Source organism: Nesterenkonia natronophila (assembly GCF_003595215.1).
GTDB classification, from domain to species: domain Bacteria; phylum Actinomycetota; class Actinomycetes; order Actinomycetales; family Micrococcaceae; genus Nesterenkonia; species Nesterenkonia natronophila.
The window spans coordinates 346,029-403,699 of record NZ_QYZP01000003.1; the positions used below are offsets into that span (position 1 = coordinate 346,029).

Annotated in this window: 53 protein-coding genes, 1 tRNA gene and 1 other RNA gene (2 of these 55 cut by a window edge); 24 read left to right on the forward strand and 31 right to left on the reverse strand. The window is 61.1% G+C overall.

Going from position 1 to position 57,671, the window contains the following annotated elements; all coding sequences use genetic code 11:
- From D3250_RS10555 to D3250_RS10575, 5 genes are all read left to right on the forward strand, one after another.
- Positions 1–95: the 3' end of a DUF4191 domain-containing protein gene (locus tag D3250_RS10555; RefSeq protein WP_119903343.1), read on the forward strand. It extends 691 nt beyond the left edge of the window; 95 of the gene's 786 nt are visible here — the last part of the coding sequence; its start codon lies off the left edge, out of view; the stop codon is at positions 93–95.
- 222 nt (positions 96–317) lie between these two features.
- Positions 318–950, forward strand: coding sequence for a 30S ribosomal protein S4 (gene rpsD / locus D3250_RS10560; RefSeq protein ID WP_119903344.1), 633 nt, complete (start codon positions 318–320; stop codon positions 948–950).
- Positions 951–1,158: 208 nt separating this feature from the next.
- A complete protein-coding gene (gene alaS / locus D3250_RS10565; RefSeq protein WP_119903345.1) occupies positions 1,159–3,852 on the forward strand; it encodes an alanine--tRNA ligase in 2,694 nt (897 codons plus the stop codon).
- Positions 3,853–3,863: 11 nt separating this feature from the next.
- Positions 3,864–4,355 carry a Holliday junction resolvase RuvX gene (gene ruvX / locus D3250_RS10570; protein WP_225973281.1) on the forward strand — a complete coding sequence of 164 codons (492 nt, stop codon included), beginning with the start codon at positions 3,864–3,866 and terminating at the stop codon, positions 4,353–4,355.
- 39 nt (positions 4,356–4,394) lie between these two features.
- On the forward strand, positions 4,395–5,159 hold the full coding sequence (locus tag D3250_RS10575; protein ID WP_119903347.1) for a hypothetical protein: 765 nt from the start codon (positions 4,395–4,397) through the stop codon (positions 5,157–5,159).
- Here D3250_RS10575 and D3250_RS10580 read toward each other — a convergent pair.
- The 8 genes from D3250_RS10580 to D3250_RS10615 all read right to left on the reverse strand — a co-directional run bounded on the left by D3250_RS10580 (position 5,123) and on the right by D3250_RS10615 (position 14,365).
- A complete protein-coding gene (locus tag D3250_RS10580; protein WP_119903348.1) occupies positions 5,123–7,501 on the reverse strand; it encodes a RelA/SpoT family protein in 2,379 nt (792 codons plus the stop codon). The genes D3250_RS10575 and D3250_RS10580 overlap by 37 nt on opposite strands.
- A gap of 51 nt (positions 7,502–7,552) precedes the next feature.
- On the reverse strand, positions 7,553–8,707 hold the full coding sequence (gene secF, locus D3250_RS10585) for a protein translocase subunit SecF (protein ID WP_119903349.1): 1,155 nt from the start codon (positions 8,705–8,707) through the stop codon (positions 7,553–7,555).
- Positions 8,707–10,632, reverse strand: a complete 1,926-nt coding sequence (gene secD, locus D3250_RS10590) for a protein translocase subunit SecD (protein ID WP_119903350.1) — start codon at positions 10,630–10,632, stop codon at positions 8,707–8,709. The genes secF and secD overlap by 1 nt, the downstream gene beginning before the upstream one ends.
- An 11-nt stretch (positions 10,633–10,643) precedes the next feature.
- Positions 10,644–11,075: a preprotein translocase subunit YajC gene (yajC, locus tag D3250_RS10595; protein ID WP_119903351.1), complete on the reverse strand. Its 432-nt coding sequence runs from the start codon at positions 11,073–11,075 to the stop codon at positions 10,644–10,646.
- Between the two features lie 32 nt (positions 11,076–11,107).
- Positions 11,108–12,154 carry a Holliday junction branch migration DNA helicase RuvB gene (gene ruvB / locus D3250_RS10600; RefSeq protein WP_119903352.1) on the reverse strand — a complete coding sequence of 349 codons (1,047 nt, stop codon included), beginning with the start codon at positions 12,152–12,154 and terminating at the stop codon, positions 11,108–11,110.
- A 51-nt stretch (positions 12,155–12,205) separates the two neighbouring features.
- A complete protein-coding gene (gene ruvA, locus D3250_RS10605) occupies positions 12,206–12,841 on the reverse strand; it encodes a Holliday junction branch migration protein RuvA (RefSeq protein WP_119903353.1) in 636 nt (211 codons plus the stop codon).
- A gap of 83 nt (positions 12,842–12,924) precedes the next feature.
- Positions 12,925–13,551 (reverse strand): crossover junction endodeoxyribonuclease RuvC, encoded by a 627-nt coding sequence (gene ruvC, locus D3250_RS10610; RefSeq protein WP_318778954.1) that lies wholly within the window; start codon positions 13,549–13,551, stop codon positions 12,925–12,927.
- 52 nt (positions 13,552–13,603) lie between these two features.
- Positions 13,604–14,365: a YebC/PmpR family DNA-binding transcriptional regulator gene (locus D3250_RS10615; protein ID WP_119903354.1), complete on the reverse strand. Its 762-nt coding sequence runs from the start codon at positions 14,363–14,365 to the stop codon at positions 13,604–13,606.
- A gap of 81 nt (positions 14,366–14,446) precedes the next feature.
- Here D3250_RS10615 and D3250_RS10620 point away from each other — a divergent pair, with 81 nt between their 5' ends.
- From D3250_RS10620 to D3250_RS10630, 3 genes are all read left to right on the forward strand, one after another.
- Positions 14,447–16,477: a M3 family metallopeptidase gene (locus tag D3250_RS10620; protein ID WP_119903355.1), complete on the forward strand. Its 2,031-nt coding sequence runs from the start codon at positions 14,447–14,449 to the stop codon at positions 16,475–16,477.
- A 71-nt stretch (positions 16,478–16,548) separates the two neighbouring features.
- Positions 16,549–16,884, forward strand: coding sequence for an ArsR/SmtB family transcription factor (locus D3250_RS10625; RefSeq protein WP_225973282.1), 336 nt, complete (start codon positions 16,549–16,551; stop codon positions 16,882–16,884).
- Positions 16,877–17,365, forward strand: coding sequence for an SRPBCC domain-containing protein (locus D3250_RS10630; RefSeq protein ID WP_119903357.1), 489 nt, complete (start codon positions 16,877–16,879; stop codon positions 17,363–17,365). The genes D3250_RS10625 and D3250_RS10630 overlap by 8 nt, the downstream gene beginning before the upstream one ends.
- Here the strand turns inward: D3250_RS10630 and pgsA are convergent.
- From pgsA to D3250_RS10655, 5 genes are all read right to left on the reverse strand, one after another.
- A complete protein-coding gene (gene pgsA / locus D3250_RS10635) occupies positions 17,359–17,961 on the reverse strand; it encodes a phosphatidylinositol phosphate synthase (RefSeq protein WP_119903358.1) in 603 nt (200 codons plus the stop codon). The genes D3250_RS10630 and pgsA overlap by 7 nt on opposite strands.
- Positions 17,958–18,515, reverse strand: a complete 558-nt coding sequence (locus D3250_RS10640; RefSeq protein WP_225973283.1) for an HIT family protein — start codon at positions 18,513–18,515, stop codon at positions 17,958–17,960. Before D3250_RS10640 ends, pgsA begins: the two co-directional genes overlap by 4 nt.
- A gap of 6 nt (positions 18,516–18,521) precedes the next feature.
- A complete protein-coding gene (thrS, locus tag D3250_RS10645; RefSeq protein ID WP_119903360.1) occupies positions 18,522–20,528 on the reverse strand; it encodes a threonine--tRNA ligase in 2,007 nt (668 codons plus the stop codon).
- 83 nt (positions 20,529–20,611) lie between these two features.
- Positions 20,612–21,553, reverse strand: coding sequence for an Fpg/Nei family DNA glycosylase (locus D3250_RS10650; protein ID WP_119903361.1), 942 nt, complete (start codon positions 21,551–21,553; stop codon positions 20,612–20,614).
- A 9-nt stretch (positions 21,554–21,562) separates the two neighbouring features.
- Entirely contained in the window at positions 21,563–22,054 is a 492-nt protein-coding gene (locus tag D3250_RS10655; RefSeq protein ID WP_119903362.1) for a ribose-5-phosphate isomerase, read from the reverse strand.
- 260 nt (positions 22,055–22,314) lie between these two features.
- Here D3250_RS10655 and D3250_RS10660 point away from each other — a divergent pair, with 260 nt between their 5' ends.
- The 3 genes from D3250_RS10660 (at position 22,315) to D3250_RS10670 (ending at position 24,304) form a co-directional block, all read left to right on the forward strand.
- Positions 22,315–22,740 carry a globin gene (locus D3250_RS10660; RefSeq protein WP_119903575.1) on the forward strand — a complete coding sequence of 142 codons (426 nt, stop codon included), beginning with the start codon at positions 22,315–22,317 and terminating at the stop codon, positions 22,738–22,740.
- A gap of 35 nt (positions 22,741–22,775) precedes the next feature.
- A tRNA-Arg gene (locus tag D3250_RS10665) sits at positions 22,776–22,848 on the forward strand.
- 412 nt (positions 22,849–23,260) lie between these two features.
- Positions 23,261–24,304, forward strand: coding sequence for an ATP-grasp domain-containing protein (locus tag D3250_RS10670; RefSeq protein WP_119903363.1), 1,044 nt, complete (start codon positions 23,261–23,263; stop codon positions 24,302–24,304).
- Positions 24,305–24,905: 601 nt separating this feature from the next.
- Here D3250_RS10670 and D3250_RS10675 read toward each other — a convergent pair.
- Positions 24,906–25,847 (reverse strand): hypothetical protein, encoded by a 942-nt coding sequence (locus D3250_RS10675; protein WP_119903364.1) that lies wholly within the window; start codon positions 25,845–25,847, stop codon positions 24,906–24,908.
- A gap of 566 nt (positions 25,848–26,413) precedes the next feature.
- Between D3250_RS10675 and D3250_RS10680 the strand changes: the two genes are divergently transcribed.
- The gene (locus D3250_RS10680) at positions 26,414–27,730 is read left to right on the forward strand and encodes a glycosyltransferase (RefSeq protein ID WP_119903365.1); all 1,317 of its coding nucleotides are present in this window, start codon (positions 26,414–26,416) and stop codon (positions 27,728–27,730) included.
- On the opposite strand, the gene D3250_RS10685 is transcribed toward D3250_RS10680, so the two are convergent.
- Positions 27,684–28,697, reverse strand: coding sequence for an acyl-CoA thioesterase (locus D3250_RS10685; protein WP_119903366.1), 1,014 nt, complete (start codon positions 28,695–28,697; stop codon positions 27,684–27,686). The genes D3250_RS10680 and D3250_RS10685 overlap by 47 nt on opposite strands.
- A gap of 44 nt (positions 28,698–28,741) precedes the next feature.
- Between D3250_RS10685 and D3250_RS10690 the strand changes: the two genes are divergently transcribed.
- On the forward strand, positions 28,742–29,383 hold the full coding sequence (locus D3250_RS10690) for a DUF8185 domain-containing protein (RefSeq protein ID WP_119903367.1): 642 nt from the start codon (positions 28,742–28,744) through the stop codon (positions 29,381–29,383).
- 189 nt (positions 29,384–29,572) lie between these two features.
- Positions 29,573–30,079, forward strand: a complete 507-nt coding sequence (locus D3250_RS10695; RefSeq protein ID WP_119903368.1) for a single-stranded DNA-binding protein — start codon at positions 29,573–29,575, stop codon at positions 30,077–30,079.
- A gap of 33 nt (positions 30,080–30,112) precedes the next feature.
- Here the strand turns inward: D3250_RS10695 and ettA are convergent, their stop codons facing one another.
- From ettA to rnpB, 7 genes are all read right to left on the reverse strand, one after another.
- The gene (gene ettA / locus D3250_RS10700; RefSeq protein ID WP_119903369.1) at positions 30,113–31,795 is read right to left on the reverse strand and encodes an energy-dependent translational throttle protein EttA; all 1,683 of its coding nucleotides are present in this window, start codon (positions 31,793–31,795) and stop codon (positions 30,113–30,115) included.
- Between the two features lie 594 nt (positions 31,796–32,389).
- Entirely contained in the window at positions 32,390–32,788 is a 399-nt protein-coding gene (locus tag D3250_RS10705) for a PLD nuclease N-terminal domain-containing protein (RefSeq protein WP_119903370.1), read from the reverse strand.
- A gap of 185 nt (positions 32,789–32,973) precedes the next feature.
- Positions 32,974–33,963: an acyltransferase family protein gene (locus tag D3250_RS10710; RefSeq protein WP_147383526.1), complete on the reverse strand. Its 990-nt coding sequence runs from the start codon at positions 33,961–33,963 to the stop codon at positions 32,974–32,976.
- An 11-nt stretch (positions 33,964–33,974) separates the two neighbouring features.
- The gene (locus tag D3250_RS10715) at positions 33,975–35,456 is read right to left on the reverse strand and encodes a DUF2079 domain-containing protein (protein ID WP_225973284.1); all 1,482 of its coding nucleotides are present in this window, start codon (positions 35,454–35,456) and stop codon (positions 33,975–33,977) included.
- Positions 35,453–37,111 (reverse strand): polyprenol phosphomannose-dependent alpha 1,6 mannosyltransferase MptB, encoded by a 1,659-nt coding sequence (gene mptB / locus D3250_RS10720; RefSeq protein WP_119903372.1) that lies wholly within the window; start codon positions 37,109–37,111, stop codon positions 35,453–35,455. Before mptB ends, D3250_RS10715 begins: the two co-directional genes overlap by 4 nt.
- Positions 37,112–37,195: 84 nt before the next feature.
- The gene (locus D3250_RS10725) at positions 37,196–38,635 is read right to left on the reverse strand and encodes a glyceraldehyde-3-phosphate dehydrogenase (protein ID WP_119903373.1); all 1,440 of its coding nucleotides are present in this window, start codon (positions 38,633–38,635) and stop codon (positions 37,196–37,198) included.
- Between the two features lie 73 nt (positions 38,636–38,708).
- Positions 38,709–39,058, reverse strand: an RNA gene (gene rnpB, locus D3250_RS10730) — RNase P RNA component class A.
- A 65-nt stretch (positions 39,059–39,123) separates the two neighbouring features.
- Here rnpB and D3250_RS10735 point away from each other — a divergent pair.
- Positions 39,124–39,894, forward strand: coding sequence for a YaaA family protein (locus tag D3250_RS10735; protein ID WP_119903374.1), 771 nt, complete (start codon positions 39,124–39,126; stop codon positions 39,892–39,894).
- 30 nt (positions 39,895–39,924) lie between these two features.
- Here D3250_RS10735 and epsC read toward each other — a convergent pair whose 3' ends face one another.
- The 3 genes from epsC to msrA all read right to left on the reverse strand — a co-directional run bounded on the left by epsC (position 39,925) and on the right by msrA (position 42,094).
- Positions 39,925–40,512, reverse strand: coding sequence for a serine O-acetyltransferase EpsC (gene epsC / locus D3250_RS10740; protein ID WP_119903375.1), 588 nt, complete (start codon positions 40,510–40,512; stop codon positions 39,925–39,927).
- A 39-nt stretch (positions 40,513–40,551) separates the two neighbouring features.
- Positions 40,552–41,484 carry a cysteine synthase A gene (gene cysK / locus D3250_RS10745; protein ID WP_119903376.1) on the reverse strand — a complete coding sequence of 311 codons (933 nt, stop codon included), beginning with the start codon at positions 41,482–41,484 and terminating at the stop codon, positions 40,552–40,554.
- 70 nt (positions 41,485–41,554) lie between these two features.
- Positions 41,555–42,094 (reverse strand): peptide-methionine (S)-S-oxide reductase MsrA, encoded by a 540-nt coding sequence (gene msrA, locus D3250_RS10750; protein WP_119903577.1) that lies wholly within the window; start codon positions 42,092–42,094, stop codon positions 41,555–41,557.
- A 70-nt stretch (positions 42,095–42,164) separates the two neighbouring features.
- Here msrA and D3250_RS10755 point away from each other — a divergent pair, with 70 nt between their 5' ends.
- Both D3250_RS10755 and D3250_RS10760 read left to right on the forward strand, forming a co-directional pair.
- Entirely contained in the window at positions 42,165–43,010 is an 846-nt protein-coding gene (locus D3250_RS10755; RefSeq protein ID WP_119903377.1) for a Nif3-like dinuclear metal center hexameric protein, read from the forward strand.
- 60 nt (positions 43,011–43,070) lie between these two features.
- Positions 43,071–43,520, forward strand: a complete 450-nt coding sequence (locus D3250_RS10760) for a reverse transcriptase-like protein (protein WP_119903378.1) — start codon at positions 43,071–43,073, stop codon at positions 43,518–43,520.
- Here the strand turns inward: D3250_RS10760 and gnd are convergent, their stop codons facing one another.
- From gnd to zapE, 3 genes are all read right to left on the reverse strand, one after another.
- Complete coding sequence (gene gnd, locus D3250_RS10765) at positions 43,521–44,981, reverse strand: NADP-dependent phosphogluconate dehydrogenase (RefSeq protein ID WP_119903379.1); 1,461 nt, start codon at positions 44,979–44,981, stop codon at positions 43,521–43,523.
- 87 nt (positions 44,982–45,068) lie between these two features.
- Positions 45,069–46,001, reverse strand: coding sequence for a polyphosphate kinase 2 (ppk2, locus tag D3250_RS10770; protein ID WP_119903380.1), 933 nt, complete (start codon positions 45,999–46,001; stop codon positions 45,069–45,071).
- Positions 46,002–46,086: 85 nt separating this feature from the next.
- The gene (gene zapE, locus D3250_RS10775; protein WP_119903381.1) at positions 46,087–47,154 is read right to left on the reverse strand and encodes a cell division protein ZapE; all 1,068 of its coding nucleotides are present in this window, start codon (positions 47,152–47,154) and stop codon (positions 46,087–46,089) included.
- Between the two features lie 78 nt (positions 47,155–47,232).
- Here zapE and D3250_RS10780 point away from each other — a divergent pair, with 78 nt between their 5' ends.
- Positions 47,233–47,685 (forward strand): SufE family protein, encoded by a 453-nt coding sequence (locus tag D3250_RS10780; protein ID WP_119903382.1) that lies wholly within the window; start codon positions 47,233–47,235, stop codon positions 47,683–47,685.
- 17 nt (positions 47,686–47,702) lie between these two features.
- The gene (locus D3250_RS10785; protein WP_119903383.1) at positions 47,703–48,413 is read left to right on the forward strand and encodes a glycerophosphodiester phosphodiesterase family protein; all 711 of its coding nucleotides are present in this window, start codon (positions 47,703–47,705) and stop codon (positions 48,411–48,413) included.
- On the opposite strand, the gene D3250_RS10790 is transcribed toward D3250_RS10785, so the two are convergent.
- On the reverse strand, positions 48,405–49,709 hold the full coding sequence (locus D3250_RS10790; protein ID WP_119903384.1) for an alpha/beta hydrolase family protein: 1,305 nt from the start codon (positions 49,707–49,709) through the stop codon (positions 48,405–48,407). The two genes, D3250_RS10785 and D3250_RS10790, sit on opposite strands and share 9 nt — an antisense overlap.
- A gap of 68 nt (positions 49,710–49,777) precedes the next feature.
- On the opposite strand from D3250_RS10790, the gene msrB reads away from it, so the two are divergent.
- The 5 genes from msrB (at position 49,778) to D3250_RS10815 (ending at position 55,322) form a co-directional block, all read left to right on the forward strand.
- Positions 49,778–50,188 carry a peptide-methionine (R)-S-oxide reductase MsrB gene (gene msrB, locus D3250_RS10795; protein WP_119903385.1) on the forward strand — a complete coding sequence of 137 codons (411 nt, stop codon included), beginning with the start codon at positions 49,778–49,780 and terminating at the stop codon, positions 50,186–50,188.
- A gap of 1 nt (position 50,189) precedes the next feature.
- Entirely contained in the window at positions 50,190–51,254 is a 1,065-nt protein-coding gene (locus tag D3250_RS10800) for a threonine aldolase family protein (protein ID WP_119903386.1), read from the forward strand.
- A gap of 35 nt (positions 51,255–51,289) precedes the next feature.
- Positions 51,290–51,892 carry a DUF3000 domain-containing protein gene (locus tag D3250_RS10805; protein ID WP_119903387.1) on the forward strand — a complete coding sequence of 201 codons (603 nt, stop codon included), beginning with the start codon at positions 51,290–51,292 and terminating at the stop codon, positions 51,890–51,892.
- Positions 51,892–53,121, forward strand: a complete 1,230-nt coding sequence (locus tag D3250_RS10810) for an HRDC domain-containing protein (protein WP_119903388.1) — start codon at positions 51,892–51,894, stop codon at positions 53,119–53,121. Before D3250_RS10805 ends, D3250_RS10810 begins: the two co-directional genes overlap by 1 nt.
- 80 nt (positions 53,122–53,201) lie before the next feature.
- Positions 53,202–55,322: a 3-hydroxyacyl-CoA dehydrogenase NAD-binding domain-containing protein gene (locus D3250_RS10815; RefSeq protein WP_192892599.1), complete on the forward strand. Its 2,121-nt coding sequence runs from the start codon at positions 53,202–53,204 to the stop codon at positions 55,320–55,322.
- A gap of 89 nt (positions 55,323–55,411) precedes the next feature.
- On the opposite strand, the gene dxs is transcribed toward D3250_RS10815, so the two are convergent.
- Positions 55,412–57,409 (reverse strand): 1-deoxy-D-xylulose-5-phosphate synthase, encoded by a 1,998-nt coding sequence (dxs, locus tag D3250_RS10820; protein WP_119903389.1) that lies wholly within the window; start codon positions 57,407–57,409, stop codon positions 55,412–55,414.
- A gap of 36 nt (positions 57,410–57,445) precedes the next feature.
- Positions 57,446–57,671, reverse strand: the end of a protein-coding gene (locus D3250_RS10825) for a MaoC family dehydratase (protein ID WP_119903390.1). It continues 692 nt past the right edge of the window; the window shows 226 of its 918 coding nt (coding positions 693–918); its start codon lies off the right edge, out of view — the gene reads right to left on this strand; it ends in the stop codon at positions 57,446–57,448.

A 57,671-nucleotide genomic window follows, 5' to 3' on the forward strand; every position in this document is an offset into this window, starting at 1 on the left:
GTCGACTGTCCACGCTACCGATCGGCAAGCCTCCCATCCCCAAAGGTGTTGACCCGTGGCGGGCACGTCCGGACCGCAAAGCCTTGCGGGGCTGAGCTGCACCTGAGATCGGCCGCGGAGTCAGTGCACCCGAGACCGGGAAGTTTGATAGAATCATCATTTGTCTGGCAGGCGGATACCGAAAAATGCGCCGTAGTTACCGAGCAACCGGCAGCTCGGACTCTCCTCAGGTGATTTCACGGAGGCCAGGTCGTGTCACGTCACTGCCGTGACGCTGAATAAATACACACGCCGAAAGCAGAAAGAAGCATCGTTTTATGCCAAAGACTCCTTTGCGTGCGCGACGCACCGTCAAGGCCTCAAGGGCCCTGGGCATCGCGCTGACACCCAAAGCTCAGAAGTACCTCGATCGCCGTCCCTACGGCCCCGGTCAGCACGGGCGAACACGCCGCCGCACTGACTCCGACTACGCTGTGCGACTGCGCGAGAAGCAGAAGCTGCGCGCCCAATACGGCATTCGCGAAGCTCAGCTGACTCGCTACTACGAAGAAGCCAAGCGCCAGGGCGAGGGACTGACCGGTGAAAACCTCATCGAGCTCCTCGAATCGCGTCTGGACGCCCTCGTACTCCGTGCTGGGTTTGCCCGCACCATCGCTCAGGCCCGTCAATTTGTGGTGCACCGTCACATCCTGGTCAACGGTAAGCGGGTGGACCGTCCCTCCTTCCGCGTGAAGCCCGGCCAGATGGTCCACGTTCACGAGCGCAGCGAGAAGTTTGAACCGTTCCAGATCGCCGCCTCAGGCGCTCACCAGGAAGTGCTTCCGGCAGTTCCCGGTTACTTGAAGGTGGACTTGGACGCCTTGCAGGCAACTCTTGTACGCAAACCAGAGCGCGCCGAGGTACCGGTCACCTGCGAAGAGCAGCTGGTCGTCGAGTACTACGCACGCTGATAGGTGCAGGGCCCACGGCCCGCCCAATGTGAAGTGCTCCGCTCAGCGGAGTCGCGCACTGCACCGAAGCAACACAGAGCCCGTCGCGTCCCCCGTTGGATGCGGCGGGCTCTGTGCGTACCTCAACTCACGTAAACTGGGCCGGGCGCCGTGCGCACCTGGCACGCCCCGCCGTAGCCATTTCTGAGCCGCAGGAGAGAACCCCCCGATGAAGTCGCAGGACATTACCCGCACATGGTATGACTACTTCAGCGCGAAGGAGCACACCGTTGTGCCGTCAGCTTCGCTGGTGTCCCCTGAGCCCTCCCTGTTGTTCACCATTGCCGGCATGGTGCCATTCATTCCTTACTTCACCGGTGTGGAAAAACCTCCCTACACTCGCGCCGTCTCTGTCCAGAAGTGCATCCGCACCGAAGACATTGAGGAGGTTGGCAAGACGGCCCGTCATGGGACCTTCTTCCAGATGTGTGGGAACTTCAGCTTCGGCGATTACTTCAAAGAGACGGCAATCCCCATGGCGTGGGAGCTGCTGACCACACCCGTGGAGGGCAATCCAGAGACCGGCCTGCGCGGATTCGGACTGGACCCGGACCGGCTGTGGGTCACCATCTACGAGCACGACGACGAAGCCTTCCACATCTGGCATGAGACAGTAGGCGTTCCAAAGAACCGTATTCAGCGATTCGGGCCGGAAGACAACTACTGGACCACCGGTCAACCCGGCCCAGGCGGGCCGTGTTCAGAGATCTACTACGATCGAGGCCCCGACTACGGCGCTGAGGGCGGACCCGCTGCAGATGAGAATCGTTACGTAGAGATCTGGAACCTCGTCTTCATGCAGTACCGCCTCTCAGCCGTGCACTCCAAGTCAGACTTCGAGGTGGCCGGCCCTCTGGAGCACAAGAACATCGATACAGGCCTCGGACTTGAGCGCCTAGCGATGGTCCTGCAGGGCGTAGAGAATATGTACGAGACTGATCAGGTCCGTCCGGTGCTGGACAGAGCAGCAGAGCTGGCCGGAGTCACCTACACCTCCACAGAGGATGCTTCCGATCCTCACCACGCCACGGATGTACGGTTGCGGATGATTGCGGACCACACCCGCAGCGCGCTGATGCTGATTACCGACGGGGTCCGCCCCTCCAACGAAGGGGGAGGATACATCTTGCGTCGGCTTATTCGACGCGTGATTCTGGGCATGCGGCTTCTGGGAGTTGAGAAGCCCGTATTCGGTGACCTCATCTCCGTCTCCAAGGAGGCCATGAAAGGCGTCTACCCTGAGGTCGAGCAGCGTTTCGATGTCATTCACGCCGCTGCGGCTAAGGAGGAGCAGGCCTTTCTGCGCACTATCAGCGCCGGGACCGCACGTTTGGAGTCCGCCGTCGCTGCTGCCAAGACAAGTGGGACTCCGCTGGCCGGCCACGACGCTTTCGCGCTCCATGACACCTACGGATTCCCTATCGACCTCACCTTGGAAATGGCCGAGGAGGCAGAGGTGAGTGTTGACCAGGAGACCTTCCGCGGACTGATGGCTGAACAGCGTCGACGGGCCCAGGCCGACGCCAGGGCCAAGAAATCAGGCCATGCCGACACCGAAATATACCGGCAGCTTCTGGGAGACTCCCCAACGCATTTCACCGGATACACCGAGCACGCCACGGAAGCGAGAGTTCTTGGCATCTTGGCCGAAGGGCAGGCTAGGACCAGTGCCACAGCCGGTACAGAGGTTGAGATCATCTTGGATGCCACCCCCTTCTACGCCGAGGCGGGCGGGCAGGCAGCTGATACTGGCCGAATCACCGGTAATGGATTCGTCATCGACGTCAAAGATGTGCAGTCTCCGATCAAGGGCCTGTCAGTCCATCGAGCCAAGGTTATTGAGGGCGAGGTTTCGTTGGGAGCTCGGGCACTAGGCGCCATTGACGTTCGGCGCCGCCTGGATGCCCAGAAGGCGCACACGGCTACGCACATCGTTCATGCGGCCCTGCATGACGTGCTGGGCCCAGAGGCTGTCCAAGCAGGCTCCTTCAACAAGGAGGGATACCTGCGCTTCGACTTCACCCACGACGACGCCCTCTCCCCCGGCGCCCGCCAGGAACTGGAGGAGATTTCGAACCTCTCGATCCGAGATAACTACCCGGTCCAGACCATGACGATGGCGCTGGATGAGGCCAAAGCCTTGGGCGCCGTCATGCTGTTCGGAGAAAAGTACAGCGATGAGGTACGGGTGGTGGAAGTCAATGGCCCCTGGTCCCGTGAGCTCTGCGGCGGCACTCACGTAACCTCCACTGCGGAGATCGGCACTCTGGCTCTGCTCTCAGAAGGGTCAGTCGGCTCCGGTAACCGACGGGTGGAGGCTCTAGTCGGTCTCGACGCGTTCAAACACTTCGCCGCCGAACGCACCCTGGTCAATCAGCTGACGGACATGCTCAAAGTTCCGGCGGATCAGGTCCCGGAGCGCATCTCGAGCACCCTGCAGAGGCTGAAAGACACAGAACGTGAACTGGAACGACTCAGGTCGGAGCAGCTGCGCACGCAGGCCAGCCATCTCCTGGAGCTGGCGGTCGATGCTGGCGGGGTTCAGGTGCTGACGCATCACGCCGGTTCGGCGGACAGCGATGATTTGCGCCAACTGACCATGGATCTTCGCGGGCGTTTCGGCTCCCACGCCGCGGTTGTCGCCGTCGCAGGTGAGGCCAAAGGTCGGCCCATCATAGTGGTGGGAACCACGGAGGCTGCACGTGCGGAAGGACTCTCCGCTGGTGACCTCGTCAAGCAGGCCTGCAGCGTACTCGGTGGGGGCGGCGGCGGGAAGCCGGACCTTGCCCAAGGCGGAGGCCAGGACCCCGCGAAAATCACAGACGCCTTGTCGTCTGTCCTGACCTCGGTCCAGAACCGTTAGTGCCCCGTTCCATGAGCTCTGAACGCCCAGGCGTGCGACTGGGGGTGGACGTCGGGGACGCTCGCGTTGGACTCGCAGCCTCGGACCCGGATGCGTTGCTGGCGACGCCCGTCATGACCTTGCGACGTGACAAGAACCAATCTTCAGATCTGCGGATGATCGCCCGGATTGCGCGGGACCGTCAATGCGCGGTCGTCTATGTGGGCCTGCCACTTTCACTCTCCGGAGCAGAGACACCATCCACCCGCAAGGCCCGCGAATTTGCGCGGTCACTGGTGGAGCGATTCGATGAGGAGAGGCTGCCGGTGCAGGTCAGGCTCATCGACGAACGCCTCTCGACAGTCTCAGCCGCAGAGAAGATGCGTGCTTCCGGGGTCGAGTCGCGGGACCAGCGCGCTGGCATAGACCAAGCAGCAGCCGTCGAGATTCTGACCCACGCTCTCGATATGCGAGCGGCCCAGGAGAGGGAACCGGGCACGCTGGTTTTCCACAGATCTGACTAGGGTCTTGCGGCAGGATGCACTGACGGCCAAGCTGAGAGTATGACGGCACCACACAGCGTCGCCCGAGCTGGTGAGCTTCGAGAGTACCTGCACCGTGCAGGGAAACCTTTCACCTCCGGGGAGCTGCAGGCGATGTGCCAACGAGGCGTCATGCGGCACATCATCGATGAGGTCTATGCTGAAGCTGTCCTTCCCGAGGGGCCAGCTGTCCGAGCCGCTGGCGCCCTCGCATTGCTGAGGCCGCCGCTGGCGGAACATTGCGCCCTGTGCGGAGAGTCAGCCGCCTGGGTTCACCTGGGGACCGACCCCCCACGACTGGTCACTGTTCTGGTCGGGGCACACGCCGACCGGCAGTACTCATCCGGGGGTGTGCAGCAGCACCGCGGATCCCTGGGGCCTGAGGAAACTCAGCGATGGGGTCCGGTCGCCTGCACCACACCGTTGCGAACCGCCGGAGACCTCTTCTGTGGAACTGGGGTACGGCACCTGCGGCGAGCCCTGGATCGTATCCTTGACGGAGGGAGTCGTGCGGAGCGGATTCTGCGGCAGTGGCCTGCTGCTCAGGCACCCCTGCTGGGCAGAGACGAGGACCTTGACTCCCTCGGACCAGAGGACGAGCGCATCGTGCACCAGCGCTGGCACACGATTGGTGAGCTATTGCAGAAAGCGGATGCGGACCCCGAGCAGCTGGCCGATGTGGTGATGCGAATCGTCTCACGGACAGGATGGGACCAACGGCGCAGAGAGCGGATCAGACAGCTGATCGCTCAGTGCGTCTCACGCCGCTTGCCAACAGTCCGGTAGACATCGTAGACACCGTCGATTCGCCGCACAGAGTTCAGCACGTGGTTGAGATATCGTGGATCTCCCATCTCGAAGCTGAAGCGGGAGACGGCTACCCTGTCTCGAGAGGTTTGTACGGTGGCGGAGAGAATATTGACTTGTGACTCGGCAAGTGTCCGAGTCACGTCCAACAAGAGTGATTTCCTGTCGAGAGCCTCCACCTGTATCTCTACCAGGAAGACTGAGGATTTTGTGGGTGCCCAATCCACTTCCACCAATCGGCCCGGCTGCTCACGAAGCTGTTTGACGTTGCGACAGTCGGCCCGGTGGACCGACACCCCCTGGCCGCGGGTCACGAACCCTTCGATGTCGTCCGGCGGGACAGGAGTGCAGCACCGCGCCAGCTTGGCCAGCACATTACCTGCACCTCTGACCGTCACTCCTGCGTCAGCGTACTCCGGTGGTCGAGTGGAGGGAGAGGTGATGGGGGTGATGTCATGTTCCTCGGACTCCTCCTCGTCGGTCTCGAAGAGGGAGCTGAGGTGCTCGAGGACGTTCTGGACAGAGACGTGGTCCTCACCGATGCCTGCATAGAGTCCAGAGATATCGGTGTAGTGCAGCTCCTCCGCCACGGTCAGCAGCACATCGGGGTTCATCACCTTCTGCAGCGGAAGGTTTGACTTCCGAGTCGCCTTGGTGAGCATCTCTTTGCCGCGCTCGATCGATTCCTCACGGCGTTCCTTGGAGAACCAATGGCGAATCTTGTTCCGAGCCCTGGCTGACTTGACAAACATCAGCCAATCGTTGGAAGGGCCAGCGCTTTCAGCCTTTGAGGTAAATATTTCAACCCAATCTCCGTGATTGAGTTCCGAACTCAGCGGTACGAGTTTGCCGTTGACGCGTGCACCTATTGTCTTGTGCCCAACGTCCGTATGGATGGCGTAGGCGAAGTCCACCGGAGTTGCTCCAGCGGGCAATGAGATCACCTCCCCCTTAGGCGTATAGACGAACACCTCCCGGGTGTTGATCTCATTGCGCAGCGACTCCAGGAACTCATCTGGATCAGTGGTCTCCGACTGCCAGTCCACCAGGGACCGCAGCCAGCCGATGTCCTCGGTGGCCTGTGACTGCTGAGTGGCGCCCTGAGGGTTGGGGGCTGGGGCGGAGTCGGTCTCCCGGCCCATCTTGCCGGGTCGCTGATCCCTTTTGTACTTCCAATGGGCTGCTACACCGTATTCGGCGCGCCTGTGCATTTCGTGGGTCCTGATCTGCACCTCCACCGGTTTGCCGGCTGGACCCAAAACTGTGGTGTGCAGGGATTGGTACATGTTGAACTTCGGCATGGCGATGTAATCTTTGAATCTGCCGGGCAGCGGAGACCATCGGGCATGCAGAGAGCCCAACGCTGCGTAGCAGTCGCGCACGGAGTCCACCAACACCCGCACCCCCATGAGGTCGTGGATGTCGTCGAACTCTTTTCCCCGGACGATCATCTTCTGGTAGATCGAATAGTAGTGCTTCGGTCTACCGGTAATCGTGGCGGAAATGTTAGCCCCATTGAGATCTTCAGCGATGGCGGTACGAACCTCAGAAAGGAATTTCTCACGCTGTGGGGTTCGGTCACCCACCAGACGCACGATCTCTTCGTACACCTTCGGATACAGGGCTGCGAAGGACAGGTCTTCCAGCTCCCATTTCAGCGTGTTCATGCCGAGCCGGTGCGCCAGAGGAGAAAAGATCTCTAGGGTCTCCTTCGCCTTGCGGGCACTCTTCTCCGGTGGCACGTACCGCCAGGTGCGCGCGTTGTGAAGGCGGTCGGCGAGCTTGATCATCAGCACACGGATGTCTTGGGCCATTGCCAAGACCATCTTCCGCACCGTCTCTGCCTGTGCGGCGTCACCGAACTTCAGTTTGTCCAGCTTTGTGACCCCGTCCACCAGCAAGCTGATCTCCTCACCAAAATCAGCAGTGAGCGCCTCCAGACTGTAGTCAGTGTCCTCGACGGTGTCGTGGAGCAGTGCAGCGGCCAGCGTCGATCCGTTGAGGCCAAGTTCGGCAAGGATGGTTGCCACAGCCACAGGGTGGGTGATGTAGGGGTCGCCAGACTTGCGCTTCTGGCCGCTGTGGTGGTGCTCTGCGGTGGCGAAGGCCCGTCGGATTAGCGAGAAGTCGCTCTCGGCACGGTTGGCGCGAACCGCACGAAGCAGCGGCTCCAGCAGCGGGGAGTCCTCAGAATGGGCAAGTGACCCAACCGCGCGCGCTCGGCGAGCGGGTGCCGTGTGAGTACCCGCTGGTGCGGTGGGCTCCGGTGGAGGAGTGGTGGCCGCCTCAGCCCCTGGAGCCGGTGCGCCGTCATTGTTCACGCTCGTGGTGCCTACTCCCTCATGACAATTCGCATGCAACGTGGAGACAGTCTAACGCTGTTCATCGCCTGAAGATTCCGGCGTGTCGCCACTGACCACTAAGTCCCAGTCGAGCACCTCGATATCATCGGCCTCTTGCGGGTCTTCCGGCTCGGGAAGCGGGGGGAAAGCCACCGGTCGTCCATCGGCGTTCAGTGGGGTACCGGAATATGTGACAGTCCGGACCCCGCGCTCCTCACGGAGGCTCAGCACTAGGTCTGTGTGGGCATTGACATCAGCATCCCCGCGGCGCATCCGAGCATACAGCGGAGCCTGGACGAAGATGGTCGCAATCGTCCCAACGATGATTCCGGTGAACAGAGCCAAAGCAATGTCCCTCAGCGTGCCTGCGCCCAGCAGCCATGAACCGATGAAGAGGATCGAGCCGACCGGCAGGATACCCACCACCGATGTGTTTACAGATCGGACCAACGTTTGGTTGATCGCCAGATTGACCCGCTCAGTGAATGTCTGGTCTTTCTGGTCCTGCAAGGGGCCGACATTCTCCCGGATCTTGTCGAAGACAACCATTGTGTCGTAGAGAGCGTAGGACAGGATGGTGAGGAATCCGATGATGGCACTCGGGGTGACTTCGAAGCCTGTTGCCGAGTAGATGCCGACGGTCACCACCACGACGAATCCGAGCCCAGCCAGCGCTGCCACGGACATCTTCCATGTCCTGAAGTACAACGCCATGTAGACAGCTACCAACAGCAGGAAGACGCCCAGGCCGATCATCATTTGCTGCGAAACGTGCTCACCCCAGACTGGGCCGATGAATGTCGAGGACACCTGATCCGGCCCTACGCCATAACCCTCCTGGAGAGCTTGCCCTACCTCCAGCGTCTCTTCCTCATCGAGCTCTTCAGTCTGTACGCGGATGGTCTGGTCGGTAATCTGGGTGACCACCGCGTCCTGGCCGGAGGCTTCCTCCACTGCATCTTCACCGATGCTGATGTCGGTGTTCTCCGTCTGCGAGATGGTGAACTCGCTTCCTCCGGTGAATTCAATGCCGAAGTTGAACCCCCCACGAAGAAAAGGGATCGCAATGGCAGCCGCCACTAGGAGCGCTGCGATGAGGAACCACAGGTTCGAGCGCTGGACGAACGGATAGGACCGCTCACCGGTATAGAGCTGGTTCCCTGCTGTGGCGAATCCTGCGGCCATCAGCGATCAGCCCCTTCCGTGAGAGATTGCTCCTGCGCCTGGGCGCGCTCCTGCCGCGCCTTACGCCGCTCGGCGATCGTCATATTGGCCCATTCTGCGTCGGGAATGTCGAGCACCTCAGGGCGCACCACCGGCGGCGCATCCCCGTCGACGGAGGGTGGGCTCTCTGTCGAGGACCCCTGGTCGGTTGTGCCCACCACCGCGGCGGCAGCGTGGTCGGAGTAGACCACCTGTGAGCGCGCGAAACGTCCGGCTCCTTTGTAGAGAACGTCGACGCCGAGCTCCTTCGCGCTGAGCCCGGAGAATCGCTTGCCGGCTGCGAAGAACTTGCGCCGTGCCAGCAGCTGCATCAACGGGTGGGTGAACAGGAAGACCAGAATCACGTCGATCAGGGCAGTGAGTCCCAGGGTGAACGCGAATCCGCGGACATTGCCCACTGCCACCAGGTACAGGACCACCGCGGCGATGACATTGACCGCTTTGGACGCCAGGATCGTTCGCCGGGCTCGGTACCAACCTGCTTCCACCGCTCCCGCAAGGGAACGGCCTTCACGGAGTTCGTCCTTGACCCTTTCGAAGTAGACCACGAAGGAGTCAGCAGTCAGGCCTATCGACAGGATCAGTCCGGCGATGCCCGCCAATGAGAGTCGATACCCATCAGACCATCCCAGCAGCGAGATGGCCCACCAGGTGATCATGCCCACCACGATCAGCGATGGAATGGTCACCGCCAACGCCAGTGCCCTGTATTGGTAGACGGCATAACCGGCCGTGAGAATCAGCCCGATGATCCCGGCGAGAAGTCCCATGCGCAACTGGTCAGCACCCAGTGTCGCCGAGATCTGCTGCTCCGACTCGATCTGGAACGAAATCGGCAGCGAGCCGTAGCGCAGCTGCTCTGCCAGGTTACGGGCTTCCTCATCGGTGTACTCACCGGTGATACGAGCGTTGCCGTCCGTAATTGGGCTGACCATGTTGGGCGCGACGATCACTTGACCATCCAACACGATTCCAAACCGGTTCTGGGGTGTTCCTTGCTCGAAGCCGAAGAGTCGGGTGGAGGACTCACGGAACTGCTCTGTGCCCGTGGCGTCGAAGTGGATGACTGTCTCATAGGCGCCCGTGGGGCTGCCGTCCTGCCTGGATTCGGTGCCCCAGCTGGCGTCGTCGATGTGGTCGCCGTCGACGTCGACAGGGCCGAGTAGCAATACTTCCCCGGTTTCCGGGTTACACGTGATGAGAGGCTCCTCAGCATCCTGGGCCTCACGCTCAGCAAGGGGCAAGTCACGCGTGCACTCATAATTGTGGAACTCTGCCGCAAGTTCGGGAGTGATCCAATTCAGATCGGAATTGTCCTCCGGCTCCGCCGTGGGCTCATCGAAGTCCTCGGGGCGGGCCTGCTCGCCCTCGTCGAACTCCTCGTCCTCCTCCAGGGCATCAAGCTGTTCGAGAATTTCCTCACGCTCAGCATCTGTGATGTCAGGGTTCTCCGACAGTTCCTGCATCTGCAGCTCTTCAGCGTACTCTGAGTCGAACCGGGCATCCAGGACCGGCCGGAACTCCATGGCAGCACTGGCCTGGATCAGCTGCCGCGTCTCCTCGTCGGGAACCCCGGGCAGCCCGACCACGACGTTCTCCGCGCCTTGAACAGCGATCTCGGCCTCAGCCACACCCGTTCCGTCAACACGCTGACGGATGATCTCAACTGCTTGATCGAGCTGATCATCATCGATCTCTTCACCTGTTTCGACCTGGGGCGAGAGCACCATCTGGGTGCCGCCCTCCAAGTCGAGGGCGAGCAGCGGGGCCCACTGGGCCTGTCCCTGCTGAACGCCGTAGGCGAGACCTCCGCCCATGCCGACCAGCAGCAGGAAGAGAACAACGAGTGCGGCTCGTGCCCTCCGCACGGGTTTTGATGCGGCCATTGTGGGTGCTGCTACCGCGGATCGGTGTTGTCAGGCGCCGTGGGATCAGTGTCCGACTGATCCTGATCCATCATGTCTGTCTCCGACACTTGACCTGAGGCCGGCTCAACGATCTGCTGGACAGCTTGGAGCAGAAAGTCGATGCGGTCTCCGTTAGAAAACTCCAGGGTGATGCGCTGGCGTTCGTCATCGCGGCTGACCACATGTCCGACGATGCCGCCTGCGGTCACCACCTCAGCGCCGACTACGGCGCCCTCGTTGGCCTTGCGCACATCTTCGCGCATCTTGCGACTGCGTCGCCAGGTGGCAAAGATAAACACAGCGAGCAGGCCGAACATCAGCAGCATGAAGATGGCGCTTCCGCCAGCTTCCCCGCCTTCGCCTCCGGCAATAGGGACATCTGCGGTCACAGTGGACAGGTGTGGTGTCAGGGAATCAATCACAACCGGCTACCCTAACAGGAGAAGCTGAACGTTCACCCATTCCACAGCGGCGATGTCTCCTCGTCCCTGGGCGGGGGCGGAGTTAGCCCCAGGTGCTCCCAAGCCGCTTCTGTGGCCACTCGGCCGCGGGGGGTGCGGGCGAGTAGGCCCTCGCGCACCAGGTAAGGCTCAGCGACGGTCTCCACGGTCTCAGTCTCCTCCCCGACAAGTATCGCCAGAGTGGACAACCCGACTGGACCACCGCGGAACTTCGTGCAGAGCGCCTCCAACACGGCCCGGTCAAGTCGATCCAGGCCCAGCGAGTCCACCTCATAGGTGTCCAACGCCTCCGAAGCCGCAGAGTCGTCCACCAGCGCCACGCCATGCACCAGGGCCCAGTCTCGCACCCTGCGCAGCAGGCGGTTAGCAATGCGGGGCGTGCCTCGTGAGCGGGACGAAATCTCCACAAAACCCCCAGTGCTGACCTGCATGTCAAGCATTCCTGCTGAGCGGCGCAGCACCTTCTGCAACTCCTCGGGACTGTAGAACTCCAGATGACCGGTGAAACCGAACCGATCACGCAGCGGACCAGGGAGCAGCCCTGCGCGGGTGGTGGCACCGACCAGTGTGAAGGGAGAGAGCTCCAGGGGGATTGAGGTTGCCCCAGCACCCTTACCCACAATGATGTCGACCCGAAAGTCCTCCATCGCTATGTAGAGCATCTCTTCGGCGGGTCGGGACATTCGGTGAATCTCGTCGATAAAGAGCACCTCGCCGTCAGTGAGCGAGGACAGGATCGCTGCCAGATCTCCGGCGTGCTGGATGGCTGGACCGGAGGTGATGCGCAAAGCCGCTTGCATCTCGCCAGCGATGATCATCGCCAGCGTAGTCTTGCCCAATCCCGGGGGGCCCGAGAGCAGGACGTGGTCTGCCGCAGTGTGACGCATGCGGGAGGATTGGAGCACCAGCGACAGCTGTGTGCGCACAGTGGACTGACCGACGAAGTCTTCCAGGGCCTTCGGCCGCAGGGCCGCCTCCAGAGCCTTCTCCTCGACAGCCGGAGCTGTTCCTATCAACTCCCTGGGATCAGCGCTGCTCACAGTGGTCCTGTCCCCTCAAGGTGTTTCTCGCATGCAGGTAACCGCCCACACTCATAGTGACCCTACTTTCGCCGTCCCCAGGGAGCGCAGCACAGTTCGCAAGACGGTGGATGTGCCCGAGGATATCAACTCTGGATCCGCCGAGAGTGCCTCGTCAAGAGCTTTCGCCGCGTCCTTGTCAGTCCACCCCAAAGAGGTCAGAGCGGCTCGAACCTCAGCCTTTGTGGCGTCCGTCGCGGAGGGGGCCGCCCCCTGACTCTCCCCCACTGCCGGAGCCTCAGTGTCGATGACGAGTTTTCCAGCCAACTCTAGAAGAATTCGCTGAGCGGTCTTCTTACCGATGCCTGGCACCTGGGTAAACGCTGATGTGTCCGAGTCCCGGATGGCTAAACGCACTTCATGGGGCGCATGAACACTCAGAACAGCGAGGGCGAGCCGGGGACCGACGCCGGAGATCCCCAGCAGCGTGGTGAAGATCTCGCGTTCGTCCGTATCGGCAAATCCAAACAGGAGTGGTGCATCGTCCTGACGAGGCACGAAGTGGGTCTGCAGGAACGCATGCTGTCCGATGCGCAGACCTCCGAGAGTCTGCGGGGTGGCGTGGACCGTGAGACCGAAGCCAGAGACTTCAACTACGGTTCGGTCGAGGCCCACCTGGAGCACCTCGCCACGGATGCTGGAAATCATTGGTCACCTCGCGTGAATCGGACGCTGCAGAATAGAACGTATCTTCGACTAGGGTAGCGGCTCCTGCAGCGGTCCCGCTTCAATCAGCGCTGAGCGGCGCGCCGCTCAGCCTCCTTCCAGGCGCGCTGGGCAGCCGTGAGTCCCCCAGTGTCGCCCTTGGCCGCTTTCTGCAGGGCGGTGCGTGAGCCTTGGTGTGTTTGGGTAGTAGCGGTCATGTTGTATTTCGCGCCCACGCCCGAGCGCCAGCCGTGGCAGATGGCCACAGCATAGGCGTCTGTGGCATCCACGGGTTTGGGCAACCCTGGCAGACCAAGTATGCGCTGCACCATTCGAGCCACTGCCCCCTTCTCAGCGCGTCCGTCGTCGGTCACGGCGGCCTTGACCTCAGAGGGTGTATGCCAGGCCACGGGGATCCCCCGTGCGGCTGCCGCTGCGATCACGACACCAGAGGCCTGAGCGGTGGCAATGGCGGTCGGAGCGTTAGAAGATGAAAAGACCCGTTCGATCGCTAGGACGTCAGGCGCGAACCGATCAAGCAGCGTCTCAGCGGCGCGCTGAATCTCGAGGATACGCATCGCCAGGTCCTCTGCACTGCTGGTGCCCTTGACCTCGACGTGGAGCGAGCTTCCCGACCGGTTCGGCTGCATTTCGACTACGGCAAAGCCGCAGCGGGTCAGTCCGGGGTCCACCCCCATGATGCGCTGCCCCACAAGGGAGGTCCCTGCCGTGGAGGCGACTCTCTGCACTGCGATGGTCCCGCACCTACCCCTCAGCTTCGAGGGCCGCGAGGGTCTCGGCGCTGAGGTCGGCGTTGGTGTGGATGCTCTGCACATCGTCGAGGTCGTCCAACGAGTCGTGCAGTCGGAGGAACTTCTTTGCGTCCTCGAGCTCAAGGTCAATCTTCATCTCCGAAACGAAGGCCACGTCATCGGAGTCATAGGTGATCCCGGCGTCGTCGAGCCCGCTCACCACGTCTTGGAGGTCACTGGGCTCTGAGTGCACCTCAAAGTGCTCTTCGCGCTCGTACACCTCCTCCACACCGGCTTCGAGCACAGCGGCGAGCACATCGTCCTCAGTGAGCCCCTCTGCGGCGGGCACTGTGACAACGCCTTTGCGTTGGAAGAGATACGCCACCGATCCGGGGTCCGCCACGGTTCCACCAGCTCGGGTCACAGCGGTGCGCACTTCGGCCGCAGCGCGATTGCGGTTATCGGTGAGGCACTCCACCAGCAAGGCCGACCCTGCTGGACCGCGAACCTCGTAGGTGATCTCCTCATATTCAACGGCGTCTCCGGTCAGTCCTGCGCCCCGTTTGATCGCACGGTCAATGTTGTCATTGGGCACCGATTCCTTCTTAGCCTTCTGAACCGCCAGCGCCAACGCTGGATTTCCCTCAGCGTCGGGTCCACCATTGCGCGCAGCCACTTCGATGTGCTTGATATACCGGCCGTTAATCTTGGCGCGCTTCGCGTCCACTGCCGCTTTGCGGTGTTTGGTGTTGGCCCATTTGGAGTGACCGGCCATAGTGCTCCTTGTGCGCTTTGGTTGCAGCAGGCAACGTTTCGATAGTCTGAATTCCAGACTACTCGCAACGAAGGAGCTGCTGTGGCAGAGACACCATGGACGAACACACTGGACTACGACTATCCAGATATGACCACGGTCGACGACGCCGCATGGGCCCCGGCACGCGAGGCGGCCATAGAGGTGCAGCGCGGCCGGGTGGAGACCATCGCCGCTGACGCTGCGCCAGCATCGGTGGCCAATGTGCTGCACGCGTATGCCCTGTCGGGGCAAGAGCTGGACAGGCTGCAGCGTGCCTTCGGAGCCGTCACAGCCGCCGACGGCACGGAGCCGCGGCAGCGTGAGCGCGCTGCTGCAGCCCCAGAGATCGCCGCCCACCACGACTGGATCACCCTGCATCCTGGGCTGTTCGAGAGGTTTGGGCAGCTTCAGCATCGAATTCGCACCGGTCAGGAGTCTGCAACGGATGAGCAGCGGTGGTTTCTGGATCAGCTCATTCTAAAGTCGACGGTGGCCGGCGCGGGACTCTGCGGCGCCGACCAAGAGCAGCTGAAGAGCATCAACCGGCAGCTGGCGCAGGAAGAAGCGTCCTATTCTCACCTGCAGGTCCATGAGGCACAGCAGTCTGCGCTCTTGATTGAGTCAATTGACGAGCTCACCGGGCTCAGTGAGAGTCAGATTTCTTCAGCCCGTGCGGCAGCCCAGGAGGCTGGCTACGCGTCGGGTTATCTCCTGCGGCTCACTATGCCGGCCCAACAGCCTGTAATGAGTTCGTTGAAACGCCGGGAAACTCGCAGAAAGGTGCACAGCGCGTCAGTGAAGCGCGGTTCCCTCGTGGGCGAGGACGGGCGGACCACACGTGAGATCGGCGCTCGAATCGCGGTCCTGCGCGCGCACAAGGCCAGACTGTTGGGGTATGAGAACTTCTTCGAATCTGTCCTGCCGCTGCGCACGGCCCCGAGTCGGGAGGCAGTGGAGACTATGCTGCGCAGAATCGCAGCAGGTGCCGTCACCCGCGTCGGAAAGGAGGTTCAGCGGATCACCGAGCATCTGGGGTACGCGCCTGAGCCCTGGGACCTGACCTATGGGATAGAGCAGGTTCGCAGCGCGCAGAGTGTCAGCGGAGCTCCATCCCGCACTATTTCCTTGGATGAAGCGCTGGAACGACTCTTCGACGCGGCTCATCGCACCTATGGGATCACCGTGGTGGAGAGGGAGGACCTGCCCGGGTATGTGCCTGGCGCACGGAGCTTCGAGGTCTTCGACGGCGAAATCAGCACCCCGGGCACCGGACTAGGTCTTTTCCTGCTGGATCTCTATACTCGGTCAACCAAATCCGGCGGCGCGTGGATGAACGGATTCTCTGTGCCGTCGACACTCTTGGGGTCACAGGCGGTGGTGACCAATAACTTAAATGTTGCCCCTCCTTCTGAAGGGCAGCCGACCGTGCTGACGAAAAGCGAGCAGCGTACGCTCTTCCACGAATTCGGTCACGCACTTCATGCCCTGCTCGCTGAGGCGGAGTTTCCGCAGCTCTCCGGCACAGCTGTTCCCCGAGACAACGTGGAGTTTCCCTCCCAGGTCAACGAGGTTTTTCGAGAGCTGTACAGGCGCCCCACTCCCCCGGGGACCGTTCCGGCGGAGGATCAGCTTTGGGGCAAAGGATATTCCACGGCCGAACACCTCGCGGCGGTGGTCATCGACCTCGCATGGCACACCCTTTCCCCCGAGCAGGCCGAGGACGCGGCGCAGGACCCGCAAGACTTTGAGGACCGCGTGTTGGCCGACTGGGACCTTGATCTGCCCCTGGTCCCTCCGCGCTACCACGGCGGCGGCTTCAAACACATCTTCGCCAGTGCCGGATACGCCGCGGGGTACTACTCGTACCTGTGGGCGGAGGTCCTGGCTGAGGATGCCAGCGAGTGGTTCAGGGAAGTCCTCACCGACGACGACGCTCTTGCTCAGCGAGGTGCCCTGTTTCGGCGTGAGCTGCTGGCACGCGGGAACACCCGTGACCCGCTGGACTCTTTCCGCGCCGCCCTCGGTCGAGACCCCAGTCCGGAACCGCTGCTACGAACTTTGGTGCCGGAAGTTCCAGCGTCTACTGGGTGACAGCGACCCACGCAGCAGGACCGTGTTCACACCTCTTGACATGTGACTAAATGGTCACCTATTGTCGTGGTGTGATCGACGAAGACCTCATCTTCAAAGCACTGGCTGACGGCACTCGTCGCCTGATACTGGATGCTCTTCATACACAGAGCGGGCAGTCGCTGGGTGCCTTGGAAGAGATCGTGGCCGATCGCACCGAAATGTCGAGATTCGGCGTCGCTAAGCACCTGAAGGTACTGGAGGCGGCTGATCTCGTCATTGTCCAACGACATGGACGCCAGAAGCTGCATTACCTCAATTCCGTACCTATTCGAGCGATCTACGACAGGTGGATCGACAAGTACACCGAACCGCAGGTTCGGGCACTCACTGTTCTGAAACAGAAGGCGGAGACACATCATGACTGACCTCAGCAAACAAGTCCACGGCATCTATATCGATGCCCCGGCCGAGAGAATATGGGAGGCGCTGACTTCTTCCGAATACACCAACCAGTACGGATACGGTGGTGATGTTGAGATCGAGTTGACCGCCGGTGGAGCCATGCGTCACTTGACTACCGATCAGATGAAAAGCATGGGCATGGGGGATGTGGCGATCACCGGCACAGTGGTGGAGGCTGATCCGCCCAAGAGGTTGGTGCTGGATTGGTCAGCAGCCTGGCACGATGAGCCGCCGAGCCGGTTGACCTATGACATCGTTGAGGGACCCTCGGGATTGACCCGCGTGACGATGACGCACGAGTTGCCAGAATCTCCGCAGACCGCCATGGATGTCGCTGGAAATGCTGATGTGGAGAACGGCGGCGGCGGTTGGCCTTGGGAGCTCTCCAGCCTGAAGACGCTGCTGGAGACCGGCAAGCCAATGACCACCGCAGGGGCTCAGTGAGCCTGCCGGATCACAGTGGTGACCCGCTGGATGACGGTCACCATGGATGCTGCAGCCAGCAGCACGAGCACAATCAGGAGAACAGTCTGTGACATGCCCAGCCCCACGAACCCGGTGAACACTAGGGTGAGTACCATTCTCTCGGGCCGCTCTGCGATGCCGGTGTTGGCGTCGTAGCCCAAAGATTCAGCTCGGGCTCGGATATAGGACACCAGCAGTCCCAGAATGAGGCAGACCCCGGCGGCCACCCCAATCCAGTAATCGCCGCCGCTGCCGAAGAACCACAACATCAGCCCTAGGAAAACCGCACTGTCCTGGACCCGGTCGAACACTGAGTCCAGGAAGCCCCCGATTTCGCTCTTCTGATCACCGAGGCGGGCCATCAGCCCGTCGATGAGATCACTGAAGACGAACAGGGTGATGACCAGTGTGCCCCAGAACAACTGGCCCAACGGGTAGAGGACCAGAGCCCCAAGGCTCACACCCGCTGCGCCGATCAAGGTCACCGCATTGGGCGTCAACCCGATCTTGAGCAGCAGGCGTGCTACGGGGGTGAAGACGGCAGAGAAGAATGAGCGTAAGTTCCGGAGCATCAGCCTGCGCGGCTCCCGGGCCAGGCCTCCGCTACGAGACGGCGTGTCTCCCCTAGTGTGGCTGAAAGGTTTTTTGTCTGAGCGACTATCGGCAGAAAGTTCGTGTCCCCACCCCAGCGGGGAACGATGTGCTGATGCAGGTGGGCGGCTATTCCGGCGCCGCCGACCTTTCCCTGGTTGATCCCGAGATTGAATCCTGCGGGCCTCGCCACGGTGCGCAGGACGCCCATTGCGGTCTGTGTCAGCTGGATGAACTCCGTGGCTTTAGCTTCCTCCAGATCTGTCAGGTCCGGAACGTGCCGGTACGGACACACCAGTAGATGCCCAGGGTTGTAGGGGTAGAGGTTCAGGAGTACGAAGCAGGTCGACCCACGGTGCACAATCAGGGACTGCTCATCGCTGTGCTGTGGCGCCCGGCAGAATGGGCAGTTGTTCTCACCGGTGACCTGGTCCTGACCTCTCGTCTGATAGGCAGCGCGGTGCGGGTTCCACAGTCGCTGAAAGGCATCAGGCACTCCGGCCAATTCTGAGGGGTCCTGATACTGGGGGTCCGGCACGCTGATTCAGACTTCCCGGCTCTCGATTGCCTTCAGTATGCGTTCCATTGCGTCAGCGATGGGTACCTGGTTGTCCTGGCTGCCGTCGCGGAAGCGGAAGGACACCGCGCCTGCTTCTGCGTCCTCTCCGCCTGCGATGAGCACAAACGGGATCTTCTCTTTGGATGCGGTGCGGATCTTCTTAGGGAAGCGTTCGGTGCTGTCGTCCAGCTCGGCGCGCACCCCGTGACTCTTCAGTTGCTTCACCACATCGGCGAGGTAGTCGTTGAACGGCTCGGCCACCGGGATGCCGCGCACTTGCACGGGGGAAAGCCACGCGGGGAACGCTCCGGCATAGTGCTCCAGAAGGATGGCCGCGAAACGCTCAATGGAGCCCAAGAGCGCCCGGTGAATCATGATCGGGCGCTGCCTTGTGCCGTCTGCGGCGGTGTACTCCATCTCGAACCGCTCAGGGAGGTTCAGGTCGACCTGCACAGTCGACAACTGCCACTTCCGACCGATTGCGTCGGTGACTTTGAGGTCGATCTTCGGCCCGTAAAACGCCGCTTCACCAGCAATTTCGGTGAGTTTCAGGCCAGAGTTTCGGCCGACATTGCGCAGCGCATTCGTCGCCGCCTCCCAGTGGTCGTCTGAACCGATCCACTTGGACTTCTCTCCATCCTTCATGGAGAGGTCCAGCTCAAAATTCTCCAGACCGAAGTCGCGCAGCAGAGAAATCACGAACTCAACAACACCTTGGATTTCATCCTCTAGCTGGTCTGCAGTGACGAAGAGGTGGGCGTCGTCCTGGGTGAAACCGCGGACTCTCGTCAATCCGTGCAACGCGCCGGAGCGCTCATTACGGTACACCGTGCCGTTTTCGGCGAGCTTCATCGGAAGGTCGCGGTAGCTGCGGCCACGTTCCTTGTAGATGAGGATGTGCATGGGGCAGTTCATGGGCTTCAGGAAGTATTCCTGCCCCTGCTTAGTGACGTTGCCGGCCTCGTCGCGTTCCTCGTCCATCTTAATGGGCGGCCAAATGTCTTCCTCATAGGTAGGTATGTGGCCGGAGCGCTCGAAGAGGTCTCGCTTGGTGATATGTGGGGTGTAGACGTAGCTGTATCCAGCGGCGAGGTGACGGCGTCGTGCGTGCTGCTCCATCTCGCCGCGGAGAATGCCCCCCTTGGGGTGCCATACGGACAGGCCTGAACCGATGTCTTCGGGGAAGCTGAAGAGTTCCAGCTCTTTGCCGAGCCGGCGGTGGTCGCGGCGCTCAGCTTCGGCAAGCCGGTCCTTATAGGCTTTGAGGTCCTCTTTGCTGGGCCAGGCAGTGCCGTAGAGCCGTTGCAGCTGCGGGTTGGTCTCCTTCCCGCGCCAGTAAGCGCCGGCGGCGCGCATCACCGAGTAGGCGTTAGCGATCAGCTTGGTGTGCGGCAGGTGGGGGCCCCGGCACAGGTCGGTCCATACGCGCTCACCGCGGCGGTCGACGTTGTGATAGAGCGTGATGATGTCACCCCCAACTTCCATGGAGGCACCTTCCGCCGCTTCCTCTGCGTCATCGCGGACACCGAGCAGCTCCAACTTGTACGGCTCATCACCCATGCGAACCTTCGCCGCGTCAAGGTCGACGACCTCACGCTCAAACGTCTGCGTCTGGTTGATGATCTTCTGCATCGTCTTCTCGATAGTCTTCAGATCATCGGGTGTAAATGGATTCTCCACATCAAAGTCGAAGTAGAAACCGTCAGTGATGTAGGGACCAATTCCGAGTTTGGCATCGGGAAAGAGCTGTTGCACAGCCTGAGCCATGACGTGTGCCGTGGAGTGCCGCAGCACGTTGAGCCCGTCCTGCTCAGTGATGTCCACCGGCTCGATGTCTGCCTCAGGCGGGATCTCCCGCGTCAAGTCCCACAGCTCACCATTGACCCGCATGACGACGACCGTCGGGGCCTTTTCGAAGACTGTGGTGCCCGTGGTGCCCGCCTCAAGGGTTGTGGGTGCGCCGTTGAGGGTGATGCTGATCTGCTCGGACACGAGTCTTCGAATCTCCTACAGTTGGGGTAAAACGCTGACCACGCGATTCTACGCGCTAGCCAGGAGCTGCGGCGACGACGTCTTTACCGCGTCTGACACCCTGGGCACCAGTAGAGGCGGCGTCCTTGAAGCTCCCGCATGAGGATCGTCTGCCCACACCGCAGGCATGGCGTGTCGTGGTGGCGATACACCCAGTGGCCGCGCAGTGGCTCAGCGGCCCTGCCGGTGCCACCCCGGCGATCGCGGTGTAGGTCTGAACCCCGAAGTCCCAGCTCAGGGTCCGTCGGCCGAAGGGTGCGGATGGATCCCTCCTGAACCCCGGTGCGGAGCTGATCGGTAATGGTTATCCACAACGCGTTGGTCTGGTCTGCGTCGAGCTGCTGAGAGGGTGTGTCCGGGTTGATACGCTCCACGAACAGGGCCTCAGCCCGGTATACATTGCCCACACCAGCGATCACAGCCTGGTCCATGAGGGCAGCGGCGATACTGATCCGCCGGCGCGCCAGATTGTCCCGGAATGTCAGCAGCATCTGCGGGTCGATTTCGCCGGTCGGCTGCCGCAGCGGATCCGGGCCGAGACGGCCAACAAGAGCTTCGTACTGCATGGGATTGAGCACTCGGCACTTCACCGGTCCACGCAGATCTCCCCACCCCCCGGGGACGTGGATCCTGGCGCGGACCGCACCGCGGGGCGCATCGGGAATGATCCACCCGGCATCATCGTATGTCGGCTCTTTCACCCGACCCACCGGGCGCAGCTCACCCAACGCATCGGAGGTGACGAAGGCCTCGTCGCCGCGGAATCCGAACGACCCGTAGAGACCCAGGTGCACATGCCAGATGTCTGCGCCAAGGTGGACGATGAGGTGCTTCCCCCAGGCAACCGCCCGATGAGGCGTCCGATCAGTCAGCCGAGCGGCACCAGTGGTGAAGGGCCCCTGCGGCGAGCTGACCCGCCATGTCTGGCCAACGAAGAGCTGCTGAATTCGGCCGGCGAGCCGGTGAATGGTGTGACCTTCGGGCACCGAGTGCTCTCAGTCCAGGATTTCGCCGGTGGTTTCGTAGTGGCTGATCTTCCCGATGCGTCTGGTATGCCGCGGCTCCCCGGACCACTCAGCGGTCAGAAACTCCTCGACGATGCCTGCAGCTTCTTCGCGGCTGTGCTGGCGTCCACCGATCCCCACCACATTGGCGTTGTTGTGCTCACGGGCCAAGCGTGCAGTGTCCCGGTTCCACGCCAAGGCTGCTCGGATTCCGGCGACCTTGTTCGCTGCGATCTGCTCGCCGTTGCCGGAGCCGCCGAGCACTATGCCCAGTGCGGGGGCGGGAGCGTCGGCGTCGTCGTGCCCAGCCCAGTCTTCCGCGACCGCGGTGGCTGCTCTCAGGCAGAACCCGGGGTAGTCATCCTGGGCGTCATACTCGCGGGGTCCGTGGTCGATGACCTCGTACCCTTTGGCGGTGAGCTGCTGGACCAGGTGCGCAGAGACTTCCATCCCGGCGTGGTCGGTGGCGATGTGGACACGCATGGGTAACCCTCTCTGGAAACTTCGGGAACAAGCGGTGACCATCCTATGCTGAACCCATTATGACCGACGAGCAGAACGACGACGCCTCAGCACCTCGAACGCCAGAGTTGCCGAAACTCTCCCGCCGGCTCGGAGCCCCTATCGCGACCCTGCGACCCACCGGCAAGCCGGCCTCCCGCGTCACCGGACGCCCCGGTTCCGCTGACGGGCCCGCTGTGCCTCACCAGCCCGGCCCGCCTCTGCCCCAAGATCTGGGACATATGCCTGGGCCCGATGGACGCCCGGTGCCCCAGGAAGATGACCCGGACGCGGTGGACCCACGAAGTTTTTACGCCCAGGTGGGTGGCCGCGCGACCTTTCAGAAGATCGTTGACGTCTTCTATGATCAGGTTGCGAAGGATCCTGATTTTAAGGCGCTGTACCCGGAAGAAGATCTGGAGCCCGCCAAGAATCGGCTGATGATGTTTCTGGAGCAGTACTGGGGCGGTCCACGCCGATATCAGGCAGAGCGGGGGCACCCCCGGCTGCGGATGCGGCACATGCCGTTCCGAGTGGACGCCACTGCTCGTGATACCTGGCTGAAGTACATGCATACTGCTGTGAAGTCTGCTGACCTCTCACCGATGCATGAAGCGGAGCTCTGGGACTACCTGGAACGTGCCGCGCACTCAATGGTGAACAGCTGACGGTAGGATGTACTGTCGGATCGCCAACGATCCATGCCCGAGTAGCTCAGGGGATAGAGCAGCGGCCTTCTAATCCGCCGGTCGGGGGTTCGAATCCCTCCTCGGGCACTCTATCCACCCCGGAATTCCAAGGCTGCAGAGCCAACTAATGAGAGTTTGTCCCCAGATATTCCCAACTTGTCCCCTAGCCAACGCTTGGACGGCAGCGTGACTAGCATTAAGAATGCTTAAGGGTCCCAAGGGGGCCTCAGAGCACTGGAGTCTGCCGCGAGCATCAACCGGATGCCCGAAGCGTACAGAGACCCAGCGAGGCTCATGCTTGCGAACGGACTGTTTGTCGAGGAAGAAGCACGTTGCCTAAGATTTCCGATGAGGTGGAGATGAACCTCCCTGGCATTGTGGCGTCCCGATGATTCGCGGCCTGCGACGAACTGGCTAGGCGGGCACAGTCACTGCCTCTCCAACCCAGTCGCGGGATGTAGTCTGGAAAGAATCTTTTCGCTCGCACTCGAATGGAGCCATGATGACCTCAACCTTCTATGATTCAGTACGCCAGAAAATGGCGGAGGTAGGACTGAGTACAAAGCTATGGAGCAACGTCGTGGTGGCAGGCGAGGCTCACGACCGGAACATACGCCTAAGCGGAACTGGGCGCGGGATCAAAGTGTTCATGCACCAAGGCGACGTCCGTCACCACTGGCGAGGCGGCAGAAATAGTCTGAACACTTCTCTTGCGAGAAAATGCACTGACTACAAAGATGTCGCCAACAGTATTCTCCGAGCCTCTGGTGTTCACGCGCCGGAAAACACCGTATTCAAACCAGGTGAGGCGAAGCGCGCCTGGGCTTGGGCTGAGCCGATTGCCCCGGTCGTAGTGAAGCCCAACAACGGGATGCAGGGCAAGGGCGTTTTCGTGAATATCGACCGGTGGGAGGACTTCTCCAGCATCTTCGACCAAGTGACCCAGGCTTATGGCGATGCGCTGGTTGAACGCTTCCATCCCGGCCAAGACCACCGCGTATTCGTAGTAGACGGAAAGGTCATCGCCGCAACGCGACGCCTAGCAGCCCACGTAATCGGTGATGGGAAAGCTACAATTAAGACACTAGTCGAAAAGAAGAACACCAGTAGGCCAACCATCCACAAAAAAATCGTTATGGACGAGACCTCTTCTATGTACATAGAACGCCAAGGGCTGTCCTGGGACTCCATCCCCCCTGAAGGTGATCGCGTTCAGCTACGTGGCACGGCAAATCTGCATACTGGTGGTGACGCTATGGACGCCACGGACTTGCTTACGGCTGGAGAGATAAGTTATGTGGAACGAGCGGCGAAAGCCATCCCTGGTCTGCGGGTTGGCGGATTTGACCTGCTTATCCCGGATGCTTCCAGTTGTGCTGAGTCCACGGTCCTCGAGATCAACGAGAATCCGATGATCTCAATGCATCAGTTCCCGGCCATCGGCAAGAGGCGGGATGTCGCCCGGGCCATAGTCAATGCCATGTTCCCCGAAACTGCTCGCCCCGTGGAGCTGCCCGCCAACTCTCCTCACCGGGACACCTAGCCCAAAGTGGCGGGCACCCTGCCGTCCTCCGGGCGAATGAATAGCTGGTCGTCCCCTATTCCCTCGGTACAGCAGCCCCGGAATCCAGCCAGTGAAACGGGCAAGAGGCTCTACAACCCTGACGCTGTCGGGACGGAATAGGCACTGCGCGATGATCTGGTGGTAGCCCACCATCCGCACGGAGGGTTCGAATCCCTCCTCGAGCACATCGTCCGCCCCGGAATCACAGCGCCTCGCTTTGCAGACCTATGCGCACTCGCGGATAGAGAACCTAAGCTTCGTTGGCTTCCATCGGCACTTCGTCCGTAGACGATAAGTCCGAGGAAGCAGGTGCGCCGGCATTCTCGGCTTCTGTGGGCTTAGCCCTAAGTTTAGGGGCGGGAGGGCTCCATGGCTTCAGGTTTTGCAGGACGTTGGTGTAGAAATCATCTACGGCCTTTTCCATCGAACCAATGAAAGACGACTTCGCCCGAGTAGATCGCGCAATTCCCAGCGGATAGAGTTTCGTGACTGTAAATCTTGTGATCGGATGGCCTGATTCGGGGATAACGGCTTCTTCGGACTCTCGGATCTCTTCAATGCCCGCGGCTTGCTTCTTATTTCAGGCGAATGCCTCTATGACGACGTCTTCAAGATCCCCGGGGAGTTGCCGCATGAGCCAGCGCACTCTCGTTTCTGTTCTCGCATGTCCGGATGATTCGAGCGTGACCGCAATTTGAATCTGATGTGCACGCAAATCACATCTCACCACTAGGTCACCCACGGTGTCTGGTATTCGCAAGACCCCGCTCAAGCAGCTTTCCTCAACTAAGGAATTGACCAGGGAAGCGGTTCGCTCGTGTGGATTGTTCTGGTGCTTTCGACTTAACTTAGGAAGCACTTCTGCCCCCAGCCGTTGGCCGAGTTTCAAACATATGTAGCGCACAAGAGCATCGAACTTTATTGCGACCTCCTGCACCTCATCATCGCTCTTGCGGATGACCCCTTTGCGGATGGACTCTCGCACCGTCGTCCATGCTGCTCCCATGTCAGAAAACTCGAGAGCGCCAGAGTTCTCATGTTCCATATACCTAATAAGCTCACCGAGAATCCAGGACTGATCTGGGTCTTCGATGCCCCGGACTTCCCTCTCCATTACCGCAATGGAAACGAGTCGTACCCACGAGAAGTGATACACCTCAACTCCTTTGGATTTCCTCTTATCTAGGGCAAGCGGGTGCGCACCAAGAACCGGTGGGATCTCATTAGAAATGGTAATGACAGCGTCGAAACTGTTTTCGCGGGCTACTTCGATGTAGCTCTGGACCTGATCTTCACGCAGCTCATTGTTTCCGGTCTTCACTTCGACCAGGGCAGTCCATTCGCGTTTTCCCCGTTCCACCCTGATCAGCCCGTCTGGTCTGACGGTTTGCTTATCTTTTCGAAACGGCACCTCAATAAACGTCGAAATCCGACCGGCAGGTGCGCCGCAAGGTTTGAGCACGGCCCGGCCAAAATCCTGCACTGCCCCCAACACAGCCAGAAGAGCAGATGTGGCTCGCATCTCTTGCTCTAGAGAACTCCCAATCCCACTGGTAGGTATTAAACGGGCTGCGTTCCAAGTCTCAGTCCCCACTGCATAACCCCTTCGTCCCTAGTGATATTCGTTACATTCTAGGGTTTCAACCGTATTCCGGTAGGGGGTTGCAGATTCAGCTACAGATGGCTGTCCACAGTGAGAGAGTAAGTTGCTGCCTGTGGAGGATGCTTATCTACCTGACCTTCAGAGTCGGACTTGCCCCGTCGGAGGATCACCACACTCTTGCACTGGAGGTCCCCGAGGTGTGGGTGCCGAGGCGGGTGCTAGCGACGCGTCGTGCGAGATAGATGCAGGGTCGAATGAACTGCTGGATACTCCCCATGAGAAACATCAACCAGCCGGCTGTCCTAGTGGCCTCCTGGAGACGACTACTCACCTACTGCCGTCACTCACTCACAGTGCCCAAATTCTACTCGAAGAGGCTTGCATCCCTTTATTTGTGCGGGTGGGGAGGTGGTAGACTCGCTCAGTCCGGAGATTCGGAATCCTTCCTCCGGCACCTCTGTCCCCCAAACCTTTGAAAGCACCGCATGCTCAGAGAGTCCGGAGCCGACCCCGAGGCGGCGGCCCGACGCGTGGTCATGCTTAGCCTCCACACATCTCCCCTGGCCCAAGCAGGTACCGGAGATGCGGGTGGGCTCAATGTGTACGTCAATGAGCTGGCGCATGCCTTGGCAGACCACGGCACTACGGTGGATATTGTCACCACTGATCTGGACGAGCTCTCCCTCCCAGGTTATGCCCTACCCACAGGCCATCCCGATGACCGGATGAGCATCCTCCACCCAAGGCTGAGAGTGCATGTGTTGCGCGTATGCCAACGTTGCCGGGAGGACAAGTCTCGGTTGCTGGAGTGCATAGAGAACCTCTCCGAGCGGGCATTGGCTTCGCTGGAGAGAGCCGACACCCAGCCGGTGGACGTGGTGCACTCCCACTATTGGATCTCCGGGCTCGCCGGGATCAGCGTCGCCGCCGCACTGCGCGCTGAGTTGGTACACACGATGCACACCATTGGAGCTGTCAAGAAGGAACGAGACCCGGATTCCACAGAGGATCCCCACCGTCATCGCGCAGAGCAGCAGATCGCCCTCGATGCGTCCGTGCTGACAGCCAACACCCGCAGTGAAGCCACCGACCTCCAGCGCATATTCGACGTGCCGGTGGATCGCATTGCGATGGTCCAGCCCGGTACCGCACTCGGCACCTTCCACCCGCCCGCGGGTGAGGATCCGAGGACTCAGCCTCCGACGCTGCGTACTCTGCGGCTGACTTTCGCCGGTCGGCTTCAGCCGCATAAGGGCCCACAGGTCGCGTTGGCGGCGGTGGGCCGACTGCGCGCCCGCCTACCCCATCTATCGGTGGAGCTGACAGTGGCAGGCAGACAGTCCGGACTCGACGGTGTGGACATTGCTACGCTGGCGGAGGAGGCAGGAATCTCAGACCTCCTCGTCACGAGGAAGCCGCTGCCCCACCCAGCTCTGGCAGAGCTGTTCCGCACCTCAGATGTCCTCTTGGTGCCCTCATACAGCGAGTCTTTCGGCCTGGTGGCACTGGAGGCCAAGGCCTGTGGGACTCCAGTGCTGGCTCACAATGTAGGTGGGTTGGCCGAACTGGTAGAGCCCGGTGTGACCGGAATGCTGATTGACACCCTCGAGCCGGAGGACTGGGCTTCAGCGCTGGTGGAATTGGTCAGCGACTGGCAACAGTGGAGGGCTTTCAGCCGCGCCGCAGCCGAGCTGGCGCGCAGCTACTCATGGGACTCCACCGCACTTCAGGCGCTCAACGCGTACGAGGGTGCCCTCACTGCATATAGCGGGATCGCCAAGCAGTCTTGTACCTCTGATTGATCTCCCGCTGGGCTTTCCCCGCGGAGACGGCGCGCTTCTGCACCTGCTCCTGCACCTTGGACCTAAGTCCTTGAGGTGGACGAATCATGCCCTCCTGAGCAACGGTGGCCACGAGCTCGCCAGTGCGGGTGTAGATCGCTCCGGTGCCCAACCCGCGCGAGCTCTGAGCGGAAGGGCTCTCTTTGACGTAGAGCAGCCACTGATCAGCACGAGCAGGTCGATGCCACCACATCGCATGGTCGAGCGATGCGACCTTCAAGCCTGGCTTCGCCCAGTAGTACCCATGCTGTCGCAGCACCGGCTCTAGGAGCGTGTAGTCGGAGGCATAGAGGATCGCCGCGCGGTGAATATTCGGATCGTCAGGGAGCGGCGCCTTGGTCTTCATCCACACTGCTGAGGCTGGGCGCCGGTCACGGTCCGCCTCCAGGTAGATAGGCCGGTCGATATGCCGCAGCTCAAAGGGACGCCCCCGGCCCCACTCACGCATCACAGGATGATCGATATGGCCCAACAGTGCATCCGGGGCCGGAAGCTCCTCCGGCTGCGGCACCGAGACGGGCATCGTCTCCTGATGTGTCGGCCCCCCAGAGGGTGTCTGGAAGCTAGAGATCATAGACAGGATGGGGACGCCATCCTGATGGGCCTGAGACCGACGTGCGGAGAAAGAGCCCCCGTCACGCAACCGTTCCACCCGTACCTCGATGGGTTTAGTTGCGTCCCCGGGACGCAGAAAGTATCCATGGACTGAATGGACAACACGTTGGGGTTCTACTGTCCGCATCGCCGCCGTGGTCGCCTGAGCTAAGACCTGACCGCCGAAAACCCGCCAGAATGCTTGCTCGAACACCGGAGCGATGAACCGATCCTCGCTTCCCCCATCATCCGGTAGTGCCTCCAGATCCAGCATGCCGACGAGCCGATCGACCGCCTCTTCTGGGGTCGGGACTCGGTACTCACGTTCCGCCATCGCCGGCTCCTCCATCTGTCTGTGCATGAAACAATGAACATCCTATGACCCCGCACCTCCACTTTGCCGAAGCAGCCGTACTCCAGGACCTCAACACCTACATCTCACGTGGCCGCCGAATCAACGAGCAAGGGATCCGGCTCCAAGCTGTGGGGGCCGTGGCAGCTGCCTGGCTGCCGGTCATGACGCCCTCCACCCTCACCTCCCGAATTCCTGCCGTGCTGGGCCTGCGCACCATGGCCTTGGCAGAGGAATCCCAGGCGGATGTGACTGTTGAACTTTCGTCGATCACTGAACGGTTGGCCAGGATGAATCCTGCAGAGACCAGTCTGGCACTGCCCCCCAGCCGCATAAACGCTCCGTGGGCAGCGGTGACCCCGCCCCGTACCGGCTGGGAGCTCGAAGGGAAAGTTGCTGACGCCCGCCTGCGAGAGGCAGCCGAGGAGGGCATCGGAGAGGTTGCCGAGGCCGTGCCCCAGTCTGCCGGAGCGCACGTGGTGGAGCAGGTTCGCGAAAATGTCTGGAGTCGACCCCTCGAGTATGGGATACCCGCAGGGGCGGCTTTTGGCGCCCTCTCCCTGGGATTCTTGAACGATGCCGCACAGGCCTCGACAGCTGTCCACACCCACGGGAAGTGGGTACGCCTCACCTCAGCCGGGGGATTCATTCTCGCGCGGACCACATAAGAGCGCAGGGCATTCTCCACAACAAGGCGCTCCCAGATACGGCACGCCGAACCCTGCACAGTGGGGGGTTTGGGCAAGTGATACGCCTCTGAACCATGCAGACTCGAAACATGAATCGGATGCACGTGAACACGGTCCGTGCCCGGTTCACCACAGAGTCTGGCCGTGCAGCATAGGGAGTTATCAGCTATGACCGAAACCATCACTGTACGCGGGTTCACCGGCACCACACCAGAGGTGAAGAACCCCGATTCAGAGAACCCCGTTACGACATTCCGACTGGGAGCTACACCTCGCTGGCGAAGCGGACAGACGGGCGAATGGACCTCCGGGGAAACGAATTGGTACACCGTCGCGTGTTTCGGTCGCCTCGCACTTAATGTGGCGGACTCCCTCCATAAAGGTGACCCCGTCGTGGTCGTGGGCCGCCCCAAGGTTCGCACGTGGAGGAATGATCAGAACGAGACCGGTGCTGAGATCGAAATCAGTGCGCAGAGCGTCGGCCACGACCTGAAGTTCGGCACCACGCAGTACCGCAAGGTCAACCGGAGCGAATCTGCGCCGCCAGCACCAGCCTCCACCGGCACCGCTGAAGGTGACGCAGCTGACCAGAATGATGCGGCGCCACCCCCTCAGGCACAGCCGACCCCACCGACCACCTGGGACGGACAGTCCCAGCTTTCCACGGCTGCCTGAGGGTGGCGCCGCAGGGGCGCAATGACCGTGCGCTCAGTCGCGGGTCAGCCGCCGGTGCGTGACTCGGCTAGGCCGTGCCGCGTCAGCGCCGAGGCGTTCTACCTTGTTCTGGGTGTACGACTCGAAGTTGCCTTCAAACCAGTACCAATTGGCAGGATTCTGCTCAGTACCTTCCCAGGCGAGCACGTGAGTCGCCACGCGGTCTAGGAACCACCGGTCGTGGGAGATGACGACGGCACAACCGGGGAACTCCAACAGGGCGTTCTCCAGCGAGCTCAGTGTTTCCACATCGAGGTCGTTGGTGGGCTCATCGAGCAGGAGCAGGTTCCCGCCCTGTTTAAGTGTCAAGGCGAGGTTTAGCCGGTTGCGTTCACCTCCGGAGAGGACCCCGGCGCGCTTCTGTTGATCCGGTCCTTTGAAGCCAAATGACGAGACGTAGGCCCTCGAGGGCATCTCAACATTTCCGACTTGGATGAAGTCCATTCCGTCGGAGACGACCTCCCACAGGCTCTTGTCGGCGTCGATACCCGCTCGGGACTGATCAACGTAGCTCATTTTGACCGAATCGCCGATGGTGAGATTCCCGCCGTCTAGGTCTTCCAGCCCGACGATAGTCTTGAACAGCGTTGACTTGCCCACTCCGTTCGGGCCGATCACACCCACGATGCCGTTACGCGGCAGGGAGAACGATAGCCCGTCGATCAGCTTCCGGTCGCCGAAGCCCTTCTGCAGGTTTTCGGCTTCGATAACCTGGGTTCCCAACCGCGGTCCGGGTGGGATCTGGATTTCTTCGAAGTCCAGCTTCTTGGTGCGCTCGGCCTCCGCTGCCATCTCCTCATACCGGGCCAGGCGTGCTTTGGATTTCGCCTGGCGCCCCTTGGCGTTGGAGCGGACCCAGTCGAGCTCCTCGGACAGACGCTTCGCAAGCTTGGCGTCTTTCTTGCCCTGAACCTCCATGCGGGAGCGTTTCTTCTCCAAGTATGTCGTGTAATTGCCCTCGTAGGGATAGAGCCTCCCCCTGTCCACCTCACAAATCCATTGGGCCACATGATCCAGAAAGTACCGGTCGTGGGTCACAGCTAGGACAGCGCCTTCGTAGGAGGCGAGATGCTGTTCCAGCCACAGCACTGATTCAGCATCCAAGTGGTTCGTAGGCTCGTCCAGCAGCAGCAGGTCGGGCTTGGACAGCAGGAGTTTGCACAACGCGACGCGGCGGCGTTCTCCACCGGAGAGGTGGGTGACTTGCTCCTCACCGGGGGGACAGCGTAGGGCGTCCATGGCCTGCTCCACCTGAGAGTCGATGTCCCAGGCGTTGGCCGCGTCGATCTCCTCCTGGAGTTTGCCCATCTCCTCCATGAGCGCTTCGAAATCGGCATCCGGGTTGGCCATCTCGTCACTGATCTCGTTGTAGCGGATCACTTTGGTGTAGATGTCACCCAGGCCCTCTTGGACGTTCCCGAGGACTGTCTTGTCCTCGCTCAGCGGCGGTTCCTGCTGGAGAATGCCCACGGAGTAACCGGGGCTGAGCCGCGCCTCACCATTGGAAGGTTCGTCCATTCCTGCCATGATCTTCAGGATCGTCGACTTGCCGGCCCCATTGGGGCCCAGCACGCCGATCTTAGCTCCCGGGTAGAAGGACATCGTCACGTCATCGAGGATGACCTTGTCGCCTACCTTCTTGCGTGCTTTTACCATCGAGTAAATAAACTCAGCCATGCTCTCTCCCTTGTGTTAATTGGGATCCGGATTTAGGGGTGTTCAAAGAATGTCCACCGGTTTCCGGGCCTCATCCCTACGCCTCGTCGCTTGGCACATACTCCACGAGGATACGACGAACTTCGCTATGTTGCGCATTCCCCTGGGTTGCGGTCTCGCTGAATACGGCGTGAGCTGCGACACCCACCCGCGGCCAGGCCCTCCAGCGCTTCACCACGTGAAGCCGCCTCGGACAGGTTCTCGCTGTTGTTGTCAGCCGCGGAGGCAGTGAGAGGCTGTGCGTGCTCCATCGGAGAGTCGCTCAATGGCGCCACGTGGGGCCATGGTGGGGTGAAGACGAAGCATCGGGCAGATTTTGTGCGGTGAGACTGAGGCACCAAAACTCCCGGGGCTCTGTCCAGCACAGGCAGGCCACGGTCATCGGACTGTCCAGCGGAGCTGTTATCGACGGAGACATCATTGACCCCGCGAAGGACTACCAACCCAAGATTGAATGAACGATGTCCCGGCACAGCCCGCGCCACGCAAAGAGATACGTGCCAGGCCACCGGATAGACGATGTCTCGACACCTCAGATGCAGTTAGATGCAGCTCCTAGGATGAACGTGCAAGCGCGTGCTTCTTGATCGCCTCGAATTCCTGCGCAGTGATGGTTCCGGCTGAGGCGAGAGTTTGGGCTTGGGCGATTTCCGCGGCTGGACTGTGCTGCTGAGTGACCTTGCGAATGCGGTCATCAATCGCATCTTCCGCCTGCTTCGATCGAGTCGCAGCGCGTTCCTGCATACCCGGTCCTCGCGCAACTAGGTAGACAAGCACTGTGAGGAACGGAACGAAGATGAGGAAAAGCGTCCACGCCGCTTTGCCCCATCCGTTGAGTTTGTGATCTCGAAAAAGGTCGCTGATTACTGAGAACAGGGCGATGAGGTACGCGATGAACGCGAAGACCCAGAAAAATGCCCAGACCACGCTCCAGAATTCAGACAAATCAAACATGATTTTCTCCTTTCATCGGCACTCGTGACGCTGCTTGCTCATCCCCGACCGCGAGACCCGAACTGCCCTAAGTCAAGCGTGGCTCCCTCGACTGGGATCGCCTAGGGTCAAAGGTCACATGAGCATCATCACCCCGTCTCCGGGAGTGCGCGATGGATCCACCCCATTCTTGCCTCAGGAGAAGCTCATCGGAGTTTGACAGCTACTCGTTGCTGCCGGGGCATGACATAGAGCCAAGGGGTCCACGGCCGCGCCCAGACCAGGATCACCGTGAGGAACAGCGCGATCCCTGTCATGAGCATCACCTGAAGGCCTGCAGTGAGGTCCGTTGCGGAAAAAACGTGATCGCGGAGAAGCACGATGATGGGAAAGTGCGCGACGTAGACCACCACCGAGCTGCGACCGCACCACTCAACGAACTGGACCACCGCTCCCCTGGCCAGACGGGGGGCCGCCCAAAGGACAACGGAAATGCCAGCGACAGATATCCCGGCGGCTGTCACCGATCCGATGCGCAGACTGCGGTCGTCCACCCCCATATGCGCCAGAACGGCGACCGCCAGGAAGAGTGGAAGGATCACTGTCCAGGGGACTCTGACCCACCGGTCCACCTGCGGCGCGGCCCACGCGCCAAGGAAGAAGAATGCCCCGTACCAGAAGGTGCTTCCGAGCAGACCACCGTGGACAATTGTGGTGGAGACGTACGTACCGATCATGGCTGTGAACATGCCAAGGTAGGCCCAGCTATGGCAGCTGGGGGCCCGCGTCACAAGAGGCTTGAACCCCGCGGCAACTGTGTAGCAGATCAGCAGGGACATCAGAAACCACAAATAGTCTTGATGGAACTGCCACTCCAAAATGTTCGGCACGCCGAGGCCGCCGCGAACGAAGAATCCGTAGAGGCAGAGCCACACCAGCAGCGGCCAAGCGATGGCGGCCACCTTGCCCCATATGTAGAGCGGCAAAGGCTTCGCTAATGATCGGTGCAGGAGCATCCCAGACATGAACATCAGCAGAGGCATCCGGAACGGTGTCAGGTAGCGGTTCACCTCGGACCACCACTCGACGCTGGCTCCAGCAATGTTCTGGCTGTTCGCATGCAGGACGACGACCAACAGGACCGCGAGACCGCGCAGGAAGTCCATCCACTGCATCCGCGAGGCTTGAGTTATCACGGGGTATAAGACTAGTCCACGTACTCGGTGCAGGTTCGGTGATTAGGAATGTCCCGGTGGAGCAGCCAGAGACCCTCATCGTCAGCAGTGACCGCCTCGAAGTCCAACCGCTCAGCGCGCGCTAATGCCTGATCGGGAGTCTTGGGGTCAGTGCCACCGAGTTCGTCCACCCAGGTATCGATGATGAGCCAATTGGCTCTGTCCTCGTCCAGCGTGCCCGCCAGGCCTACGTATGACCGGTGAGTCAGATGCGGAGCTGCGGTGTCGGCAGCCTCGACGCAGGCACCTGCGGGAATGAGGTCGACCGCCCGCTGATGGGCCTGTGCGCGCTCAGACATATGCCAATTCTGACCGGTGTAGGTCCAGTGGAGTGGAAAAATGTGGTGCTCACGCTCCGTGGCGAACTGCAGGATGAGGCCTCCCCCCAGGGATAGCGCAATCAGACTGATGGGGAGAATTGTCGCTGGCCGGAATGTCTTGCCGCGCGTGCCGGACCGGCCGCGGATGCGGCGGAGCGTGTCGAAGGCAGCAAGCAGGAAGATCACCGACAAAGTCGCATCGTAGTGATACACCAGACCCCAGACAGTCAGCCGGTCATTGAAAAGCCTGGAGAGCAGCATCGGCAGCGCGATGATGGTGTAGGGCGAGGCGAGCGGCAAAAACCACAGTGGCACCAAGTGTGCGGCAACCAGCGCAATCTTCAGCGGGTGATCCACCAATATCGGAAGCGCGTTCCAGGGCTGTGTGAGGAGAAAGACGGCAGCAGCGCCCGCGCTGGGTCCCAGAGCCGAGTAGTCCCAATAGGCGAATTCACCATCAGGTGCGAAATGTGGAATGACGACACCGACAGCGACCCAGAGCCCAGTGAGGCCCAGGAGCATAAGACACCCGGCGGGGAACCAATGCCGTTTGATCAACAGCACCGCGGCAATCGCGAGACAAGTGGCACCCATATCCTCACGGACCAGCAGCAGGAATGACGAGAGAACGACGGCGGTCCAGGGGCGCCTGCGCTCTACAGCCCAAATGACCCATCCGATAACCGGCACCGCGAACGCGATTTCATGAAAGTCCCAGTCGATGAACACCTGGAAGGGCCACCACGCCAATAAAGCACCCGCGGCCAGGAGACCGATGCGGTGGCTGAACCACCCACGGACTACAAAGTAGACCGGAACCGCCGCAGAGACCAGCAGCACCACCAACGCGACGTTGAGCACCCGCGGATCGTCCCAGATCCAATAGAGCGGAGCGAGCACAGCAATGATGGGATGGAAGTGGTCTCCAAGCAGATGGAAGTCCTCCCCCTTAATCGGAACGATAGGCGCCTCAAACTGCGCGTAGCGGCGCACCGCCTGGTCGAATATTCCGAGGTCGTAGCCACGAGCTTCGAAGTTTCGGAACCGGAGGAACGAATGGGAAAGATACAGTCCAGCGAACACAGTCATCACAACGACAAGACTCAGCGTGTCCTTTGCCGTAGGACGGGTCATCGGGGCGCCCTGTGCTGGTTTCCAGTAATCGGCACCTCACCAGTGTGAAGCTGCTCTGCAGTGTGGACACCCGTGCTCGTCTTGCGGTCCGCCTCAAGGGTTTCCACCTGGAGGCGATCATAAGTGTGCACCGCATAGGTGCGTCTGAGTCCTGGAATTCTGAAGTACAAGGGGGTGGCAAACCATCCCTGAGTCCACACCCACCGAGCAGAGGGCAGCACGGCGATGAGGACCATGCATGCCACGGAGGTAGTAAGCGAGAGCCGGAGCATGTCTTCATCCAGGTCAAGGAATTCGCCCACTGCGAGCTGGTCCTGTGCCCCGTAGCAGATGAAGAAGCCCACAGTGAAGATGACCCACTTGGTCTGCCAATCATTGCGGACGCCGATCGCCGCGAAGAGTGGCAGGAGCCACAGGAGATACCACGGGTGAATGATGGGAGACAGCACCACTAGTGCCGCGAACGCCCATGTCATCCTATGCAGGATATGTCGATCGCGGCCAACGAACATTAACAGCACCACAATCAACACGCTGGTCAGCCGTCCGATCACTCGCAGAACGTCCAATGTCCAGTCGGCCTCCTGTCCGAGAGCCTGCAGGGTGTTGCTCAGCGTGTCATCCACGATCCCTAGCGGTGACCAGAACGATTTCCCTGTGTCTCCGGTCCCTGCCAGCACCATCAACCAGCGAAAGCCATATCCGTTGACCCATCCCACGGCCAAGAGGATCAAACCCGTCAGGCCTGCAGTAAGGCCCCAATAGGTGAACTTGCGCAGCCATGACGTCTCACCCTCAGCCCTGGCCGCGGCCCATAACAGCGCTACGAACGGCAGCAGCACCATCGAGATGATCTTCATACCGATGGACACGGTGACCAAGACAATGGCTCCCGCTCCCCTGGACCAATGTTTGTCCGCAGTCGCGGCAACGTAGATTCCGGCTAGAGCAAAACCCATCATTAGGGCGTCATTATGGGCACTAGAGATGAAACTGATGATGAACAGCGGGTTGGCACAGGCCAGCCACTGGGCTCTACCTCCGTGAACCCCGCAGTGCTCTGCCAGTTTGGGCACATAAATCATGATCAGCAGCACCCCACCGACGCAAGCTAACCGAAAGAGCAACACCGCCGTGTCCACGTGATTATTGGTGACCCACATAACCGCCGCCTCGATCCAGAGGAACATGGGACCGTAGGGGGTCTCTGACTGTGCCCACATAGGATCGGTGCCGAAATGAAACCAGTTCTCGAGTTGAGAGACTCCCTCCTGGTAGGGGTCGCCGCCAGCCAGCACCAGGCGTCCCTGATTAAGGTACGCATAGACATCGCGCGAGAAGATCGGCACACAGAAGAGGTGAGGAATCGACCACACCGCAGTGGCAATGTTGACCAGGCGCAGACTGCCAATGGGCCAGGATGCCCGCTCAGACTCCCGCAGCGCGCGGCCCAGCAATATCCAGGCATGGAACATCACCCAGCAACCCAGGGTCAGCGCCACAGTGGAGATGGTTACACCCCAGAATTCGGTGCGCAGGGGAATCACCCAGGACCAGCGGCTGATTTCCGACCCGTTAGCCAACCAGCCCACGCCGAACGAACCGAAGAGGACGAGAAGAGAGCCGAGTAGCCCCTGAATTACGGCGCGGGGCACTCCCGCTGTTCTCAGATGGGGCTGCTCAGCGTCGCCTGCGGGTGCGGCTAGTCTTTGCACCTGAAGAAACTACCACTGCGGAGCTCAGAGCCGCGGATACTTAGAAGGCTCGGACTCAGCTATATGCTCCAGCACACGCACTACCTGAGCAGAATATCCGTACTCGTTGTCATACCAGACATAGAGGATGGCCTGCTTGCCGTTGACGATCGTCGCCAATCCATCCACAACTCCGGCCGCAGTTGATCCGACAAAGTCGGTCGAGACCACTTCCGCGGAATCGATGTAGTCGACCTGGGAGTGCAAGGGGCCTTCGAGGGACTGTTTGCGCAGGAACGTGTTGAGCTCCTCCTTAGTGGTCTCCTTTTCCAGCTCCAGGATGAGGATCGCCATAGAGACGTTTGGGGTGGGGACACGGATGGCATTTCCGGAGAGTTTGCCCGCAAGCTCAGGGAGCGCTTTGGCCACCGCTTTGGCCGCGCCAGTTTCAGTGAGAACCATGTTGAGCACAGCCGAGCGGCCTCGCCGCTCACCCTTGTGAAAATTATCGATCAGGTTCTGATCATTGGTGTAGGAATGGACGGTCTCTACGTGTCCGTGGTCGATCCCGTAGTGATCCTGCATCAGCTTCGCCACCGGCGTGATCGCGTTAGTGGTGCAGCTGGCAGCTGACAACAGAGGTGAATCATCGTCGATCTGTGAGTGGTTCACCCCGTAGACGATGTTCTTGATCTCACCCTTGCCCGGCGCCGTCAGCAACACCCGGGATACCCCGGTGGACTGGAGATGTTTGCTCAGACCTTCCTCATCCCGCCAGATACCGGTGTTGTCAACGACCACGGCGCTGTTGATGCCGTATTCGGTGTAATCGACTTCCTCGGGAGTGGAGGCGTAAATAACCTTGATGTAGGTACCGTTGGCAATAATTGCGCTGTTCTCCTCATCGACCCTGATGGATCCGGCAAAGGGCCCGTGGACAGAGTCCCGACGCAGCAGCGAGGCTCGTTTGGCAAGATCGTTGCCCTTGCCCTTACGCACCACTATGGCGCGCAGCCGGAGTCCTGTGGCTGAGGAAGCGTGACCGACCATAATGCGTGCCAGGAGACGACCGATGCGTCCGAATCCATAGAGCACCACGTCCTGCGGTTCCGCGCGTCCCTGACCTTTCTTGCCGACGATATCGGCCAACTCTTCACGCAGAAAAGCGTCGACATCGGAGCTGTGGGAGGCTTTGAAGCGGTTGTTGAGCCTGGCAATATCGATGCTCGCGGCTCCGAGGTCCAAAGTGTCCAGAGCCTGCACCAATGGGAGAGTCTCGGAGATGGGAAGCTCCACCTCATCAACCTGGCGGGCGAAACGGTGGGCCTTAAGTATGTCGATCGCTGACTGATTGACCAGTTGGCGGCCGTAGATGCTGGTGACCACATTGTTCTCGCGGTAGAGCCGCCCGATCAGAGGGATCATGGTCTCTGCTTGGGCTTCGCGGTCGATCCATTCGTTGAGGTGCTTGCTCACTGCGGACATGGAGGATTGAGACCCTTTCGACTAAGACGTCTTTGTCTTGCTGACGGACCTACTCTATACAAGACCGGCGGGCGGGACGGGCCGGTCGGTAAGCCGGGTTCTGTCGTGGACCATCATCCATCTGGGTGCCGCGTTGCCGCGGACCTCAAGCGGTCAACCCGGATACTCGGGCGGGCAGCCCTCGGACGTATCCTGCTCGACCTTGCTCCGGATGGGGTTTGCCAAGCCGCCTCAGTCACCTGAAGCGCTGGTGGGCTCTTACCCCACCGTTTCACCCTTACCTGCGCTGGGGACCAGCAGCAGGCGGTCTGTTTTCTGTGGCACTGGCCTGCGGGTTGCCCCGAGTGGGCGTTACCCACCATCCCGCCCTGCGGAGCCCGGACTTTCCTCGACACTGCGTGCCGCGATGGCCTAACCGACCCGCCCCTACACCCAATGGTACGTCCTCTCGGGGCGCCACGGCTTGCTACTCTGTCCCGGTGCTCATCATGCTTCCGCCCAGTGAGGGCAAGACACCACCGGCCAATAACCAAGCCGAGGTCCTGGACGTTGATTCTCTGACGCTGCCCTCCCTCGCCCCGGAACGTAGGCAGGTTCTGCAGGATCTGATCTCCGCCAGTGAGCGAAAGGACGCTCAGCAGCTCCTCCGGGTCGGAGACAAGGTCATGGACGAGGTGGCCGCAAACCAAGGGTTGCGGCAGGCTCCCACCGCACCCGCTCACCAGATCTACACCGGCGTGCTGTTCGACGCCTTGGCAACCGAGTCCCTGACTACTGAGCAGCGTAAGCGTGCCGAAACCACGGTAATGATCTTTTCCGGGTTGTTTGGAGTGACCGGCTTCACGGACCGAATTCCCGCCTACCGGTGCGCAATCGACGTAAACCTGCCTAAAACGGGCAAGCTGAGCTCATTCTGGAAGGAGCGGCTGGCCGCCCCGCTGAAGGAACAGGTCCAGAACCAGTTGGTGGTGGATTGCCGTTCAGCTTCCTACGCCCGAACCTTTCGACCGGACCCTCAACAGACCTTGGCGGTGAACAGCTTCACGGAGCGGGACGGTCGACGCACTGTCGTCACACATTTCGCCAAAGCGGCCAGAGGCAAACTCACCGGGATGCTGCTCCGAGCGGCTTCGCCGCCGCAAACGATCGATGACGTCGCTGACATCGCCTCCCAAGAGTGGCAGGTCGAAGTCCGGCCGGCCGCAGGGAACACACCCCACCAACTCGACCTGATCTCTGCAGATCGCAGCGCCGAATGACCGAGCAGGATCCCGCCCCTACCAGGACGTTCAGATGAACAGGGCGGGATCCAACGCGTAGGCGGCCGGATCCACCAAAGGCTGGTGCTCCTCTTCACGGCGTTTGCGGTCCTTGGCGGGAACACCGATGAGCACTGAGTCTTCGGGAGCAGACTTCACCACAACGGCGTTCGCGCCCACCGCGGAGTTCTCACCGATCAGGACGGGGCCCAGCACCTTTGCACCTGCGCCCACCGTCACACCATCACCCAAGGTTGGATGGCGCTTGGTCTGCTCCAAAGAGGTGCCGCCCAAGGTCACGCCCTGGTACAGCATGCAGTCGTCACCGATCTCAGCGGTCTCTCCGATGACCACACCCATGCCATGGTCAATGAAAAACCGACGCCCGATCGTGGAACCTGGGTGGATCTCGATTCCAGTGAGCCCTCGAGCGACCTGGGAGAGGACTCGCGCTGGTGTCTTCAGAGGCTTCACCGCCCACATTCTGTGGGCCAGCCGGTGCGCCCAAATCGCATGCAGCCCAGAGTAAGCCAACACTATTTCGGCGTTGGACCGAGCAGCGGGGTCGTGCTCGCGCGCGGTGGTGATGTCCTCGCGCAGTCGTGAAATGAAGCCCAAGGGTCAGTGTCCTTCCGATGTCCCGGGCGGCTGGTCTCCCTAGCCGCGAATATCTTCGAAGAGCATGGTAGAGATATAGCGTTCCCCGAAGTCACATGCGACTGTCACGATGAGCTTATCCCGCATTTCTTCGCGTGATGCCACCTTCAGGGCAGAGGCTACATTGGCGCCTGTGGAGATGCCGCCCAGGATACCTTCCTCTCTGCCCAGCCGGCGGGCAGTCTCCACGGATTCCTCCAGGTTGGCGGTGATGACCTCGTTGTAGATATCTCGATCGAGAATGTCGGGGACAAAATTCGGCCCGATGCCCTGGATTTTATGGGGGCCCGGTGTGCCACCGGAGAGAATCGGAGAATCCTCCGGCTCCACCGCTACGATGTGAATATCGGGGTTGTGCTCCCTGAGGCGACGCCCTGCGCCGGTGATGGTTCCCCCAGTGCCAATGCCGAAGACCACGGCATCGACTTCCCCATCCGTATCGCGCCAGATCTCTTCACCGGTGGTGTTGTAGTGCACAGTGGGGTTGGCCTCGTTGGCGAACTGTCGGGCCCAGATGGAGTTCTCGGTCTCCTCGACGATCTGCTTGGCCTTCTCAACTGCACCTCGCATTCCCTCTGCTCCGGGAGTCAGCACAATCTCAGCCCCGTAAGCACGCAGCATGACCCGGCGCTCAGTGGACATCGTCTCCGGCATAGTCAGCACCACCCGATAACCCCGTGCTGCACCCACCATCGCCAGTGCGATCCCGGTGTTGCCCGAGGTGCCTTCAACGATCGTGCCACCGGGCTTCAGCGCGCCAGCGGACTCGGCGGCATCAATAATTGCTCCGCCGATCCGGTCCTTCACCGACGAGGCCGGCGAATAGAACTCCAACTTCACAGCCACGTTGCCAGGGAGGTCAGAGTCGAGCTTGTTCAGCCTCACAAGGGGCGTATTACCGATGGCTTCGGTGATGTTGTTGAGCATGGGCATTGATGCTGTCCTTTCGGTGACATGGCGATTGTGCGTCGGAGTCCAGACTATCCGCGGCTGCTGGCTGCCGTTATGCAGAGACTTCTTGCCGGAGCCACTGGCTCCACTCCGCGCGCAGCTTGGCAATCTTGGGATCGATGATGAATTGACAGTAGCCCAATCCCGGCTGGCGAGAGTGGAAGTCTTGGTGCTCCGGCTCGGCCTCATGGATGGTTCCCAGCGGCTCAAGGGTGGTCACGATCGCTCCCGCGAAATGCTTCTGTGCGGCCTTGATCACCCTCTGAAACTCAGCCTTCTCCGCCGGGGACTGATAGAACATTGCTGACCGGTACTGGGTGCCGACATCATAACCCTGACGGTTGAGCGACGTGGGGTCGTGAGTCGAGAAGAAAATGTCGTACAGCACCTCCGCAGGAAGCTGACCGGTGTCGAAGGTGATTTCCACTGCTTCAGCGTGACCCGTAGTTCCGGAGCACACTGCGTGGTAATGAGCCGGACCGGTGCCACCGGTGTAGATAGAGCGTACGCGGCTGACGCCGATCAGCCTTCGGGCTATGGAGTCCAGGCACCAGAAGCAGCCGGCTGCGAGAACTACTGTCCGATCAGTCATACCGATGCCAACTGCCTCGCCCTGCGGTTCATTCCTGGGGCTCACTGCCCGAACAGGGTAGAAATGAGCCATGACACACACCCCATTACTGCAGGAGGTGCTCGATGTTGTCGAGGACCTGTGGCCGGCGTACCTTGCGGAGGATTGGGACGCGGTGGGTCTTGTGCTCGGCCGCCGAAACTCAGAGGTGGCCAAAATACACTTCGCTGTGGATCCGGTGGCCGATGTGGTGGAGGAAGCTTGTACAGCGGAGGCCGACCTGCTCATCACACACCATCCGCTGCTGCTGCGAGGGGTGACCAGTGTGGAAGCAGGCACCTTCAAGGGGGCGGCCGTTCACCGACTCATCGAATCAGGATGCGCCCTGCTGAGCGCGCACACCAACGGCGACTCTGCCGTCGGCGGAGTCAATGACGTTCTCTGCGAGATCCTGGGGCTGGAAGACACACGTCCGCTGGCGCAAGCGCGGGAGGGGTTGTCCGAGGAGGGCCTGGGACGCATCGGCACCCTGCCGGAGGGCACAACGTTAGGAGACTTCGCTGCAAGGGTCTTCGCAATCCTTCCGGCGGTTGCAGGGGGTGTGCGGGTAGCCGGTGACGGCAACGCCTTCATCCAACGGGTTGCACTGTGCGGTGGCGCCGGAGACTCTCTGCTCGGTGCAGCGCGGGAGGTGGAGGCCGATGTGTATCTCACTGCGGACCTGCGTCACCATCCGGCTTCTGAAGCGCGCGAGGCCGTCGGGGGCCAGCGACCCTACCTGATTGACGTTTCACACTTCGCAAGCGAGTGGCTTTGGCTGCCCGCTGCCGCTCAGACCCTAGACCGAGCACTGGCGGATCGCGGCTACGAGGTGGAGATCGCCGTCTCCGGAATCAACACCGACCCATGGGATTTCGTCATCACCCCGGGCTCCTGACCCAGCCGGACCTCCGACGTCCGGGACAGCTGACGACGGACGACGGTAGAGTTCTCATCTGTGACTGACCTAATTGTTGAAGCTGACGGCGGCAGCCGTGGAAATCCAGGTATCGCCGGTGCCGGCGCGCTCGTCCGTGACCAGGAGGGAGAGCTCCTCGCCGTCAAAGCTGTCCCTCTGGGAAGAGCCAGCAATAACGTAGCCGAATACGCGGGGCTCATCGCGGGGCTCGAGTTGGTGCGGGACATCGATCCGCAAGCCTCGGTGGAGGTCCGAATGGACTCCAAGCTCGTCGTCGAACAGATGAGCGGACGCTGGAAGATCAAGCACGAGGATATGAAGCGGCTGGCCCATCAAGCCAGCCAGATCCTGTCCCCCATACAGGTCACCTACACGTGGATTCCACGTGCGGACAATGGCGATGCCGACCGACTCAGCAATGAGGCCATGGACGCCTCGGCTGCCGGCACCGAGTGGGATCCGGCGGAAAGCGCCCTTCGAGTGAGGTGACTACACCTCGGTCTCAGACCGATCCCCGGACCAGCGGGTGTGGAAAGTCCCGGGCTTGTCGACACGCTCGTATGTGTGCGCCCCGAAGTAGTCGCGCAGTCCCTGCGTCAGGGACGCAGGGAGCCGGTCCCGGCGAAGGGAGTCGTAATAGGCCAAGGAGGAGCTGAACACCGGTGCCGGAACGCCATAAGTGGCGGCCGCAGCAACCACTCGGCGCCACGCGGGCAAGCATTCGTGGATTGCTTCCGTGAATTCCGGCGCCAGGAGCAGATTCGCTGGCCGCTCCCCCGCAGGAGCTTCATAAGCTTTCATAATGGTGTCCAGCAGGTCGGCTCGGATGATGCATCCGGCACGCCACAGACTGGCGATTGTCCGCATATCAAGTTCCCAGCCGTACTGCTCTCCCGCAGCGGTGAGCATATCGAAACCCTGCGCGTAGGAGACGAGCTTTGATGCGTAGAGCGCTTTGCGGATGTCTTCCACAAATTCCTGACGGGCGTCTCCGGAGCCGTACAACTCCTCAGCGGTAACCGCTTCATTGACGCCCGCAGGGAAGACTTCGTTGGTCACCGTGCGTAGTTGCTGTTGAGCAGAGATTGACCGGGCGAACACTGACTCCGCGATCGTCGTCACCGGCGACCCTACGTCCATGCCGGATATGGCAGTCCAGCGGCCGGTGCCCTTCTGGCCCGCAGCATCGACGATCACATCGACCAAGGGGCGTCCGGTGAGCTCGTCCTCCTGCTCCAGAACCTCAGAGGTGATCTCTATCAGGTAGGAAGCCAAATCTGTGGTATTCCACTCGCGAAACACCTTCGCCTGTTGGCCCGGCTCCAGGCCGGTGAGGGATCGCATTAAGTCATAAGATTCACCAATGACCTGCATATCGGCGTATTCGATGCCGTTGTGAACCATCTTCACGAAGTGACCGGCACCATCGGTCCCCACCCATGCACAGCAGGGCTCTCCGTGATAGTCGGCAGCGATCTTCTCCAGCATGGGGCCCAGTGTCCGGTAGGACTCCTTGGAGCCCCCAGGCATGATTGACGGCCCGTTCAACGCACCTTCCTCCCCACCAGAAACCCCGACCCCGACGAAGTGCAGGCCGCGCTCTCGCAGGGCTGCCTCGCGGCGTCGCGTCTCCTCATAGTGAGAGTTGCCGGCATCGATGACGATGTCGCCTTCCTCCAGCAGCGGAATCAGCTCATCGATGACGGCGTCCACTGGGGTCCCGGCTTTCACCATGACGAGCACCCGGCGCGGACGTTCCAGCGATTCCACCAGTTGCGACAAGGACTCAGCCCGAACGAACTCGCCTTCGGATGAGTACGAATTCATCAACGCGTCAGTCCGTCCGACCGTCCGGTTGTGCAGGGCTACGGTGTATCCGTTCCTTGCCAGGTTCCGAGCCAGATTTGCGCCCATGACGGCAAGGCCGGTCACTCCGATATCAGCGCCCATTGAATGCGTCTCCCTCAGCGATCAGTCAGTGTTGAGTGCTATGCCCCACCGATCCTATCGTGCAGGGCTCTCCGAACGGGCCTGCGGCTAATCACCCACGGCGTTGCGACCGCGCTGCACGATCAGCGGGTCAGGCTCAGCCACTACCGCATGATCTTTGCCTTCATACTCGAACTGCGAGAGAAAGTGCCGCATAGCGTTCAGTCGGGCACGCTTCTTATCGTTGGACTTGATGGTCATCCATGGGGCATGGTCAGTGTCGGTGCGCCGGAACATCTCCTCCTTCGCCTCGGTGTAGTCTTCCCAGCGGTCCAAGGATTCCAGGTCCATCGGGGACAGCTTCCACTGCCGGACGGGGTCGATCTGCCGAATGGCGAACCGGGTTCGCTGCTCTTTCTGGGTCACCGAGAACCAGAACTTTGTCAGGTGTATGCCGGCGTCGACAAGCATCTGCTCGAACCTCGGAGCCTGAGTCATAAAGGTCTCATAGTCTTCATCCGAGCAGAAGCCCATGACGCGTTCCACGCCGGCCCGGTTGTACCAGGAACGGTCGAAGAGCACCATCTCTCCGGCCGTGGGCAGGTAGTACGCATATCGCTGGAAGTACCACTGTCCCTGTTCGCGATCAGAGGGTTTCGAAAGTGCCACGACCCGGGCGGTCCGCGGATTGAGGTGCTCGGTGAAGCGCTTGATGGTCCCCCCTTTGCCCGCAGCGTCGCGTCCTTCAAAGACCACGACGTGCTTCAGCCCGAAGTCCTCAGCCCAGTACTGAAACTTCAGCAGCTCAACCTGCAGGTGGTACTTCTCAATTTCGTAGAGCTCCCGGCTCATTCTCTGGTCGTAAGGGTAGTTCTCCTGCCAGGTTTCTACGGCGTTGCCTTGAGGGTCGATCAGGTCAGGATCCGGGGTATGGCCGTCCTGAACGGTGTAACCTCCTTCGCGCAGCTGGTCGATGAATTCTCGGAGGTTCTGTCGAGGCTTGTTCGCTTCCAGACCCTCCCACCACTGCTGCTTGACCATTGCTGCCTGTCCTTTCTCAAGACTGGAACGTCCCTGTCATGGAAGCACCTGCTTGTTAACGTCCGATGAACGGTGACCTACCAGCCTATAGTGCCTGCTCACCCATCTGACCGGCGCGGGCCAGAGCCGTGAGGCGGGAGACTGTCCGGTAGTACTTCTTCATATAACCGCTGGAGAGCATCTCCTCGGTGAACATCTGATCAAAGGGGACTCCGGAGGCGATAATTCTCACGTCCTGGTCATAGAGCCGGTCGGCCAGGACCACGAACCGCAGACCAAGGGACTGGCTTTCAACAGTCTCTACGTCCTTGAGGACCAGGACCTCTACCCCAGTGACAAGCTGACGGTACCGGCTGGGGTGGACTTTGCTCAGATGGTCGCAGAGAGTGTTGAAGTCATCCACCACGCGCGCCTGCTCGGGGTATTGCCGGGCCGCAAAGTCTTCCAGCTCCTCAGTGCTCAGCGGGGCAGGCGCCTCCGGCAGACCGCGGTGACGGTAGTCTTCACCATCGACCCGAATCACCCGGAACTGGTCTGCCAGCACCTGGATTTCGCGCTTGAAGTCAGCCGCGGCGAACCTGCCATCGCCCAGTGAACCTGGGAGGGTATTGGAGGTGGCAGCCAGTTTCACTCCAGCGTCAGCCAACTCGCGAAGCAGGCGCGACATGAGAGTGGTGTCACCGGCGTCGTCGAGTTCAAACTCGTCAATGCAGACAAGCTGGTAGTCACTGAGCACCTCGACCGTCTTGCGGAAGCTGAGCGCGCCGACCAGATTCGTATACTCCACAAAGGTTCCAAAGGCTCGTTCATCCTCTGGAACGCCTTGCTCGGCTGCCGCGTGATACAAGGACGCCAGCAGGTGCGTCTTCCCCACTCCGAAGCCCCCGTCAAGGTAGATTCCGGCTGGCCCGTGCGGTTTTGCTCTGCCGCCGAACAGCTTGCCGATAAAGGACGACGACGCCCGCTTCCCCACTGTGCCGGAAAATTCACGCAACGCAGTGACCGCCTGCTTCTGAGACGGATGGGCCGGATCGGGGATATAACTGTCGAACGAGACCTCCGAGAAGCGGAAGGAGGGTCGCAGACCCGCCAGAAGGTCATTGACAGTGACCTGTGGAGCACGTTCGGACAGCGGTTGGACAGCAGAAGACATGACCACTACTTTACGCCGGTGAGTCATGATGGCCCGGACACCACAGATGTACGGCCTCGCAGGGTCTACGCTTAACCTATGACTGACGATCCGAACCTTCCTCCGGCCCTGGCCGAGATCGTGGAGGACTTCCACGCTGTGGGTGATCGCGAGCGCTTGGAGCTGCTGCTCGACTTTTCCCGCGAACTGCCCGAACTGCCCGAGAAATACGGCGGTAACTATGCGGAGTCTATGGAGCAGGTGGTGGAGTGCCAGTCGCCGCTGTTCCTCGCTATTGAACACAACGACGACGGTACGGTCGAGCTGATCTTCGCCGCCCCTGCCGAAGCCCCTACCACACGCGGATTCGCGTCCATCCTGCAGCAGGGCCTCTCAGGGCTCAGCGGCGAAGAGATTCTCGCGGTCCCCGACGACCTGCACCAGCGGCTCGGATTGGCCAAATCCATCACTCCTCTGCGGCTGCGGGGAATGGCGGCCATGCTGAGGCGGATCAAACGTAATATTCAACAGCAATTGACCCCTGTCCAGTGAGCCGAGTTCCGTCGTGGATGCTGACACGACCGGTGGCCCACCGCGGGCTGCACAGCGAGGGTGTGCCGGAGAACACACTGGCTGCCTTCGCGGCAGCTGTCGAAGCAGGGCATCCGATCGAACTGGACGTTCAGCTGACCGCCGATAATCAGATGGTGGTCCACCATGACACTGATCTGCGCAGACTCTCAGGCCGCACAGAAAAGGTGCGTGATCTGACGGTGCAGCAGCTGCGCGAGGTGCGAATCGATGGCACTGACCAGCATCCTCCCGGTTTGCTCGAGACCCTCGAATTCATCGACGGTCGAGTCCCTGTGCTCCTGGAGATCAAAGCCGGAGACCCCCGATACCTGCGAGCCTCAGCCACGGCAGCCGCTCTGCGGGACTACAGTGGTCCGCTGGCGATCCAATCCTTCGATCCGTTCATCGTGGCCTGGTTCAACCGTAACGCTCCGGAGGTTCTCCGCGGCCAACTTGCTGGGAGCATGGCCGATGTCCAGACTGTCCGCTGGGGCACCCGGTGGCTGCTGCAGAACTTGGCCTTCACTGCTGTCTCTCGTCCAGATTACGTCGGGTACGAATTCGGATTCACCACCACCCCGCGTGCCTGGCTCATCCGAAAAAAGTGGCCTCTGCTGCTGTGGACGATTACGTCCCGTAAAGACATGAATCGGGCCCTCACTTTAGGTGACAACGTCATTTTCGAAGGATTCGATCCCTCAGGATGACTCCCCGGGCAGCGGTTCGCTGAACAGCTCGGTGACCCATTCGTACACCGCAGACTCCCACCTTTCCGGGTGACAGTTCCACTCCTTGACATGGCGCGCCCGGTGGAATGGTACGAAGCTGACGAGACCGTTGCGCTCAGCCAACTCGTGGCTGGGCTGATACGGAACGACTTCATCGTCGACACTGTGCAGAAGGAGGCTGCGCGTGTGCAGCTGGTCCGCCCGAGCGATCCAGTTCAGTGCCTTGAGGTCAAGCGGTGCGGCCAGGCCGGTCACTTTCCGCCCCGCTTCGTTGGCCAGCAACCACTGGGCGAATCGTCCGACTGGTTCGGGCACTCGGCGTTCCCGAGCCTGGTGACTGAGGACATCAATCCAGTCGATAACCGGTCCAGTGAGCACCAGGCCGCGAACTCGAGGGGTCAGCCGAGACCGATCAGCCACCTGGAGCGCGACAGCTCCACCCATGGACCAACCGAAGAGTATGACATCCTCGGCCCCATGGTCGAGTGCATACTGCACCGCCACTTCGACGTCTTCCCATTCCGTTCCGCCAAGTCCGTAGAGTCCATCCGGGCCCGCAGGAGCTTCGCCATCGTTGCGGTAGGAGACCAGTAGGGAATCAATTCCGAGCTTGCTGGCAGCAGAGAGCGCCTTGATGCCCTCCACCCGTGTGCCGGTCCGGCCGTGCACCATAATCGCCCAAACCTTCTTATCGGCCAACGGACCGTCCGGGTTGCGGTGCGGCACGTACCATGCGGGTGCATCCCCCACGGGGAGTCCGAGCATGACATCGGTACAGGGGAATCCAGCTTCGGCGGGGCTGCGGTACAGCGCCGAACTGATGGACGCCGACCTCGTTTTCCGCAGGTCACCGCCGTCGACGCCCAAGACCCTTCGAGTCACCGTCCCGTGCTTAGGCTCCAGGGCAGTAATCCCGCCTATACGCGCCACGGCCGTGCCGCGATCAAAGTGCAGTCCGTATGTACCCTCGACCACTGTGTCGGCGGTGACCGGCAGAATGACCTGGAGCCCTTCCGTATCTTCTATCACGGCCAGGACCTCAAGGTCCTCCGTTTCGTCGTGGACGGGGGTGACCACGACACGTGCAAGATATGCGGAGGCGCTGGACATGAGGCCAGCAAGAGCTGTCCCGACCGTCAGCCCCGCTCCGGCGCCCAGGAGGGCAGCCCGTATCCACGGGGTGGGTTCAGGTTCGCGCTGCCAATCGGGCAAGCGCTGGGCCAATCGGATCGCGTCGGTCGTCCGCTTCCGTGTTCGCCTGAGCTCAGCTTTCATGATCCTCCCCCGGCCTCCGACTCCCCCTACTGTACGTGCCGCCCCGTGAGGGCCCCTAAACTGGTCTCATGCAGAACGATCCATTCCGCAATAAGCTCAACGACTTCGAGTTTCACGTACTGCGTGAGGGAGGGACCGAGCGGCCCTACACGGGAGAGTACTGGGACAATAAGGAGTCCGGCACCTATTACTGCAGAGCCTGCGGTGCCAAGCTTTTTGAGTCGGAGACCAAGTTTGACTCCCGCTGCGGCTGGCCTAGCTTCTTCAAGCCGGCAGAAGATTCCAATGTGACCTATATCAACGATTCCAGCATGGGCATGACGCGTATAGAGGTCCAATGCGGATCCTGCGCCTCACATTTGGGCCACGTCTTCGAAGGCGAGGGGTTCAACACCCCGACTGACCTCCGGTACTGCATCAACTCAGCCTCCATGACGTTCGAACGTGCTGTGGGCCCTCACGGCACGGTGACGGACTGATATGGCAAAGCAGCGCTCTGCGGCTACTCATTTGGACCCCAGCTTCGCATCCGACAATGTCGCGGGAATCAGCCCCAGCATCCTTGCCGCACTCGGCCAAGCGAATGAAGCATCCGCGGCCCCCTACGGCGGAGACGCGGTTTCAGCTCAGCTGGAAGAGTGGGCCAAGGCGGAATTTGGGGCTCAGGCGGAGATCTATCCGGTGTTCAACGGTACTGGCGCCAACGTGGTCGCCCTGCAAGCGATGCTTCCCCGGTGGGGCGCCGCTATATGCAGCGCAGGGGCTCATCTGAATAATGATGAGGGTGCCGCTCCGGAACGTCTGGGGTCCATTAAGCTCCTTCCCCAGGACGTACCTGATGGCAAGCTGAGGCCCCTCGATGTTGAGGCTGAGCTGGGCGCGCTGGGTTTCGTGCATGCCGCTCAGCCGTTGGCTGTCACACTCACCCAGTCCACAGAAGTGGGCAGCCTCTACAGTCTGGAGGAGCTCGAGGCCGTGACCGCCACCGCCCACCAGCATGGGATGGGTGTGCATATTGACGGTGCCAGGCTGTCCAACGCAGCGGCCGCTCTGGGCGTGGGCCTGGGCGAGATGACAGCTCGTGCAGGTGCCGACGTAGTGTCGTTGGGCGGGACCAAGAACGGCGCACTCGCTGCTGAGGCCGTGGTGGTGGTCAACCCCGCTCGCGTCTCGGGACTCGGCTTCATCCGGAAGTACTCGATGCAGCTGGCCAGCAAACAGCGATTCATCTCAAGCCAGCTTCTCGAACTTTTCAGTACGGACCTCTGGCACCGCAATGCCGAACAAGCGAATGCGCAGGCCTCGAAGCTGGCCGAGAAGCTGCGCGGCCTGGAGGGAGTGCACGTACCCACCGCACCCTCGGTAAACGCCGTCTTTCCGGAAGTACCCTTAGATATGGCGGCCCGCATTCAGAGCAGGTATCTGGTCCACACCTGGGACACTGCACCCTCAGGCAACCCAGTCCTGCGCCTCATGTGTTCCTGGGAGACCACCGATGATCAGATCGAAGCCCTGGTCGGGTGTGCGGTCTCGCGGCGTGCCTGACCCAGTACCGCGGGGGGTTTCCATACGCTTAGGTTGTGAGCGTATTCGGCCCCCTCGCCGGAAGCCCCGCGCGTCCGGAGTCCAGCATCGATGAGGTGCCTGCCCTGTTCCGCAGTGCAATCGATCAACTGCGGCGGGCCTCCCCACGAGCTGATGCGGTCGTTGAAGAAGTCCCCGCCCCGGTCAGGCTTGCCCCATACGCAGCCGCCCTGAGCGCCGAGATAGCCGACCACCCAGCCACTGGTCGCTTCATTCTCCTGCATGATCCAGCCGGGCAACAGTCGTGGGGTGGAAATTTTCGAGTCGTCATCTACATTCGTGCTGAACTGGAACCCGAAATGGGCAACGACCCGCTTCTGGCCTCAGTTGCCTGGACCTGGTTAAGCGATTCTCTGGCCCAGCACGGAGTCCAGCACTCACATGCTGGGGGCACCGCAACCCGAATCCTTTCTGAGTCCTTCGGATCCCTCAGGCTTCGCGAGGCCACGAACGACGTCGAGCTGCGCGCCTCTTGGACACCGGAGGACTCACAGTTCGGACCGCATCTCGAAGCGTGGGCGGACATGGTCTGCTCCTTCGCCGGACTCCCCCCACTTCCTGACGGCGTGGTCGCTCTACCGCATATACGGAGAGGCTGATGGAGGATCCGAATACGGAGCCGCTGCCCCTGATCACCGAGCCCGACGAGGGCGTACCTGGCGTGATCGAGAGCGAACGTGGGCTTGCACGCGCTGCGGAGGCACTCGCCGCGGGACACGGCCCAGTCGCTGTGGATGCCGAACGAGCTTCGGGTTTTCGGTACGGCCAACGAGCCTTCCTTGTACAGCTCAAGCGTGCTGGAGCGGGGATCTGGCTCATAGATCCCGAGCCTTTCAGCCGTTTGGATCCAATTCAACAGGCCCTGTATGACACCGAGTGGATACTCCACGCGGCCACTCAGGACCTGCCGTGTCTGGCAGAGCTGGGGATGCAGCCGCGCCAGCTCTTCGACACCGAACTTGCGGCTCGGCTCGCCGGACTGCCTCGGGTGGGTCTGGGAGCTGTCGTTGAACAGCTCCTCGGGGTGCGGCTTGCCAAAGAGCACTCCGCCGCTGACTGGTCCCGGAGGCCCCTGCCCAGGGAATGGCTCCGCTACGCCGCTCTCGATGTGGACCTGCTGATCCCGCTTCGCGATGAGCTCTCAGCACGGCTGGAAACCCAGCGGAAGATTGACTGGGCGCACCAGGAGTTTGACCACCTCCGCACCTTCGATCCGCCCAGCGTGCCGAGATCCGACCGTTGGCGCAAGACCTCGGGACTCAGCAAACTTAAATCCCCCCAGAAGCTTGCGGCGCTCCGAGAACTCTGGAACGAGCGAGAGTCGCTGGCTGAAAAAAGAGATGTAGCACCGACTCATCTGCTGCCCGATCGCGCTCTCGTCGCCGCAGCGGACGCGCTTCCGCGAACTGTGCCGCAGCTTCTGGCCGTGCCCGGCTTCCAAGGCCGAGCCGCCAAGCGTGAGGCCCGACGCTGGCTCCGGGCGATTCAAGCGGGGGCTGGGGTGGAGGAGTTCCCTCCACCCCAGCGCTCCACTGGCGTTCCTCCCCCACCACGAACGTGGAAAGACCGCAATCCTCTGGCCTTCCGCCAGTTCCGCACCGCGCGGGAACGACTGGCCCGGCGCGCTGCCCAGCTGCAGGTGATGCCGGAGTCGCTGCTGGCACCAGCAGTGCTCAAGCAGATCTGTTGGACTCCGCCGGTTGTACTCGAGCCCGATACAGTCGCGACCGCTCTCGCGCAGCATGGGGCTCGCCCTTGGCAGGTTAACGAAGTATCGGCCATCGTCACAGTCGCGATGCTTGAACCCGACGAGCTGACCGATCTCTAACCGATGATGGCCAGCTGTATTACTGGTGGGTAGTATGTGATTCAGAACGCATCTTGCCCACTCATCAAAGGAGGCCACCGTTGCCCGCCGAATTTTCACGCTACCGCCACCTGACGGAGAACTTTCAACATGAGCTAATCACCCAGGCCAATGTTGAGGATGTTAATCTGCCCGGCGACTCAGGCACTCTTGCCTTGATTAGGTTGGACAATCATGAGGAGAAGCGTCCCAACACCTTGGGGCCCGGCTCACTCATCGCCTTCGGTGAGGCTGTCAGCGCCCAGTATGCTCGGGCCGAGTCCGGGGAGATCGCAGCCCTGGGAATCATCGGCAAACCTGGAGTTTTTGCAGCAGGTGCAGATATTGTCTCCGCTCGCGAACTGACGGAAACTCAGCACGGCATTGATCTCGCCGAGCTTGGTCACGATGTCTTCAATCTGGTGGAGGACTTTCCGCTGCCGACCTTTGCTTTCGTCAACGGCTCCGCCCTGGGCGGCGGCCTTGAAGTTGCACTGCCGGCCGACTATCGGACCATCTCGGCCGCGACGAAAGCCATTGGTCTGCCTGAGGCCTTTCTCGGCCTTGTCCCCGGCTGGGGCGGCATCTTCCGTCTCCCCAATCTGATCGGCCCGGAGGCGGCCGCGCAGGTCATCTTCGTCAACCCGCTGAACAACAATAAGACCCTCAACGGCCAGAAAGCCTATGAGATCGGCATCGCTGACACTGTGTTGGAAGAATCCACATTTGAGCAGGACTCCTTGGAATGGGCCGCCAAAGTCGTGGGCAAAGACGAAGCCGCCCTCGCCGCAATAACGGACCACCGCACCCATGACTCCGGGCAGGACGCTTGGGCGCGAGCTGTCCAGACAGCCGAAGAGACGATCACAGCGAAGACCGGAAACTCTGCACCCGGTCCGCTGCGCGCCCTGGAGATTTTCCGGCAGGTGTCCCAGAGCTCTCGTGAGCAGGACAGAGTGCGGGAAGTCGATGCCCTGGGTGAGCTGTTGGTCAGTGATGAGTTCAAAAATGTGGTCTACGGATTCATGGAGCTCGTGCAGAAGCGGGCTAAGAAGCCGGCCGGTGTCCCGCAGGCAAGTCCGCGCAAGGTCAACAGCGTCGGCGTCGTCGGCGCCGGTCTGATGGCCTCCCAGCTGGCACTGGTCTTCGCGCAGCAGCTGCGAGTTCCCGTAGTAATCAGCGATCTGGATCAGCAGCGAGTGGATAAGGGGCTGGCTTACATTGCCGAACAGAACTCCAAGCAGGTCAGGAAGGGCCGTCTCACCCAGGAACAGGCAGATGCTCTCACTGGTCTCGTCACCGGTTCCACCGAGAAGGCAGCCTACGCCGAGGCAGACTTCGTCATAGAGGCGGTCTTCGAGGAGATCAGCGTGAAGAAGCAGGTCTTCGCCGAGTTGGAAGACATCGTGTCTTCGGAGACGATCTTGGCGACGAACACATCGTCCCTCTCAGTGACAGAGATGGCCGCCGACCTCAAGCACCCCGAACGAGTGATCGGATTCCACTTCTTCAACCCGGTTCAGGTCATGCCCTTGGTTGAGATCGCCCGCACCGCGCGTACCGCAGACGAGCCGATCGCCACCGCTTTCGAGCTGGCGGCCTCACTCCGGAAAACACCCGTACTGACCAAGGACACAACAGCGTTTGTAGTCAACCGCCTGCTGCTGAGACTGATGGCCGAGGTGCAGAAGGCCTTCGACCTTGGCACCGAAGCCCGCACCGCTGATCAAGCGCTGAAACCGCTGGGGCTTCCCATGACTCCTTTCGAGCTGCTGTCTATGGTGGGGCTTCCGGTTGCCCAGCACGTGACCGAATCGCTGCAAACTAGCTTCGGCGACAGGTTCTATGTGTCCAAGAACCTGCAGTCGCTCATCGATCATGGTGTCACCGAGATTTGGAGCACCGACGAGTCAGGCGCTCAACACATCAAAGACTCCACATTGGAGCTCATGGAGTTCGGCAACTCCCCCCAGTCCTCGGAGCAGGTGTTGAACACAGTGTTGGAGGCGCTGGCTGAGGAGATCGGCCTGATGCTGAAGGACCAGGTGGTCTCCTCACCCAAGGACATCGATCTGTGCATGATCCTGGGGGCAGCATGGCCGTTCCACCGCGGCGGGATCACCCCGTACTTGGACCAGCTGGGCATCAGCCAGCGCGTCAACGGCGCTCCCTTCCACGGCTGAGCGGGCGGAACCCCCAGCACCAGCACCAGGGAAGCCACATACCGCTGAGTGCTCACCCGCTTTCGCAAGACGACGGAGGCGGGTGAGCACTAACGTTGGGCTCGAAAAGCTGGGATCTCTCCAGTGGGAAGGTCTTCGCCGGGAAGCCGCCGCGCGAAGGGGACTTTGGTGCCGAGCACTTGTGCCACAGTGTCATGGGCGATCTGAGCGGATGTCAGCCCCACTCGTTCCAATACCTGACTGCGGGAGCCGTGGCCCAAAAACTTCACGGGAAGGCCCACTTCGTTGAGCGCTGTGTCGACACCGGCTTCCCGCATGACTTGTCGGATGCGCGACCCCACACCACCAGCTTTCACACCATCCTCAATACAGACGACGATTCGGTGCCGAGCAGCTAGCGCCACCACTGACTCTGGAACGGGCAGCACCCACCGTGGGTCCACGACCGTCGCGGTGATTCCCTGGTCTTCTAAGCGGCGTGCCACATCGAGTGAGAGTTCGCCCATGGCGCCAACTGAGACGATCATGACGTCGTTCGTGTACGAACCATCTTTGTCTCTGTCACTACTGGTGTAGAGCACGTCGACGCTGTCCCTGAGTCTCTCCACCGCATCGAGCTCATCATTGACGGTGCCCTTAGAGAACCGGATCACAGTGGGTGCTTCCTCGACAGCCACAGCTTCGCGCAGCTCTTCACGCAAGCGTGTGGAGTCTCTCGGTGCGGCGATGCGCAGGCCCGGCACGATCTGTAACAGAGAGAGGTCCCACATGCCGTGGTGGCTGGGACCATCTGGGCCCGTCACCCCTGCGCGGTCCAGAACGAAGGTGACTCCGGCCTTATGGAGCGCGACGTCCATCAACACCTGGTCGAAGGCTCGGTTGAGAAACGTGGCGTAGAGGGCGACGACGGGATGCAGGCCTCCATAGGCCAGTCCTGCAGCGGAAGCCACCGCATGCTGCTCAGCAATCCCGACATCAATGACGCGGTCCGGGTGTCTTGCGGCGAGAGTGCGCAGCCCCACCGGGGTGAGCATCGCTCCTGTCAGAGCCACAATGTCGTTGCGCTCATCAGCGATCGCGGCAATTTCCTCTTCGAAAACTGACGTCCACGAACGTGCAGCACCGCGGGCGACCGGATCACCCGTCTCCGGATCTATCACCCCGACCGCATGGAACTGGTCAGCCTCGTCGGCTCTGGCGGGCGCGTAACCACGGCCCTTCTCCGTCAGGGCATGCACGATGACTGGACCCTCATACTTTCGGGCGTCACCCAGTGCCTCCTCCAACGCTGACTGGTCATGACCGTCAACCGGACCGATGTACTTCATCCCCAGGTCCTCAAAGAGGCCCTGCGGAGCCCAGAAATCCTTGGCCCCCTTCTTGGCAGCATGCAGGCTGCGGTACATCACTCGCCTCATGGGACCCCCGCTCACGAGTCTGCGTTTGGTCCCATCCATCACCGATTCGTAGACGGGGTGGGTCCGGACCTTGTCCAGGAAGCCTCGCCGAAGCGTGGAAAGCTGATTGGCAATCCCCCCGACGGTGGGAGCGTAAGAGCGGCCGTTGTCGTTGACCACTATGACGACGCGGCGGTCCTTGTCGGCGGCAATATTATTCAGTGCCTCCCACGCCATGCCGCCGGTCAGTGCGCCGTCTCCGATGATCGGCACTACATAGCGGTCGCCCTCCCCCGCCAACGCCCGGGCGCGGGAAATCCCGTCGGCCCACGCGAGGGAGCTTGAGGCGTGGGAGGACTCGACAATGTCATGAACAGACTCAGAGCGGTCCGGGTAGCCTGCAAGCCCACCCTGCTGACGAAGTGTCGAGAAGTCCTGACGGCCGGTGAGCAGTTTGTGGACATATGACTGATGCCCCGTGTCAAAGATGATGGAGTCCCGGGGAGAGTCGAAAATCCGGTGAATCGCCAGTGACAGCTCAACGACGCCGAGGTTGGGGCCCAGGTGCCCTCCTGTGGCGGAGACATGGGTGATGAGGAATTGACGTATCTCCTCAGCCAGCCGTTCCACCTGCTCAACAGTGAGCTTGGACAGGTCCTGTGGTGAGCGGATCGTAGGAAGAATGCTCATTGATTCAGTCTACCGACATCGGCTGGTCAAAGACCGTTACGGCAAGGTCAGCTCACCAGTGAAGTGCCGGCGCACTGTCCGCGGGTTCCAACCCACGAACCTCTGCGACTTCTCATTGACCTGTTGGGCGGAAAAGGCGACTTTCCCGGGAAGCCCGACCGGTGCGTCGAAGCTGATTTTCCAACTATGCCCTGCACTCTCCGGCTCGCGCCCCTCCAACATCCGGGCCGCCAGATACATTCCATGCACAATCGCACCCTTC

Bases quoted from the DNA above. Each gene is read 5' to 3' on its own strand.
- rpsD (WP_119903344.1), top strand. From the start codon at position 318: ATGCCAAAGACTCCTTTGCGTGCGCGACGCACCGTCAAGGCCTCAAGG.
- alaS (WP_119903345.1), top strand. From the start codon at position 1,159: ATGAAGTCGCAGGACATTACCCGCACATGGTATGACTACTTCAGCGCG.
- ruvX (WP_225973281.1), top strand. From the start codon at position 3,864: ATGAGCTCTGAACGCCCAGGCGTGCGACTGGGGGTGGACGTCGGGGAC.
- D3250_RS10575 (WP_119903347.1), top strand. From the start codon at position 4,395: ATGACGGCACCACACAGCGTCGCCCGAGCTGGTGAGCTTCGAGAGTAC.
- secF (WP_119903349.1), bottom strand. From the start codon at position 8,707: ATGGCCGCAGGATTCGCCACAGCAGGGAACCAGCTCTATACCGGTGAG.
- secD (WP_119903350.1), bottom strand. From the start codon at position 10,632: ATGGCCGCATCAAAACCCGTGCGGAGGGCACGAGCCGCACTCGTTGTT.
- ruvA (WP_119903353.1), bottom strand. From the start codon at position 12,841: ATGATTTCCAGCATCCGTGGCGAGGTGCTCCAGGTGGGCCTCGACCGA.
- D3250_RS10615 (WP_119903354.1), bottom strand. From the start codon at position 14,365: ATGGCCGGTCACTCCAAATGGGCCAACACCAAACACCGCAAAGCGGCA.
- D3250_RS10630 (WP_119903357.1), top strand. From the start codon at position 16,877: ATGACTGACCTCAGCAAACAAGTCCACGGCATCTATATCGATGCCCCG.
- D3250_RS10655 (WP_119903362.1), bottom strand. From the start codon at position 22,054: ATGCGTGTCCACATCGCCACCGACCACGCCGGGATGGAAGTCTCTGCG.
- D3250_RS10660 (WP_119903575.1), top strand. From the start codon at position 22,315: ATGCCTGGGCCCGATGGACGCCCGGTGCCCCAGGAAGATGACCCGGAC.
- D3250_RS10670 (WP_119903363.1), top strand. From the start codon at position 23,261: ATGATGACCTCAACCTTCTATGATTCAGTACGCCAGAAAATGGCGGAG.
- D3250_RS10675 (WP_119903364.1), bottom strand. From the start codon at position 25,847: ATGCGAGCCACATCTGCTCTTCTGGCTGTGTTGGGGGCAGTGCAGGAT.
- D3250_RS10680 (WP_119903365.1), top strand. From the start codon at position 26,414: ATGCTCAGAGAGTCCGGAGCCGACCCCGAGGCGGCGGCCCGACGCGTG.
- D3250_RS10685 (WP_119903366.1), bottom strand. From the start codon at position 28,697: ATGGCGGAACGTGAGTACCGAGTCCCGACCCCAGAAGAGGCGGTCGAT.
- D3250_RS10690 (WP_119903367.1), top strand. From the start codon at position 28,742: ATGACCCCGCACCTCCACTTTGCCGAAGCAGCCGTACTCCAGGACCTC.
- D3250_RS10695 (WP_119903368.1), top strand. From the start codon at position 29,573: ATGACCGAAACCATCACTGTACGCGGGTTCACCGGCACCACACCAGAG.
- ettA (WP_119903369.1), bottom strand. From the start codon at position 31,795: ATGGCTGAGTTTATTTACTCGATGGTAAAAGCACGCAAGAAGGTAGGC.
- D3250_RS10705 (WP_119903370.1), bottom strand. From the start codon at position 32,788: ATGTTTGATTTGTCTGAATTCTGGAGCGTGGTCTGGGCATTTTTCTGG.
- D3250_RS10715 (WP_225973284.1), bottom strand. From the start codon at position 35,456: ATGACCCGTCCTACGGCAAAGGACACGCTGAGTCTTGTCGTTGTGATG.
- D3250_RS10725 (WP_119903373.1), bottom strand. From the start codon at position 38,635: ATGTCCGCAGTGAGCAAGCACCTCAACGAATGGATCGACCGCGAAGCC.
- D3250_RS10735 (WP_119903374.1), top strand. From the start codon at position 39,124: ATGCTTCCGCCCAGTGAGGGCAAGACACCACCGGCCAATAACCAAGCC.
- cysK (WP_119903376.1), bottom strand. From the start codon at position 41,484: ATGCCCATGCTCAACAACATCACCGAAGCCATCGGTAATACGCCCCTT.
- msrA (WP_119903577.1), bottom strand. From the start codon at position 42,094: ATGACTGATCGGACAGTAGTTCTCGCAGCCGGCTGCTTCTGGTGCCTG.
- D3250_RS10755 (WP_119903377.1), top strand. From the start codon at position 42,165: ATGACACACACCCCATTACTGCAGGAGGTGCTCGATGTTGTCGAGGAC.
- gnd (WP_119903379.1), bottom strand. From the start codon at position 44,981: ATGGGCGCTGATATCGGAGTGACCGGCCTTGCCGTCATGGGCGCAAAT.
- ppk2 (WP_119903380.1), bottom strand. From the start codon at position 46,001: ATGGTCAAGCAGCAGTGGTGGGAGGGTCTGGAAGCGAACAAGCCTCGA.
- zapE (WP_119903381.1), bottom strand. From the start codon at position 47,154: ATGTCTTCTGCTGTCCAACCGCTGTCCGAACGTGCTCCACAGGTCACT.
- D3250_RS10780 (WP_119903382.1), top strand. From the start codon at position 47,233: ATGACTGACGATCCGAACCTTCCTCCGGCCCTGGCCGAGATCGTGGAG.
- D3250_RS10785 (WP_119903383.1), top strand. From the start codon at position 47,703: ATGCTGACACGACCGGTGGCCCACCGCGGGCTGCACAGCGAGGGTGTG.
- D3250_RS10790 (WP_119903384.1), bottom strand. From the start codon at position 49,709: ATGAAAGCTGAGCTCAGGCGAACACGGAAGCGGACGACCGACGCGATC.
- msrB (WP_119903385.1), top strand. From the start codon at position 49,778: ATGCAGAACGATCCATTCCGCAATAAGCTCAACGACTTCGAGTTTCAC.
- D3250_RS10800 (WP_119903386.1), top strand. From the start codon at position 50,190: ATGGCAAAGCAGCGCTCTGCGGCTACTCATTTGGACCCCAGCTTCGCA.
- D3250_RS10810 (WP_119903388.1), top strand. From the start codon at position 51,892: ATGGAGGATCCGAATACGGAGCCGCTGCCCCTGATCACCGAGCCCGAC.
- dxs (WP_119903389.1), bottom strand. From the start codon at position 57,409: ATGAGCATTCTTCCTACGATCCGCTCACCACAGGACCTGTCCAAGCTC.